Here is a 57,671-nt window from a genome sequence, read left to right as displayed (position 1 = left end):
ATACGCCGCGTGAATATTTTGCCAAGCGTCTGGCACCCAACCAATACACTGCCGGTGTCATCGCACCGGTCGGCGCAATAGAACCGGGGCAAGAGAAAAGTATTACGATGCCTTTCTATGCCGGTCCGCAAGAACAAAACAAACTTGCAGAGCTTGCGCCCGGTCTCGATCTGACGGTTGATTACGGTTGGTTGACGGTTCTTGCCAAACCGCTGTTCTGGTTGCTTTCCTTCTATCATTCATGGACCGATAATTGGGGAGCGGCTATTATTCTCCTGACATTGACGGTCAAGCTGCTGTTCTTCCCATTATCGGCTGCGGGCTATCGTTCCATGGCGAAAATGCGGGTGGTGACGCCTAAATTGCAGCGTATTCGTGAGCAGTATGCGAGCGACCGCCAGCGTATGCACCAAGTAATGATGGAGTTTTACAAAGAAGAGAAAATCAATCCGATGGGAGGATGTTTACCGATTCTGGTGCAAATTCCGGTATTCATTGCGTTGTTCTGGACATTGCTGGCAGCGGTTGAATTGCGCTACGCGCCGCTCGCGTTATGGATAACCGACATGTCGGTGCCCGATCCGTATTATGTGCTGCCGGTGATTATGGGCATATCGATGTGGATTCAGTCGAAACTCAGCCCGACACCGGCGGACCCAATCCAGGCAAAAGTCATGCAGATCATGCCGATTGCTTTCAGTGTTTTCTTTTTCTTCTTCCCAGCAGGTCTCGTGCTGTACTCCCTGTGTAACAACATTCTCTCTATTGCGCAGCAATGGCAAATAACGCGCATGTATGAGAATAAGGCCGAAGAGGATGCCAACAAAGATAAAAATAACAAGAAAAAAATTAAGGACAAACCTGAACAAGCAAAGGAGAATCCTCAACTAGCTGTCTTGTCTGCTGAAGAAGAAACAGCAACTCAAGCGGAGGCGGTTCCTGCAGCAAGCAGTCAGCAAAATGAGAAAAAACAACAACCGAGCCAAGTAGCGGTCGCCGCCAAAGGCAAAGCACCGGTAAAAGCAAAAAGCGCTCCTGCCGGCAAGAAAACAAGGAAAAAGTAAAAATCGTGGGCGGTTATTGCGCATTCTCAGTAACCGCCAGTGACTGTCCACAGCCTATCGCAGTCATGGAGTTGATCAATAGTAAGCTCTGATATTATTGCAGCAATTGCAACACCACCCGGACGGGGTGGAATCGGTGTGATTCGAATTTCCGGCAAGCATCTGACAAAACTGGCGGAAGCGATTTTGGGTAAGCTTCCCAAGGCTCGTTATGCCTGTCTCAGTAAATTTCTGGATACTGACGGGCAAATCATCGATCAAGGTATCGCGCTTTACTTTCCTGCTCCGCATTCGTACACGGGAGAGGATGTTCTCGAGTTACAAGGGCATGGCGGGCCGGCGGTTATGGATCTATTGCTCAGTCGCTGCCTTGCAGCTGGCGCCCGTTTGGCGCAACCGGGAGAGTTTACGTTACGCGCTTATCTCAATGATAAAATTGATCTGATTCAAGCGGAAAGCGTTGCCGCGGTTATCGAAGCCGGTACTCATGAAGCCGCGCGTTGCGCCATTCATTCATTGCAAGGCAACTTTTCATCCCGGATCGAAGAACTCGTAAGCTTACTGATCAGGCTGCGCATGCTCATTGAAGCCACGTTGGATTTCCCCGAAGAAGAAACCGATAATCTGCAAACTTTGCAAATTATCGAAAAACTGGAGCATATCCAAGTTTTGCTTGAGCAGATATTCCTGGCCGCACGGCAAGGCAATCTGCTGCAGGAAGGTATTCGCATTGTGTTGATGGGCGCGCCCAATGTGGGTAAATCCAGCTTACTGAACCAATTGGCGCAAGAAGAAGCCGCCATCGTTACGGAGATTCCTGGAACCACGCGGGACACGATTCAACGCACCATTTCCATTGCCGGCATGCCGGTTCATGTCATCGACACAGCGGGGCTCAGAGAAACTGAGGATGTAGTGGAACAAAAGGGTATCGAACGCACACTCGCAGCGATTAAAGAAGCTACCCTGGTGCTCCGGCTAATGGATAGCAGCCGGTGCCGGTCCATTGCGGAAGGTTCGGTGCAAAATGCCATTCCTGCAGGCAAGCCGCGCATCACAATATTCAACAAAATTGATCTGGTGAACGAAGATCCCAGGATCGAAGAACAAGCAGGGAACAGTGCAATTTATCTGTCAGCCAAAACTGGCGCAGGGATCGAGCTGTTACGCAGGAAAATATTGGAGATTGCCGGTTGGCGTTTCAATCAAGCCGGTGAGGGTGTTTTTATGGCCAGGCAACGCCATCTGGAAGCGCTGCAGCAAGCTAAGCGGTATCTGGAGAATGCGCAAAGATTCACCCAAGGTGAATATCAATTGGAGCTTCTAGCGGAAGAACTCAAGCTGACGCAAAACGCTCTCTCATCAATCACTGGGCAATTTACTGCTGATGACTTGCTGGGAGAAATTTTTTCGCACTTCTGCATTGGAAAATAACACGACCGCTCCGGTACCTTCAGAGCATTTCATTAAACACACATAATCTTTGTAATCAATATCTCATGCTGCATCTGAAAGAAATTCTCATGGCAGTAGCCGGCTGCTACACCCAAATTGCAGTGTAAACATGGGTTGGATCGCAGCGAATATGTCCAACCGATTTGCATTTTTCAAGAAAAAATTCGTTTATTAAATGACCACGAATATCGGCAAAGAAAATATTCTCACTTATTTTCATTGTGATATTGATGCTGCTCAATTCCAGTACACAATCGAAAGCGTAGTAGCAGCATTTCAATACGCTCTCTTTTGCGGAAAAGAGGCTGTAAGCGTATCGATCACGCAATGCAGATTGGGTCAGCAAAATAGCGTTTCTTTCGGCTGCTGAGAATAAATTGCTCAGTGTGTCGTATGGAAAAGGACTGAGGTACTCTTGGATATCGATTCCAAATGCGCGAGTGTTTTTTTTTGAACCGCTGCTGCAACCGCTATGCCGCCGCTGTGGCTGATACTGCCGGTAATACCGCAAGGCCAGACCGGTGCGCCATACTGGTCGGCTAAAAGCGGTATATCATGATATCCCAATCGATCGAGAACTTGATGCGCGCAAAAGCGACCCGAACAGAATTCTTGTTGACGCTTTATACCAGCTCCCGCAATCAAGGGTAATTCGGATGGGTGAAGTACTTGTGGATCTTTCGATGTTTCGCAGAGCGCAAAATAAAAGGGCGGCGACGGCAGCAGAGTTGCCATGACTTGATTGGTACGAGCGTTGTTGGATGATTTCGTTGGCATAAGAATAATTTTGCAAAGGCTAGAAATAGCGCGCGATGCGAAATTGAATGTAACTGTCTTTGCGGTAGCCGGTGAGAATTTCCGTTCTGGGGTTATCGGGCGAAATATTTTCAAAGAAACGGGATTCCAGTTCAATTTTCCATTTCTCGCCAATTCTGCGGCTTGCTGTGACGGTGCCGATTTTGGCCTGAGTTTCCAGATCGGTCGTAACGCCAGCCAACAGCTGAGAGTTTTGCGCATCGTTAAATGCAAATCGCACGCCGAAGAAAACATCGTTGTTGAATGGTGTGGGCGGCGCAGTTCTATCGCGTCCATCGTAAAGATACTCCGCCAGCAAACCGACATCGATATCGGTGCCAAGCAATCCATAATGGGTATACTCAGCGCCGGCGACAACGGCTGCAAAGCGCTTGCCCTGTCCGCTGCGTGTGATCGCTTCCAGTTTGAAAAGCCAGTTTCCCAATGAAGCTTGCGCATCCAGACTGGTTTGTTGAATCAAATCGTAAATGGGTATCAGTGCTGTCGGATTGGTATTGAATCCATTGTCGAATCTGGGCATTAACCTGGGTTCGCGGCCGACGCCCATGAAATGTGCCAACCCGATATCGACGTTACCAAAAGTCCGGCTCCAGCGAACCGCCCAGTCCGGATGCCAACGATTGGCGCTGCCGCTGAATTCGGATGCATTCTGATCCACCGGCGGCACAAACCTTAATCTGCCATGCAATGCCGGGAAAGTCCGATCGCGAAAAAACGGTAGGTATAAAAAGTTGAAATTCCCATAGGTGCTGGGTATGTTCAAACTGACCATCGGTTGTCCCAGTTTTTCTTCGCCATTGATATTTTCCACCAGATCGATCTGATTGATGATATCAACGAGATGGCGTGATTCGGTTACGCCCCAGAATACTCTGCCGACACCCGCGCGGATATTCCACTTCGGATGTTGATATAACCAATTAAGCTCGCGAATATCAAAGTGCGTCCGATGTTCATCGATTGCATCAACCCGGCCGAAAGGGATAAAAGTCACACGATTCGAACCATTGCCCCATTCATGGCGGAATTCCGGTTGCGCGACGCCTGACGGTACGAAACGAAGATTGTTTTGCTCAGGAAATACCGGAGCGTTTGCATAAGTACGGAAATCCATGGCCGCAAAACCGGACCATTCGGCAGCGTGAGCATTGGTTATAGCGCTACTGATAACCAGTATGAGTAAGATTAATCGCGATTGCATCACAGTTGCCTTTGAATGCTGATTTTCCGGACTTTGGGGGTGATTGGTGTTTAATCCGGTACCCTGCCGGATACCGGATTAAACCGCTTCATTTCTGCAAAACCTATTTAACTAAACAGGTGGTTTCTAGAAGGATCGGAGTGCATCAATATTGGCTGTTTACTGCACATTCTTCAGGGAGCTTTCCATGAAGTCGTTTTCCGTCAATCCAATACGAAACCGGTAGTTAGTGCGCATCAATGAAGTGCTTTTGCCATTCTGATGATTGACCATTTCCAGCTTTCCGGCTCTCCAGTACTGGCCTAGATATTGGTTGTAATCACTGAAAGTAAGTGTCTTCAGCAAAGTGTTCTTGCGATCATAAAAATCGATCCTGCGCGGCTGGTAGATGGTTTTATCAATCCATTCAACTTGGCGGACATAACCGGAGTGCTCGTAAGCAGGGGTATTTTCGATGACAAAACAGTCATGGCCGTCTATCACTTCGTCGCGCAGGTATTTATATTTGTATTTTTCCAATTCCCATGAGGCGATATCTTCGTAGGCGAATTCACTGCCCATGAACGGTCCGGATTTGTTGACCGTTGAAATGCGTTTGACACGCTTCAGTTCCGGCAGGTACAGCCATTGGTCATCCGGTTTTAAGCCATGCGCATAAGTCAAAATGGCGGTGCCTTTGACATCTGCCGGGCGATGGAAAACACCGAGTTCTTTATCGCCATCACCGGTCATTTCCAATGTCTTGTAGGTAAATTCACGCTTGCTTTCATCGCCCTGTGTGTTGCGCAATATCATCAAAGCGTCATGAATACTGTCGCCAAAACCGCTGTCACGGCGTTCAACTTCGCGATTGATGGCGTAACCCTTCTCTTCGTCGGTCATGGCATGAAGCGTGGTGCTCATGCTGAAGAAAAGGCTGATTAGGTAAAAGATCTTTTTCATGGGTTTCTCCTTTTAAAATTTAGTGATGACAGGCCGGGAAGATCTGGCCCAGTGGCTTTTCCATGACTCCAAGGTCAGTAGCAGCGGGGGAAGCAACAGGAATTCGGCGAACAAACCCAAACCGAAGATAGTTGAAGTGAGCATGCCCATTTCGTTGTTGATTTTGAAACTGGAAAACGCGAACAGGGAAAATCCCATGATCAGCACAGCGGAAGTAATCCATAGGGCGCTGCCTACCGTGGCAAAAGCGTAGCGGATGGAGTCTTCCGGTGTCAGATTGAGTTGTTTTCTGGCATGCTGGTATTTGCTGAGAAAGTGGACGGTGTCATCGACCAGAATTCCAAGCGTCATGGCTGCCACCACCGAAGCTGCAAGCCCTACCTGACCGACGATCAATCCCCATAAACCGAATGCAATGGCGGCAGGAATCAAATTCGGGATTAAACTGATCAGGCCCAGCTCAACCGAACGCAGTACCAGAATTAAAATCAGCGAGATGATGCCGATGGCCATAATCTCTCCCGAGATCATGCTGGCGATATTCCGTTGGCCGATATGCGCGAACAATAATGTCGCGCCTGTTCCTTCGCTGTGTTTTATGGCGGAAGTATTGGCGGCCAGCCAAGCCTGCGCGCGTGTTTCAAGATCGATTACCTGCTGGCTGGAAATACTATGCAAAGTAGCGGTTACACGTGTTGCCGATTTGCTGACATTGATGCGATCGTTCAGATCCAGTCCGTACGGTAACGACATTTCGTACATCAATAGAATCTGCGCACTCAGGTCTCTGGTCTCGGGTAAGCGGTACCAGGTCGGATCGTCGTTGTGCATGTTCAGATTCAGCCGTTTCAGGATGTCGGTTACCGCATAGACATGCATAACTTCCGGTTGCTTGCGGTACCACTGCACAAAAGCATCAACTTGGTTGAGAAATGCCGGGTCGCTGATTCCGCCTTCGATTTCAGTGCCGAGCGAGTAATCGATGCGGTAAACGCCGGTCAAATTGGCGGTGGTGTAATCGGTATCGCGGCGGAATGCGATGGAATCATCAAAATATTTGACATACTCGTCATCCAGCTCATTCAGCGGGATGCAGGCAATCAGTGCAATCGTAATCACAACGAGAAAGGACAAGACGGTGCCGCGGTAGGCGATGATAAAGTTTGCCAAGCGCGCGAGTGTCTTGCTGTTGCCGATGCCGGTGCGCCCTTTATGCTGCGGTAACAACATGATCAGCGCGGGCAAAAAAGTGACTGTCAGAAAGAAAGCGAGCCCGACACCCATGGCCGTAATATTGCCAAGGTCCTGGAAAGGCGGAACCTCGCTGAAGTTCATCGAAAGAAAACCGATCGCCGTGGTCAGATTGGTAAAAAGAATCGCTTTAAAGTTAACCGCGATGCTTTCCGTCATGGCGTTTTTTCTGTCCAGGCCTCGTTCCAGCGCGCTGTAATAGCCTGTCAATATATGCACGGCGTCGGCCACAACAACCGTGAGTAAAATGGTTGGAGCGGGGATGCTGGAAGGGGAAAACGCAATATCCATCCAACCGGCCAACCCGATTGCGCCGGTAACCGCCAGTATCATCATGGCGATAATGGCGGCGGTTCCCCACAATGATTTAAGGAATAGCGCCAAGGCGAGGCAAATGATGGTGAGCATGGCCGGAGTCAGCGTGGCCATATCGTGCTTGGACGATTCCGCAAAGGAGGTATCCAGGATCAGCGAGCCGGTCAGCCGGATATCCAAATCCACGTATTCCTTTTTTAGCGTATGCACCAGATTTCTGACGAATTCGACCGCTTCCGTGGTTTCTTTGTCTTGATCCAGCGCGGGTCTGTGCACGACGATATTGATTCCCATCACACTTGAATCAGGGGAGATAAGCCTGTTGATCAGCAGCGGCTCGTTTAAAGCAATTTTCCGCTTCTCATTGATTTGCTGTGCGCTGAGTTGATCAGCGTTTCTTACCAGATCTTCGACAAAGAGCTCGTCGCCGATGGCATGGCTATATTGAAAATTGGTGATGGAATCCACCCGTATCGAATACGGTGTTTGCCAGAGCGCTTTGGTTAATTTCTCGGCGATGACGAGATTTTCCTTGGTGAACACATCACCGTTAGCGGGTGTCACCACCACCAGCAGATTGTCATCCCGCACATAGGTCTTGTTCAAGGAATCAAAAGCGAGGAGTTGCGGATTTTCTTCGCTGAAGAACATGCGGTAATCGCTTTTAAAGTGCAGAAACTGGATACCGTAACCGGCGGCCATCATTAATAGAACGCTTAGAGTGACGGTCCACCAGCTGTGCTGGAGTATCCGGCGGGTATAGGGAGTAAGCATTGATGTAATCCTTTTCATTTCTTAGGTTGTGCAATTGCTGCGCATTTCCGGTGGTTATCCGGATCAAGATAACGCAGTGCCGCCCCCGGTTTTTTGTTGCAATTGACGTAGCGCTTGTGCCAGTGTGTTCACCGTGTAAATCACTTCTTCCTCGGACAGATTGCTGGTAATGAAAAAACGTAACCGGGCGGCCGATTCCGGTACGGCGGGATACATGATCGGATGAACGTTGATGCCCGCCTCGTATAACTTTTGGCTGAGTTTCAGGCAAAGGACCGAATCTCCCAGGATGATCGAAACAACGCCGGTGCCATTGGCCAAGCCGGTATCCAGCCCTTGTTCCTTGGCTTGTTGCAGGAATAAAGCCGATCTGGCGCGTAAGCGCGCGGCCCGTTCCGGCTCGCGTTTCAAGATTCGCGCCGAAGCAAGCGCGGCGGCGGTGTTGGGGGGAGAGATACCGACGCTGAATAACACCGCACCGGCTGCGTTGTATTTAAGATTTTCGATCAAGGCGCGAGAGCCGCAAATATAGCCGCCGCAACTGGCGAATGCCTTGCTTAACGTGCCCATCCAGATATCGACTTCGGTGGCATCGATGCCGAAGTGATCATGTGAGCCGAATCCGCGCGGTCCGATGATACCGGCTGCATGTGCTTCATCAACCATGAGCAGGCACTTGTGTTTCTTCTTGAGCTCGATGAAACGGGGCAGATCGGGAATATCGCCGTCCATGCTATAAACCCCCTCGATAATAATCAGGGTGCGTTGATAGGTGTGGCGCTCATCGGTCAAAATTTTATCGAGTGCTTCCCAGTCGTTATGGGGAAACGTCATGCGCCGCGCACCCGACAACTTGCACCCGGTGATAATGCTGTTGTGAATCAAGCTATCGTGTATCAACAGATCATGCGGACCGAATAAATGACTGATCATCGCAACGTTGGTCGAGTAGCCGCTGACTAAGGCCAAGGCATCTTCCGTGCCGTGAATTTCGGCCAGGATTTGTTCCAGTTCGCGATGCAGCGGAATTTCTCCCGACACGATGCGGCTGGCCGAGACCGAAGTGCCGTATTGATCGATAGCCGCCTTGGCGGCGCCGGATACCTCGGGATGACCCGATAAGCCGAGATAGTTGTAGCCGGAATAGTTGATGAAATCTTTGCCGTCGATACGGGTGATATGGTCGCTGACGCCTTGATGCGGGTTGAAGTACGGATTATTCATCGAAAGCGTCTTGAATATTTTTTCCTGCTCCATCAGCGTGTTGTAATCCGGGAATTTCTCAAACCGGTACCAGGCTTCCGGGATGCCACCCGAATCCGGTTTTTCATTTTGATCATTATTTTTTTGCGAGATCAGTTTTCTCAGCAAATGACGCTTTTCATCCAGTGACAAATTTTCCAACTGACTGGCTTTATTATTCATTTCATCAACCTTTGTAAAATCTTCTGGTAAGTAATTAATCAAAAATAGCAATCAAGAAGTCCCGGCATGTGTGCAAACGGTCGTTTTTCTATCAAGCTGGGACGACGTAGCCGCTTTGGGAAAAACACCCTAACCTTTAACCAAGAGTTGCTCCAGCAACATATCGATATCCTTCTCGGACATGTGATCGACTACTGAACTTTCCGCTGCCGGTTCGTCTGCGGTTGCCGGTGAAACCGGCAGGATCGTTTTCTCCATCAGAATGTGCGCCATATGCGCCAAGTTCGGACTGCGCATTAATTCCAGCGTGGAAATTCTGACGCCGAAAGCTTTATTGATAAGCGCTTGCAATTCCGCCGCCATGAGCGAATCGATGCCCATGTGCATTAAAGATTGATCGCTGTCGATTTTTTCCAGCGGTATGCGCAACACCGACGCCACTTGTCCGGCAAGGGCATGCAGCATGCCCCCTTCTCTTTGTTCTGGCGGGAGCTGGAATATTTCCTGGCAGATTTTGGTCAAGGTATGTTCTGATTTCTGCTCAGCATGACTGACCAAGCGCTCGAACCGGGGAGAATTGCCGCCAGTGGGTTCAAAGGCTTGCCATTTATCCCAGTCGCAGTTCATTAATCCATATTGGGACAGATCAGCGCTGTGCATGTGCGCCCAGCAATCCATCGCCTGATTGACCGTGATGGTGTTCATCCCCATCAAATTCAGATGTTGTTTTACCTCTTCGCTATTAACCGCCATACCGGTTGCAATGGCGCCCCAGTTAATACTCATGCCGGCCAGCCCGGCGGCGCGACGTTTGGCCGCCAATGCATCGAGGAAAGTATTGGCGGCGGCGTAGTTCGCCTGGCGCGCATTGCCGATAATCGAGGACACCGACGAGAAGAGAACGAAGAAATCCAGTGAGTCGTTTTGTGTGTGTTCATGCAGATACCAAGCGCTCAGCGCTTTGGCGCGCATGACTCGAGTCATGCGTTGCGGAGTCAATTCGGTAATCGGTGCGTCATCCAGAATGGCCGCGGTATGCAAAATCCCTTTTAGCGGCGGGCAAGTAGCAGAGATCTTGTCGAATAACGACTTAACTTGTGCTGCATCGGTCAAATCCGCCGCGACCGCGGTTACTTTCACATCCTTTTCCGCTAACCAGGCCAATACCGCTTTTGCCGCATCATCCGACGCGCCGCGGCGGCTAACCAGAATCAGATGTTTGGCGCCGTGCTTTGCCATCCATTTGGCCGCTTCCAGTCCAAACCCGCCGAAACCGCCGGTAATCAGATAGGCTGCATCGGCTGCAAATAATGCGGATTGTTGCCGGTCAACGACAGTAATCGCGGATTTATCCTGTAGCGATAAAATTTGTGCGGTATCGGTGCTTGAGCGATTCCGGTCGGATAGGAAGGCAATGCCTTCGGGCAATGTCAATACCTTGACCTGCGGCAAACTGACGATTTGCACCGTATTGAATAAATGCGCCACGGCATCTAGCAGCTGCTGAAATAACTCCGGCGCCGTGCGTGCGAGTTTCAATGCATCCAGGTGTATAAAGCTTTTTTCCAGTAAACTGGCGGGTGCGTGATCATTATTGGTTTGTGTCAGAACGATCTCGTGCGTTTCCGGCAGTAACCAATGATCGATACCCTCCGGCTTTTGCGCATCCATGCCTCGTATCCACGCGCGTACCGGCGCAGCTTCCGGATTTTCGCCGCTCGCGATGTCACTGTTGTGATGATAAAGCAATGGCGAAGCGCCCAAACAGCTGGCGACTTCCATTGCGGCTGTAGCCGCCGCACCCAATCCGCAGTCGATCAACACAGTTTCGAGAGGCGCCACCCTAGCGACATACTTCAGCGCGTAATACGCGGGTACTACCGTAGTTGCCAGAGAAGCGATTTCTTCCGGGGTGAGTTGAAATTGGTCAACCGGAAATACCTTGCCGGCGGCACAAACGATATGGGAAGCAATGGCGCTATCGGTTGCAAGCATGACAAGCTCCCCGGCAGTGCGGTTTTTCACCTGAGTGCCGATGCTATCAATTACACCTACCGCAAAATAACCGTGTACCTCTGCACCTTGAGTATTTGCAAACTGGTAGCTTGCCAAGTTGATGCATTGCAATGCCACAACCACTTCACCGGTTCCGGGAATGGGTTTGGACATGGCATGAAATTCATAATGACCCGGCTTGGCCAATTGGAACGCTGCAACGGTGTCACCGTTACGCTCGTTCGAGGGAAGCTCAACGTCATGTCTGATCCAGCGGTGTACATAACGGTCTTTCCCGCGCAAAGCGACTTCGTCTTCGTTGTCGTCGGACATTAATTCTTGGGTTAACAAATGAACGGCTTGGTTCGCACTCACCGGATCTAAATCAATCTGCGTGAAGCGGAACTGCGGGAATTCATTGAATGCCACACGCGTCAATCCGGTTAAGGCGGTGAGCGGGATATTGGTTATTTCGCCGCTGCGGCTGACCGCTTGCGTTCCCTGTGTGATGACATAAACCCGCGGCGCTTGGGTGGTATACACTTTGCCAAGCAACTGAATAATCTGTAATGCGACGTTGGCGTGCTCGATTCCCGCAGGATCGTTTGCCGCAATGTCTGCCAAGCCCCAGAGATAGGCGATGCCGGTGCATCCTTGGGATTTTGCTTTTAAGACGATTTGCTCCAAATAACCGAGCTCATCCGGGTCGAGAGACTGAATATGACTGAATTCCTGCTGATAAACTTCGTTGACCGGCACCCGTATCACTTGGTTGCCGTCGGTTTTCAGTTCATTGCACAGAGATTCGCTGGTTTCGCTAGCGGTACTGAATACCAGCCAGCAGCCTTTGCGCTTCACATTCGCTGGCGCTGCTTTTTTCTGCCATTGCCATGCGTATGTCCATTGTGCCAGCTGCTCACTCAGATTATTCTTTTCATTGGTCAATGCCCGGCACCGCAAGCCTGCAACTTCCACCAGTACCTGGCCATGCTCGTCAAATAGCGTTAACTCGCCTTCAATGCTGTGTTCGTTGAGCTGACTCAGCTTGCCGTGACACCACACGGCATTCCCAGGTTTTGCATGATAGCTGATACGTTTGATCGAGACTGGCATGTAAAAATCATCCTTCTCGCTGGTCGCTGCAATGAGTGACTGAAAACATCCATCCAATAGCGTGGGATGCAGGAAGTAACCCGGGTTTTCAGTTGATAGACCGGTATGCAACTGGATATGTGCCAACACTTCGTTGTGACCGCGCTGGAGTTGCTGGATGGTCTGGAAGTAAGGCCCATACGATAAGCCGCGCTCGTTGAGTTCCGCGTAAAGCTCAGCGACATCAACTTTCTCGCTGCACCGCTGCAGAATATCTTGATGTGCGATTGTTTTCGATTCCGATACCATCGGCAAAATTTTCGCCGACGCATGCAGCGTCCAATCCAGCGCTGTATCCTGATAGTGACTGTGAAATGCGTATTGGCCGTTTTCCGGATCGTAGCCGACATGAGTAAACGGCTCGCTTTCATTGCCGCTCAGAATCAATGCTTGGTGAAAATGTAATTGTTCAATCGCGCAGGCGGTATCGCCTGTGGCCTGATTAAATGCCGCTAGTCCAGCTTCCACATAAGCCGCGCCCGGCATGACGACGAGCTCATCAACCCGATGATCGTTCAGGTAAGGCAAAAACTGTTGATTGATGGCGCCTTGCCACGCCGGTTTGGGGCCGGATAACCTGCGATCGAGTAACGGATGCAGCGGCGATCCGATGCGATCGGTGATGGATTCTTCATCCTCGTTCCAGTGTGTCTCTCTTTGCCAAGGATAAGTCGGCAATTTAACGTACATGACGTCGGCAGGATACAAGTGTTTCCAGTCAATTTTGCAACCGGCGGTGTAAAGTCCGGCCAGAGCCATCTGGAAAGTGTGCTGCTCGGGATGGCCGCGCCGCAATGAAGTGAAGTTCTGCGGTTTGATATTCTGCTGCTGGCAACATTCCTTGATTGCGGTTGATAGCACCGGATGCGGACCGACTTCAAGGAAAATGCGATGCCCGTCTTGCAGTAAACTGGCCATGGCTTGCGCGAAATAAACCGGTTCACGGACGTTATTGCACCAATACTCGGCATCAAAGCTCAAGCAGTCGGTCAATTTTCCCGTCACCGTCGAGTACAGCGGTATCTGCGGCAAAGCTGGGCGCAAATCGGCCAATGTTTGTCTGATTTCAGGTTTCAAGTGCTCCAGGAAGGCGCTGTGATAAGCCAGTTCAACTTGCAGAAAACGGTTGAATTCACCCAGTTCGGTCAAATGGGTCGAGATTTTTTCCAGCGCGGCCGGATCGCCTGAAAGAGTCACTTGCGCGGGACCGTTAACTGCTGCAATGGAGACATTGCCGCCGGTTAATGTCGCAATTAACCCGGCGCATTGTTCCATGCCGATGCCCACCGCGAGCATTTTTCCGCAACCGGCAGCTTTTTTAAGAATGCGGCTGCGTTCATAACTGACTTTGATGGCATCTTCCAGGCTGAGCGCACCGGCAGCGTAAGCAGCACTGATTTCTCCCAGGCTATGTCCGACAATTGCGCCCGGTTCGATACCGTTGGCCCGCCACATGGCGGTTAATCCGGTTTGCACCAGGAAGTTCGCCGGTTGTGCTATTTCCGTCTCGGTGATTTTCGAGTTTTGTTCATCGGCCAGCATTTCTTTCAGAATCGACCAGCCCGATAATTGGCGGAAAATCGCATCGCATTTTTCTACGGTTTCGCGATAGACGGCGTTATGTTCATACAACTCCCTTCCCATCGCCCACCACTGCGGCCCCATACCGGTGTAAACGAAGACCGGTTTCACGGCGGCCTTGCTGTCGGTTTTTCCTGCAACTCCGGAGTAATCCGGTTGCTTGGTCACGTAGGCGCTGAGCTGGTCGTATAGGTTTTCCCAAGTATCGCCAATGACCGCCAGCCTATAATCGTGATGCCCCCGGCGGCATGCTGCCGAAAAGCAGAGATCTCTCACTGATCCTTTATAATCCCGCGGAAATTTGCTCATCCAGGCTTGTGCGAGGCCGTGTAATGCCGTTTCACTGCGGGCCGACAACGGCAGCAGGCAGGTTTGCTTTTGCGGCTCTTCTTCTCGAACCAGCTTCTGCACAGGGGGCGCATTTTCCAGAACTACGTGCGCATTGGTTCCGCCATAACCGAATGAATTGACAGCGGCGTAAATGGATTGGGAACCGGATTGCAGCGGCTCCAATTGGGTCGGTAAACGCAAGCCCAATTCGTCAAAGGGAATATTGGGATTGGGGGTCTGTAAATTTGCTTGCGGCGGTACCTGTTGATGCGACAGGCACAGCGATGTTTTAATGATGCCCGCGATACCGGCCGCCGCTTCCAAATGGCCGATAGCGCCTTTGACCGAGCCCATCAAGCGGAATTTTGCGCGCTTGGACGGTTTGTCGATGACTTCGCCCAATGCTTTCGCTTCGAGCGGATCGCCGACCGGCGTGCCGGTGCCATGGGCTTCGAAATAGTTGATGTCATTGGTATCGATCCCGTATTTATCACAAACGGAGCGAATCAATGCCGTTTGCGAGGCCGGATTCGGAACGGTGATGCCGTTGGTTCTTCCGTCCTGATTGACGCCGGTTCCGCGCACCAGCGCATAAATCGAATCGCCGTCTCTCAAAGCTGCCGACAATGGCTTCAGCACCACCACACCAGCGCCTTCGCCGCGTCCGTAACCGTTGGCGCTGGCGTCGAAACTTTTACTGCGGCCGTCGGGCGCCAGAAAACCGCCTTTACACATGGCAATCGGATATTCCGGGCGCATCATGACATTAACCCCGCCGGCCAGCGCCAAATCGGACTCGCCGCTCCAGATGGCTTGGCATGCGAGATGCAGTGCCACCAGAGAAGAGGAGCAAGCCGTGTCGACGCTCATGCTGGGGCCGCGCAAGTCCAGAATATAGGAAATACGGTTGGAAAGAATCGTCATCGTTGAACCGACCGCGGTATGCGTACTGATCAAATCCCGGTTCATCTTGCCCATCTGGGTCAATTTGTGATCGAGCGTAAACGCGCCGATAAAAACCCCGGTGTTCGATCCGATCAGAGATTCGTGCGGGATTCCTGCATCTTCCAATGCTTCCCAGCTGGTTTCGAGCAACAAGCGTTGTTGCGGATCTATCGAGCCTGCTTCGCGTGGAGTGATGCCGAAAAACAGGGCATCAAATTCATCGACCCGCTGCTGCAAAAAACCGCCTTGCTTGACATACATTTTGCCGGGCTTATTGTGGTCGGGATCATAAAAACGTCTCAGGTTCCAACGTTCCGGCGGAATATCTACGATTGCATCGCTTCCCGAAACCAATAAATTCCAGAAGCTTTCCGGATCATGAGACCCACCGGGAAAACGACAACCAATGCCAACCAGTGCAATTGGTTCGTACGCCATTTTTTTGGTTGATTTTATTTTTTTATTGCTCATGTCACGTGCTCCAAAGAATAAAGCTGCTTGCTTTAACAGTAAGTGTTGTCAGAGAAACCTGATTCGAATATCCGATCAAAATAAATGTATAACTGATGCATTGGTTTATGCATGCCGCGCGGCAACTTGCATCTGCACATCCGGATTGGTTTTTAACATTGCAAAATCCTCTGCAACGGGCATGGGCCAGCCCAATTGCCGGTACAGCTTGCGCACACGTTTACGGAATGTCAGCCAATCGCAATACGAGGCATGCCGGGGAGAGTCGATCATATGGATCGGTCCGCGCAAATCGCCGCGTTCGTTCCTGGCGATCTCAAGCAGCGCTTGGTCTTGTCCGGTTTTTTGCTCCTGGCTGTAGAGATAGCGCGCCACCATCGACGCGAATAGCTCGAGATGAGGGAAAACGGCGGCATTGCCTTCATAAAATCCGAGCGTGAATAGGTTCGGATGCTTGCGCGAGAAGCACGTCATGAAATGGTCGACGCCATGTCCGGCCCATTCGATATGCTCTGGATCGAGGTAAGGAAACGAAGCTTGGTAGCCTGTCGCAAAAACAATTTGATCGACTTCGACCGAGGATCCGTCGACGAAATGAACCGTCGATCCGTCGAATTTTTGAATATCGGGTTTGGCGAGCAAATCGCCATGGGCAAAGCAGGAAAGAATTTCAGAGTTAAGAATCGGCTGCGTTTCCATCACGCGATGCTGCGGTTTTTGCAGACCATAACGGGTGAGATCGCCCAGCAGCACGGTCAGCATATGGCCGAATACCCATTGTCTGAACCTGAAAGGCATCCACTCGTTTTCCCGTTCGTAAATATCCGCCGGTTTTCCGAAAATGACTTTGGGGAGAAAGTGATAACCCCGGCGCATGCTGATATAGGCGGCTTTAGCATTTCGCGCCGCTTCGGTGGCGATATCGCAGCCCGAATTGCCGGCGCCAACGATCAAAACGCGCTGATTCTTGAATTCGTCCGAACTGAAGTAGTCTTTGGAATGGCGCTGCCAACCGGTGAATGTTCCCGGAATCTCCGGGTAATTGGGATTCCAATGCATACCCGATGCACAAATAACGCTGCGGTAAATGCGTGTTTGATTGTTAACCTTGACCAGCCAGTAGCCATCTTTGGGCTCAACCTTCTCGACCTCACTGGAAAAATAAATGTATTTTTTCAGGTCATAGGCATCAGCGAATTTATGCAAATAAGCAAGGATCTCGTCGCGTCTGGGAAAATCAGCACCCGGCGGGAAAGGAACGCCCATAAATCCGGATTCCGTTCTCGATGAGACAAAGTGCGTGTGTTCATAGACCGGTGTGCCGGGATTTTCAATATCCCAAAGCCCGCCAATATTCTGATGGCGTTCAAAAACGTCAAATGGCAAATCCAACGCCAGAAGCGCACGCGCCTGTGCAAGTCCGGACGGGCCGGCGCCGATGATGCAGTGTTTATCCTTGCAGTCGATAATCGTTGTTTCGTTCATATGGAGCTCCTTAGCGAAGATCAAAATTTTCATACCTGAAACAGATCATTTGAGATGCAGGAAAGTAACCACTGCAAAGCTTGTCTGTTTCATCATGTCCCGATTGGCTGCGCAGTATTCCTTGCCGGTTTCACCGCTGCTCGTTTATTGTGAGCAGCGATTTCTTTCCCCAGAGCCTGGCTCGTTGATGCTCAGCAAATCGGTAATGTGATAGTTGTCATTTTATGGTCCAGGGTTATTCTTTCAGTGTGACATTTGTCACAAACCAATCGAAATCAATATGTAAGCTGATTGATGTTACAAAGAGGTTTAAATCTTTGGATGATTACGAAAGCAGTTTGCAAAATAAGCACAACGCTTATTCGCTTTTTGAATTTGTGGTTTTAAGATGAAAAGGGCGGGTTTTGGTTGGATTCTCAGGGAAATCGGGGGGGTGCTGAATTTTCCGGATTAAAATCACCACGGATATTGATGAGTGTGCAAATCAATTGAATTCACCGCTTCCTTAAACGCGTTCCGTCGCATTCTCGACAAGTCAAGCTGGGAAAGCAGATTAAGTCGCCGCAGAAGGTGGCAGCCATTTGATCAGCGCTACTTTTATGACATCGTTAACTGCCAGACAAGAGCCCATCGCATAGGCGAAAATTGCGAGCGTCTGTTGCCACGGCAGCGCCTCGAGTCCGGGTAACTGCAAGAATGTCAGCGCGGTACCGATGCAAGTAACCGAGACCAAGGCTATGAGGAGCATCCTGTTGGGCATGGTAGCCCAGAAAAAATGACGCTCCCGCGCCGACACAATAGAAAAAACGGCAAAGTAGAACAACGTCAGAAAACTGAAGGTATGCAGGGCATTATCGTTATCCGCCAAGCCGAGATGCATCCAGCCAAACCACAGCAGCAAAAGCGACTCGATCGCCATGGCGATGCCCAGCACTACTGCTAATGTGATAGATCCTCCAATCTTCCATGTTTCCGGTTGCCTGGACGGGCGCACATCATCGGTAGCCAGCGCGATCTTCGCAAAATCCATTAGAAATACCAGCAATAACATGGCAAAAGCGGAAATGACGAATTTTCCGGTTACCACGAACGCCACGGCCACGAAGGCGGCTTTCAGGATCGTCCGGCTGATCTTGTTGATGATCCACGTCAGAACGCGCTGGTAGATCATGCGGCCCTGTTCGATCAATGCGACGATATTGGTCAGGCCGGGTTCGGTCAATATCACACTGGCGGCTTGCTTGGCCACGTCGGTTGCCGTGCTGACCGCAATGCCGACCTCGGCTTGGCGTAGCGCAGGCGCATCGTTTACGCCGTCTCCCGTCATTCCGGTCACATGCCCGGCAGCTTGCAGACATTGCACCACCCGATATTTATCTTCCGGAAGAACCTCGGCAAAACCGCCGGTGTGCGCTAATAGATCGGCCGCTTCTTTGTTATCGGTTTGGGTGTCTGCGGTTCTCAAGTCGGTTACGCGCCGGATGTTGGCAAGTCCGATTCCGCGCGCGATTTCTCCTGCCACTGCCAGCGCGTCGCCGGTGAGCATTTTCACCGAGACACCGAGATCACGCAGTGTAGCGATGAGTTGCCGGGCGTCCGGGCGTGGCGGGTCGTACAGAGTGACCAATCCGGTCAAAATCGGTGTCGCCGTCACCGGGCCATAAGCCACGGCTAGTGTGCGGAATCCCATGCGGGCGGATTCCGCGACACGGGTTTCCAGTGCTGCGATTTCTTCCGGGCGCAGCTTGCAGGCTTGTGCAATGGTTCGCACTGCGCCTTTCATCGCACGGAACTGTTGCCCGTTCTGTTCTATGACGGCTTCCGTCCGCTTGGTCGCGGCATCGAAAGGAATGAAGGAAACCGGTGTAACCGGGGGCATGCGATCAACAATCCGCTGTTTCTTCGCTTCGGCCAGAAATGCCAAATCGATCGGATCCTGGTTAGCTTCTTGCGAAGCGAGCGTACCGGCAAATAATACGCCGGATTCCGTTGCTGCTTGCCAGGGAATAACGCCGGTGATGGCCAGTTGATTCATTGTGATAGTGCCTGTTTTGTCGACACAGAGTACAGTCATCGTGGCCGCATCTTCGGCTGCACTGAGACGAGTTACCAGCACACCGTGTTTTTCCAGTTCCTTCGCTCCGATGGCCATGCTGACCGTGAACATGACGGGCAAGGCAACCGGTATCGCGCTCATTAACAGGACGAGCATGAGCGGAATGATTTCGATTAGGGGCGCATCGCGGATCAACGACAGGCCGAATACCAGCATGAGCACTGCAGCAATAATTACGAAAAGCCACCGGACTATTTTGGCTATGACGGTTTCGATATGAAGCTTTGATTGTGCTTGCTGCACCAATTCCGTGGTGCGGCCAAAGTAGGTTCTGGCTCCGGTCAGGATGACTACGCCGTTGCCCTCGCCGTAACGGACGATAGCCCCGGATGTCACGACTTCACCCTGAGCCTTGTCGATATTCTGCGATTCACCGGTTAAAGCCGACTGGTCGATGCTCAATGTTCCGGAGAGAAGTTTGATATCCGCCGGAATGATGTCGCCGGGACGCATGCGGACAATATCGCCTGGAACCAGCTCACGCGCAGGACAAACCTGCCAGTTGCCTGTGCGCAGCACCCGGGTGCTGACCTGCAAGCGCTGCCGCAAGGCTGCAACGACGCCGGCAGTACGGCGCTCCAGTAAGAAGCTCAATACGGCATTGATGACCAGCAGGGCGCTAACGACAACCAGATCCGAATACTTGCCTAGAATCAGCGACAAAATCATGATCGATTCCAGCATCCAAGCTGAAACACCCCAGAATTTGCGGAGAAACATCAGAACCGGATGATCTTTCTGCTCAACGACTTCGTTATAACCGTATTCTTTCCGGCGATTGACTACCGCAGCCGATGACAGGCCTTCCGCGGGATTCACATCAAGGCCGGAGAGCGTCGAGGAGATTGACGCGGAAGCAATGTCGGGATCATCGGTAGTAAGGGCCATAGCGCGTAACTCGATAACAAGACGGAATGTAATTTCAAGCAACGTGGCTTTTTTTCAGCGATCGCGGCAGATCATCTTGAATGATGAGCTGGGAAAGCTCTGAAGAACTACTACACTCGGCCGTGCTGCTTTGAGGCTGTCTTTTTCAGAACCGCCCTAATCAATCATAGTTCCATAATTCGCGTAGCGGTAAGATTCCTATAACCGGCGTGGTCTAATGCGAGAGCGAAAACGAGGGGGTGGGTATTCGTCTGTGTGCATTGCAAGGATGGATTTTTTCTTCGTTAGATTATCAACGACTCCTTAAAACCGATTTAAGGAGTCGTCTTGTCTTTGGATGATTATGAAAGTTAAAACTTGAAAGTCACCATGGTGTACCCGTAATTGGTGTCCTTCATACCGGGGCTGAATGGCACCTTGTCGAAGTAATCGCCCTTGAACAGATGGCTGTAACCAAAGTCGAAACTCATCCGTTTCAAATAACTCCACTGCGGATCCCAGCCTAGGCTGATATCCAGCATGTTGCCCAGAAAGCCGCCGGCGCGGCCGGTCGGGTCTTGCAAGCCGCTGCCAACGAATGCACCGCGTTTATCCGCCAGCCAATACGCGCGATGCGACATCATCAAGCGCACGTTAGGTATGGGAACGAGTGTGGCGCGGAAGCCGACGGGCGACAGCAGGTTGGACGGGAAGAACGGGCCGAACATACCGGTCGGACCATACTCGACCCGGCGTTTTGCGTACAGGATGTCGAAATTTTTGTCCGGATCGCGGTCTCCCGACGCGAAGTCGAACAGGTAAACGGCGCGTAGCGGCATCGCCGTATTGAAACTGTATCCGACTTCGCCGTGATGACGGTGGGCGAACAGGCTTTTATCGCGCGTATCGCCGAACTGATACATGGATTCAATTTCATAATCCATGCTGCCTTTCGCGGGCTTGGCGAACAGCCGGAAGCCGGTGGTCGATAAGTTGCGCTGTCTGAGATGATCGCTTTCGTTCAATTGCAGGAAATAGCCGTCGAAGTGAGCCCAGCGCAAATCGCGGTTGGTGACGTAAGCACCGGAGAAGTAGGTTTCGGGGGTGTTCCAGTTGAGCGATGTTGTCACCCGCTGCACCGGCCGGGCGCCAAACACGCGCAAACTCCATTTTTCATCGGTATTGCCCATCATGAAGTGCAAACCGTCGAACGCAGGCGATAAGGTTCCCCAACGATGTCCCCCGACCAGACGGGCTTCACCCAGGTCCATCATGAAGCGGCCTACCTCGAATTTAGCCGCATAGCCTGTACCGAGAAAATTCTTGTCGTGCACACCGAGGTGCAGTTGGGTAAAGTCAAAATGATCGGCGATATTCGGGTTATGCTCTTGGCCGAAATTGGCCAACGGGGCGCGCATATCGGTCAATTCCAGCGTGAACTTGAGCGGATCGATGATATTCTTGACCTCGAACAAGAAACGGGTGCGTTGATGAACCTGATCGTTGAATCCCGGAATAGCTCTGGTGAAACCGTGATCGTATACGTCATAACGGGTGCGGTGTTCGATCGCGACATTGAGCCAATCCGGCATCATCGCAGCAAGCGGCGTTTTATGCTCTTCCATCAGCTTGGTCAGATTGTCAAAGTCGAAACGCGTGCTTCCCGGTGTTCCCAGTGCGCTGAAAGGTGCGCCATTCTTTCCGTTAGCTGGCGCAGTTTTATTCTGAACGACAACAGACGGTTTTTTTGTCTTGTCGGTCTCCGCTTTTTCCGCTTCCGCAGCGTATGTGTGGTTGCCGCTTAACAGTGACCCAGTAATGGCCAAAGCCATCCAACGGGCACGTCGTGCATTTTTCCAGGTCATTCTTTTTTCCTCTCCCTATTTAATTTCAATGAAGTATTTAAAAAACTTGTTGCCCTGGAAAATATTACTTACATAATAAAGAATGCAACATACGCGTAAGCACGTATCAATAATCACATAAGGTTAAGCCCTTATATTTGGGAAATTAATGAACAGAAATCAAAGTTGAACTTAAATCTTTTTTATAACAAAATATTCACTTTATGCGGACACATAATGTGATTGAAGCAATAAAAAATTTAAGTTTCGCAACATTATTCGATGCCCTAGCGGACCCAATGGTGCTGATCGAAAATACCGGACATATCGTGCTGATGAACCCGGCAGCGCAGCAGTTGTTCGGCTACAACGAGGATGAGGTCACCGGTTTGTCGGTTGAAATGCTGATAACGCCGCGCTACCGGAAGCAATACCGCTATTATCAAACGCTTTTTTTTGACAAGCCGGCCATGCTTCCAATGGGAACCGGCAACGAAATCATGGCATGCAGTTGTTCCGGTCAGGAAATGCTGCTGGATATGAGTTTCAGTCCGATAGAAGTGCAGCAACAACTGTATGTTTTATTCACATTCACAGTTTCCCGGCAACGACTGAAAGTCGAAGATACATTGCGGGTGCGCGAAGAATGTTTACGCCTGGCGAAACAGGCCACAGGTTTCGGCATTTTCGACTATGACTTCAAACGCGGTGTCGTTTACTGGGATAAACAAATGCGTGAATTCTGGGGCGGTTATCCTGGGGAGGTCATCAGTTACGAAGGATTTGTCGCCATGATACACCCCGCGGATCGTGCCGATCGGCAAGCGGCTTTGGATTATGCGATGAATCCGGCCAGTCATGGCGAGTACAAGGCGGAATATCGTGTGATTGACCCGCTGGAAAAAACTGAACGCTGGATTGCTGTTGCGGGACGGGTCTATTTTGAAGCTGGCAGCGCAAACCGGCTGGTGAGCGTTGCCCGGGATGTGACGGAGCAGAAAATTTTTCCGGAAAAATTGCGGATGCCGTGCAATGAGGCGGAAAAGATTCTTGAACAACAATCGGCCGCGCGCACGGCTGCGGCTATTGCGCATGAACTCAATCAGCCGCTGACCGCGATATCCGCATATAGTGAAGTAGTGCTGCAAACATTACGAAACGATAGTTTTGATGTGAAGCGTCTGAAGAATGCGCTACAGGGTTGTGTGGAGCAAACGCAGCGCGCCGGCCGCGGCTTGCACGAATTGATTGCGTTTTTGCAAAAAAGCGAACTGGCAGCCGAGCCCTTGGATCTGAATGATGTGATATGTGAGGCGCTGGACGCTGTTGTCAACGACGGTTCCGGGAAATTCCGCGCGCGATTGAAGCTGGAAAAGGACCTTCCCGCTGTTCAGTGCAATCGCACACAAGTGCATAAAGTTCTTGTGAATCTTTTCAGAAATGCCGCAGAAGCCATGCGAGCCGTCGATTCACCCATTTTGACGGTCATTACCCAGATGCAAGTCATGAATGATAAAAAAAGGGCGCTGGTTATTGTGCAAGATAACGGGTCCGGTCTTGATCAGGCCATGGCGAAGCGCGTATTCGAACCCTTCTTTACCACCAAGCAAACCGGTATCGGAATGGGGCTTGCGATCAGCCGGGCATTGATCGAAGCAAATGGCGGCGAGCTCTGGGTAGAACTCGATGGAGGCCCCGGCACCCGATTTCATTTTACCTTGCCTTTTGCGCCGTAACGGTTGCTTGAGCTAACCGGTTAGTTCCACGGTTTACTTTCAGCGTTTGCGCGATTCGGCACTAGAGAAAATGATCCAGCAATTTAATGCTAGGACGATCCAGTGCCGCGCGATCCCGGATCAGGAAATGGATGCCATGGCTATCCGTGATCATGAACGACGACACCGTTAGACGGCGGATATCCTCTTCACCTTTCAGAATAAACGCAGTTTCGCCGCGATCCGTTTCGACTTGCCAGGTGCTCGGTGTGATAAAACTCGAAACTTTCGTGATGCGTTTGATCTCCGGCATGAACTCCCGGCTCGCCAGCTCGGATTTGATCAGCGTGCCATATTCTTCCGGTAGATCATCGAGACGTTCGATCCATGCTAATTCATGACCATGCGTATCCATGAGCGCGATGCCTTGCTCCGGATCGGTGATCGGAAACGATCTTACGGGAATTATCCCTTCGTGCACGGCACCGGATTGATCGATAAAAACCAGGCGGCCGTAAGAATTCCGGGTTAATTGATAATCGACGGCGTTACTCATTTCATGTCACCTGCAATACTGTGTTCCATGGCGGGTGCTGCTGGCCGGTCTTCGGTATCGACATTGCGCGCTTGCGCCAGATACAGACGATAATAGTAGCCTTCGCGCGCCATCAATTCGGCATGGTTGCCGATTTCGACGATTTTGCCGCGATCCAGCACGATCAGGCGATTGGCTTCGCGCAAAGTAGATAAACGGTGTGCGATTGCGATCGTGGTGCGGCCGCGCACCAGATTGTCCAATGCTTTCTGGATGACTTTTTCAGTGGTTGTGTCCACCGAGGAAGTGGCTTCATCCAGAATCAGAATACGCGGATTGATCAGCAGGGCGCGGGCGATGGAAATGCGCTGGCGTTCGCCGCCCGACAATGCCTGGCCGCGTTCGCCGACGAGCGAATCGTAGCCGTGCGGCAATCGCAAAATGAACTCGTGCGCATGCGCGGCACGGGCCGCGGCGACAATCTCCGCCCGGCTTGCATCCGGTTTGCCGTAAGCGATGTTTTCCGCGATGGTGCCGAAGAATAAAAAGGGTTCCTGCAACACCAAACCAATATGCTTGCGGTATTCCGCAACCGGTAGCGTGCGGATATCGTGTCCGTCGACCAGAATAGTGCCTTCCGTGACATCGTAAAAACGGCAGATCAAGTTAACCAGCGTGCTTTTACCCGAGCCGCTGTGCCCGACAAGGCCGATCATTTCTCCGGGTTTGATCACCAGATTGATGTCGTGCGTGATGCTGCGCGTTCCATAGCGGAAACCGACGTGACGCAACTCAATTTGTCCTTGAATTGTCGGCAAATGCACGGGATTGGCAGGTTCCGGAACGCTGGAAACATGGTCGAGGATATCGAAGATGCGTTTGGTGCCGGCAGCAGCTTTTTGCGTGATCGATACGATGCGGCTCATGGAATCGAGCCGGATGTAAAAACGGCCAATGTAGGCAAGAAACGCGGTCAGCACACCGACGGTGATCTCATCCTTGGAGATCTGCCAAATGCCGAACACCCAGACCACCAATAAGCCGATTTCGGTCAGCAAGGTAACGGTCGGTGTGAATAATGACCAGACTTTGTTAACGCGATCGTTAATTTGCAAGTTACGCTGATTTGCCGCATGAAAACGAGCAGCTTCCCGTTTTTCCTGCGCGAATGCTTTGACCACCCGGATACCCGGAATGGTATCCGCGAGCACATTGTTTACTTCGGCCCAAATGCGATCCACCTTTTCAAAGCCGATGCGCAAGCGGTCGCGCACCAAATGAATCAGCCAAGCGATGATCGGCAGCGGTATCAGTGTCACCAGGGCCAGCCAGGGATTGATCGATACCAGAATGATGGCAGTCATGCAAATCATGATGACATCGGTGGCGAAATCGAGTAAATGCAACGAAATAAACAGATTGATCCGGTCGGTTTCGGCGCCGATGCGCGCCATTAAGTCGCCGGTTCGCTTGCCGCCGAAATATTCTTGTGAGAGATGCAGCAGATGTTCGTAAGTGGTGGTACGTAAGTCTGCGCCGATACGTTCCGAAACCAGTGCCAGCATGTAGGTTCGCGCCCAGCCGAGCATCCAGGCTAGAACTGCCGCACCCAGCAAACCGGATAAATAAAAGGTTGCTAAATCGATATTGATCGGCTGGCCGTTCTGATAGGGAATCAACACGTTATCCATCAGCGGCATGGTCAAATAGGGCGGCACCAGCGTGGCGGCCGTGCTGCACAAAGTCAGCAGAAAACCGATCAGCAAACGCCCCTTGTAAGGCTTGGCGAAACGCCATAAACGCAGCAGTGTCCAGGTGGAAGGCGGGGTATGGCTTTGTTTCTCGCAGAACGGACATTCATCTTGTTCGGGTGGCAGGAAAGCGCCGCAATTAGAACATTGAATCGATGCTGGCGATGATTCCGGCAGATTGCCGTTCAGACGATACTCAAGTTGCTGCGTGAAGCATTCAATCAATCGATTGACAGCCATAGCGTTATCCAAGCGGTAACGCCAAAAGCCCAGCCGTGCATGCTGATCAAACAACTCCAGACAACCGACACCGGCATGATCGCGCTGTGTCAGCAATAATCCCGGTTGATAAGACCAGGCTTGCCAAGTTTCATCATCTGTCATTTTGGCCAGCAGGCGTTGGTCGGTCACAATTATTAGGCCCGTGGCAAAATGCAACTGGCGATCTAAATCGATTTCAAGCCAGGCGAGAATGTTTTCCTCATGGGCTAATTGCGAAGAAAGCCCGTCAATCCATGTTGAGGGCAAGTTGTTAAGCGATAAATAAGGCATCTGCTGCATGGGATAAACTGCAAGTAAATACAAAAAGGAATTTTTACCGAGGTAAACGAGAGGCTGGGAGGTCAACCGCAAATAGAGTTGATCGCAGCGGTTGCAATGAGCTTTGTGAGAAATTATATAGTCATTTTTCTATCCAATTGCCGGACATTCTATCGCGTTAAATTCATGGCGAGCAATGATTCTTAAATCTTCCGCTATCAGGTTTTTCCTGGCAGATGCTCGTATTCATACCAGCGCTGTTTGATTTCCTTGCGTTTCTGAGCTGGCAGTTGCTCCATTTTTTTATACCGTTCACGCGCTTGCTGGCGTTGCTCTGAAGTCAAAGAATTCCAGTTCTGCATTTGCGATTGAATACGTTGCTGCTCTTGAGGCGTCATTTTGGGATAACGTTTTGCGACACCCAGCCATTTTTTCTTTCTTGCGGTGTCCATGGCGTTCCAACTCTGAGCCAACGGCTCAAGAATTTTTTGCTGCTGCGGTTTTAATTCACTCCATCGAGGCTTACTGAGCTCAGATTCACATAAGGCATCAAAAGAGAGTAAAAATAATAACCCGAATATGATTAATCGATATCCAGCCATTCATCAAACTCATTGGTTATGTATGCATCTATCGGTAAATCATCGGCCAGTATCATGGTATCGATAGCCGCGTATTTATCATTTTCCCAGAATTGGGAGTAAACGATATTCATTAGAACCAGCAATACGGTGATCAATAGTAACGCTTTGCCCAAGTAATAATGTCCGCCGTGTTTGCCGTATACGGAAGTGCCGCTGCCTGATTGGATAATATTCAAGGCGGGCTGGCAATTTTCCAAAGCTGCACGACGAGCTGCTTGCAACCGGTACAAAGTACTTTGTTTGATCGTCTGGTCAGCGGACTGATCCAGCAAATTAGCAATTTCTTTTCCAAATTCTTGCTCGTTCATAATTTCACTCCTTTCTCTTTGAGTATTGTAGCCAATGTATGAACTGCGCGAGAGCAATGTGTTTTCACGCTGCCCTCGGAACACTTCATGATCTCGGCAGTTTCCGCCAAACTCATTTCTTCCCAGTAACGCAGTACAAAGGCTTCGCGTTGACGTGGCGGGAGAATTTCCATGGCTTTCTCTATTAAATTAATCAGTTGTGTTCTTTCGAGCTGAGCGTCCGGATCGTTCGATACCTGCTTTATCGGCAAAGTTTCGAGAATATCGAAGTCTTCTTGATTGCTGTCATGATCATTCGGTGTGAACGCGGAAAATAATGTTGTCCAGAGCGAACGGATTTTCTGTCGGCGGTAATGATCGCGGATGGTGTTTTGCAGAATACGCTGAAACAAAAGCGGCAATTCTTCCACCGGATTTGCGGCATAACTTGCGGTGAGTTTCATCATGGAATCCTGCACAATATCCAACGCCATGTGTTCGTCATGAACCGCGAACAAGGCTTGTTTATAGGCGCGCTTCTCGGTTTCAATCAGAAAATCTGATAGTTCTTGTCGAGTTGCCAGGATTCCAACCTTTGAGTAAGTGATTAAAAATAACTTGGAAAGTTAAAGCTAACAGGTGCGAATTTTTTGTAAAATACACGTAGTCGATTCATGTTCATGTGTCGTGATTTTATAACTATTCAGCTTATTTTTGCTAAAACAACACGCTTATCCTAAAACAATCCAGCAATGATCAGCTTTTATGCAACAGCGCACCGTTAACTGCCCGCAATGCGGTAAGAAAATAGTCTGGGAACCGGCAAGCCGTTTCCGTCCCTTTTGTTCGGAACGGTGCAAAACAAATGACTTGTCACAATGGTCGCAAGAATCTTACCGGATTCCTGAGTCTGAAAAAGATCCGCACGATAATCCCAACACTGAGCCGCTATGATGGATGAATCGGTCTACGAGAAGAATCGCGAGTTACAGCGCAAGCTCGATCATCTGCTCAAACAGGCCAGAGCCAATGAAAAAAAGCAGGAGTTGTACGAAACCTTCGGGTTTGAAATCATTGGTGCCGACACACCTAAGCAATTGCGGGATCTGTTGTTGTCGCAAACCATTGCACGCTTTCAGTTGCTCGATGTTGTACTGTGCCTGATCGACTACCATAAAGACACCGAGCGCCTGTTCTTCGAGCGTGATGAGGAAGTGCAACTGAGCTACGAGAACAAGCTATTGATCCTCGATACCCTAAAAGATGCGGAAATCATTCACTCGCTGTCCGATCATCCGGTACTGGGCGTGGAGGCATTGAAGAATTACCGCTGGATGATCGCCAATCTGAAGAATCGCCATCAAGTCAAAAGCGCCGCATTCCTGCCGCTGTTGCGCGGTGAACGGATTATCGGCGCGCTGCTGTTGTTGAGTCACGATCCGCATCGCTATCAAGCGGGCATCGGAACGCTTTTTCTGCAAAAAATATCGGCGATGGCCGCAGTTGCGATTGAAAACTGTCTCAATCAGCAACGACTCAAGGAAATCAGCTATCAGGACGTGTTGACGCAAGCTTACAACCGCCGTTATTTCGACTTGCGTTTCAAAGATGAAATTGCGCGCTGTGTGCGCTGGGATGACGATCTGATTTGCATGTTTCTCGATGTGGATCACTTCAAAAAAATAAACGATACCTACGGTCACCAAACCGGCGATTGGGTGCTTCAGCATATGGTCGGTTTGATCAAGGAGCAAGTCCGGTCGTGCGACATCGTGGCGCGCTATGGCGGGGAGGAATTCGTTGTCGCGTTACCTTCGACAACGCTGCAAGCGGCGCACGAGATTGCCGAACGTTTGCGCCAAGCCGTTTGTGCCACGGCGCTCAATTTTCATGACAAGCAATTCCATGTATCGATTTCGATCGGTATGGCCAGTTTGCGTAGCTTGCTGACCGCGCAGCAACACGACGCGGATTTTATTTGCACGACGTTACTCGATCGCGCCGATCAGGCGCTCTACGCCGCTAAAACCGGCGGGCGCAATCAGGTCGCGGTGTACGCCGATGCGGTAATGCACTAGACGATTTACACACCGCGCATCATCGCAATGCCGTGCGCCCCCATATCCTGGGCGATGGACAAATCTGCCGCGCTCAATCCGCCCAGAGCATAAACCGGCAATGGATAATCGCGGATCAGTGTGGCGAATCTGCGCCAGCCCAAGGGGGCTAAACCGGGGTGGCTGAGCGTGGCTTGCACCGGCCCCAACACCGCAAAATCAAGCCCCAGTTGTTCTGCGGCAAAAAGCTCTTCGGCGTTGTGACACGATGCGCCGCATAGCCCGTAGTCAGGATCGGGGCGGGATGGCATCGCGAGCAGTTGTGCCGACGTGAAATGCACACCATCTGCACCAATTGCGCGCGCCAGCTCGGCATCGCCATTGATCAGCACTTTGGCTTGATAAGTGCGGGCGAGGGACAAAACCTGCTTGATGAAAGTGCGCAACTGATCCGGCGGCATGTGCTTTTCGCGGATTTGCAGCAAACGCAGGCCGTTTTGCAGTGCCTGCTCGATTTGTTTTAACGCGGCCTCGACGCCAATTTCGGCGGCGCGAGTAATAGCATAAACCGGTGGCAGTGACAATGCCTGCAAAATCGGGCCATTAGCGGGCAAGATCGGGGAAACATCGACCTGCTGCGGCGATTGCCAGAATAGTCCCTGTTTTTCTCGTGGCACAGGCTGACCTTCCCACTGCACTACGCGGAAAAAATGCAGCCGCACCGTGGCATGGGTATAAGTAAAAATACGCGTGATCCAGGGGGTGGCGTGCACGACGTGAATACCCAACTCTTCCCACAATTCCCGTTCCAGCGCATGAAATAGCGCTTCGCCGGACTCAACCTTGCCGCCGGGAAATTCCCAGTAACCGGAATAGACCTTGCCGCCGGGCCGCCGTGTCAGTAGAAATTGACCGTCTGGCCGTAAAATTACCGCCGCGACGACTTCCACCAAAGGAACGGATTCGGCGGCTGAAGCGGCTATGTGATTCATGACGGTTGCTTGGATTGTTGCCGCCCGGCCAGGTCGCGCGCAAACTGCCACGCCACCCGTCCGCTGCGCGAGCCGCGCTCGATTGCCCATTGCAACGCTTCGGTGCGCGCCAGCGCGGTCATTTCCGGAATACCGAAATAAGCCAGCCAATAGCGCACGATGTCCAGATACTCATCCTGATCGAACGGATAAAACGACACCCACAAACCGAACCGTTCCGACAGCGAGATTTTTTCTTCGATCGCTTCGCTCGGATGTACCTCGTCGCCGATGTGTTTGGTGTCGAGATTGTCGCGCATGAATTCCGGCACCATATGACGCCGGTTCGACGTGGCGTAAATCAGCACATTGTCGGAAACCGTGGCGATTGAACCATCCAGCACCACTTTGAGCGCTTTGTAGCCCGGCTCATCGGTTTCAAACGATAAGTCGTCGCAAAACAGAATGAAGCGCTCGGGGCGCTGATAAATTTTTTCCACGATGTCGTGTAAATCGACCAAGTGGTGCTTTTCCACTTCGATCAGACGCAACCCTTCTGTTGCATATTTGTTCAGCAGCGCTTTAATCAATGAAGACTTGCCGGTGCCGCGCGCGCCCGTCAGCAGCACATTGTTGGCGGAAAATCCCTGCACGAATTGCTGCGTGTTCTGATCGATGCGCTGTTTTTGTTCATCGATGCCGTATAGCGCATCGAGCGTGATGCGGTGCGGCTGCGTTACCGGCTGGATAAATCCGCTGTTTCCCTGTCTGCGCCAGCGGAAAGCGATGGCCGTTTGCCAATCCGGTTCCGGCTGCGCGGATGGTAGTAACTTTTCCAGGTGGTCGAGCAGCTTATCCGCCCTTTTATAGAATTTGTCCCAATCGCTCACGATACACGCACCCTTGCATCAACTGCGGTAACTGGCATTGATCTTGACGTAATCGTAAGAGAAATCGCAGGTCCACACCGTGGTTGAGGCTGAACCGCGATTCAACACCACGCGAATGATGATTTCAGACTGATTCATCACGCGCTGCCCATCCGCTTCGCGATAATTGGCTGCCCGCCCGCCTTTTTCCGCCACCAACACATCGTCCAGATACAGTTGAATGCCGTCGACTTTCAAATCATCGATTCCGGCGTAACCGATAGCCGCAAGAATCCGGCCGAGATTCGGGTCGGACGCGAAGAAAGCGGTTTTGACCAGCGGCGAATGCGCGATCGCGTAAGCCACTCTGGTGCATTCACCGGTATCCTTGCCCGCGTCGATTTGCACGGTAATGAATTTGGTCGCACCTTCGCCGTCGCGCACGATCATTTTCGCCAGCTCGGCGGCAACGGCGGTCACGGTTTGCTGTAATTGATTAAATTCTGCGCTGTCTTGCCGGGTGATTTCCGCATGCCCGGCTTTTCCCGTCGCTAGCACGATGAACGCGTCGTTGGTTGAGGTATCGCCGTCCACCGTGATGCGGTTGAACGAATGATCCGCCGCATGTTTCACTAAGTCTTGCAATAAAGACTGGTTGATAACCGCATCGGTCGCGACATACCCCAGCATAGTCGCCATGTTCGGGCGGATCATGCCGGAACCCTTGGCGATGCCGGTCACCGTGACGGTTTTGCCGCCGATCTGCACCTGCTTTGAGGCTGCTTTCGGCACGATGTCTGTGGTCATGATCGCGTGCGCGGCGTTGAACCAGTTATCCGCCTTGCAATTCGCCATTGCGGCGGGCAATCCCTGGATAATCTTGTCGACCGGTAACGGCTCCATGATCACGCCGGTCGAGAACGGCAACACCTGCTGCGTGGCACAACCCAACAACCGGCCCGCTTCGGCGCAGGTTGCTAACGCATGTTGAATGCCCGCCTCGCCGGTTCCAGCGTTGGCGTTGCCGGTGTTGACCAGCAAGGCACGGATAGCGGCGTGCGCCAAATGCTGCTTGGCCACGGTCACCGGTGCGGCGCAAAAACGGTTCTGCGTAAACACCCCGGCCGCTTGCGTGCCTTCGTCCAGCACCATCACCAGCAAATCCTTGCGGTTAGCCTTTTTGATCCCGGCCTCGGCGATGCCGAGCGTGACACCCGTAACGGGCAGCAATTGTTCAGGCGTTAACGGCGGAATATTGACGGGCATAGCCATTCCTCACGATGATTGAAAAGCCGCTATGCTACCGTATCTGCTGTGGCGTTTGCCACAAATTGCAGCATCATTCCCCCGCAACATGCTGGATTTTCGCTATGATTCGTGCAACAACTTAACCATAACTTGTACCATGGACAAAAATTTTGCCGGACAAAACCTAAACGGCCGCAGTTTTCGCGGGCAGGACTTGCGCGGTGCAGATTTTTCCGGTTGCCAGTTGAAAAGTTGCGATTTTCGTGAAGCCGATTTGACGGATGCCAAGTTTTGCCGGGCAACGCTGGGGGTCGATGGGTGGCGCAAGCTTGTCAAGTGGGGCGCGGATTTCGTGCTTGGTATCGCTTGTGGATTTCTTGCGTGGTTTGTCATTTTCATTTTTGCTTTCACTAGCGATGAAATTTATAGAGACTTGAACGGGGATAAGATTAGCTTAGAAGGAAGTAGTTATGTGTTTTTGTTGACTGGTTTACTGTCGACAGCGGGCGCCTGCCTAACGGTTTTTGCCGCGCTAGAAGACCGGGATTGGCGGATTGTTGTCAGGTATTGTTCGTTAGGTATACTAGTGTCAATAGCAGTGGGAGCTGTGGAAAATGGAGTGGTAGTGATATTGATAGCGTTAACGTTAACGTTAACGGTGGGGGGAATGCTAGTAACAGCAGTAGCAGTAGCGGGAGTGGGAGCGGGAGCTGTAGCTGTAGCTGTAGTGTTTGCGGTAGCGGCAGAGACAGAGGCAAGGGCAATGGCAACGATAGCGGAAGCGACAATGTTAGCAGTTATGGCTTTCATTTATTTTCTGCTGGGTTGGTATTTGAATTACCGTACTCTGCTATCCGAAGAGCCGATGCTGGCATGGCTGCGCCGCTATGCGTTGGCCTGGCGATGCTGGGGCGGTACAAAATTTTTCAGAGCCACGCTGGCACACACCGATTTCACCGAAGCGGATTTAACCGCTGCGCGTTTTGCCGGTGCCAAATTCCGGCAACCGAGTTTCATTCACGCCAAGAATCTGCATTTGGCCTGGACTTATGCCTCACCGCTGGAACACAAACAGGTTCGTACGTTGTTGACCGAAAGTCGAAATGGATGGGATAGATGGAATTTTTCCAATCCCTATAACAGGTATTTTTTCAATCTCAAGTTGCGCGGTCTGTCGTTTAAAGGTCTGGATCTTAGTTACTGCAGCTTTTGCCGTGCCGATTTGAGCGAAGCCGATTTCAGCAATTGCGATTTGACGGATGCCGATTTTTCTGAAGCGATGGTATACGGTGCTCGCTTTAGCAATGCCAAAATGACCGGTGCGATCATCGATAAGTGGGGCATGGATAAGCGCACGCAATTCGACGGCGTGATCTGCGATTTCGTGTATACCAAACGCAACAGAGAGGAGCGCAACCCGCCGCAAGGCGATTTCAAACCCGGCGAATTCAGCAAGCTGTACCAGGAAATCGCCAACACCGTCGACTTCATCGCGCATACACCGGATGAATTGACCGCCTTGCTGCGCGCCATCGACAGCATCAAACAACAAGGCGGCGATATCGTCATCCAAAGTCTGGAACGCAAAAACGAATCGGTGGTGGTGCGTACGCAAAGCGATGAGAGTATCGACAAAGCGGCGATTTATGCGGAAGTGAAAGCGCAGACGGAAAAAGAATTGCTCGTATTGCAACAGGAAAAACAACTGCTACTGCAAAAAGTGGAATTGCAAGAGCAACAGGCCGATACCCTGAAGCAATTTTTAAAATTAGCCATCGAGAGTCCGAAAACTATGAATGATAACAGCCGACATTACAGCAACATTACTGCACATAATTCTGCCGTCAACCTCGGTGATGCCAGCACGGTCAGCAACCATATCAAACAAGTGGCCGACGCTGAGCTGAAAGCCGCATTGCAAACGTTGCAGCAATTGCTGGCCGACAGCCATTTATCGGACATCGACAAACAGCAAGCGCACCAAGCCGTCGACGATTTGGCCGTTGTCAGCCAGAAACCACAAGCCGAACGCAAAAGCCTGGCACGGCGCAGTCTGTCTTTTTTGAAGGATTTACAGCAGGATTTATCGAGCGTGGCCGAGCTGGGTGAGCAATACGGCAAGCTGCTGATAAAGGTGATGGCTTGGTTTTAAGCCGATACTAGCCGCGTAGCGAAGCAGGAATAACGATTTGAGGAATAGCGATTTGAAGGAAAGAAATGATTATTGGGTTTCGCCCACAAAAAACCCCGGATTGCCGGGGTTTTTTATTTAAGCTTTACGCTCGGCTTACTGCGGTACGATGTTCGATGCCTGTTTGCCTTTAGGGCCAGTGGTAATGTCGAAAGTAACGCGTTGCGCTTCGCGCAATGATTTGAAGCCGCTGCTGTTGATTGCAGAGAAGTGTGCGAATAAATCTTCTCCACCGTTATCCGGAGTAATAAAGCCAAAACCTTTAGCGTCATTGAACCATTTAACTATACCTGTTGCCATGTTGATTTCCTTAATAATGAATGAATTTACTTCTTCTACAGTGATTCGTAGCGGTCATCGAATATCAAGGAAAAAAGGTCAACCGTAAGCATCACATTTCACAACTTGAATCCAAAAGACTCCCGTAAGATACACGCTTTCCGGCAAAGTTCAAGCATTTATTGAAAATGTCAGAATCACAGTCAAAGAATTCAAGCGAATAGCGGCGTTAGCGAATTGATTCGATAGCTTAACCGGAAGTGGTGGCGCGTGTTCAAAATGCTGTGACTTGCGTGTCTGAATTTTTATACCGAGGAGGGCAATTGGAATTTGGTCGACAACAACACGCCGGTGTTTTTTGCGCGATCCGCACACCAATTTGCGCAGCGCGAAAAATAATAGGGATTTCTGGACTTCGCTGCCGGAAGCGTTGCATCAGATCACCATCGTCATGTCCGACCGCGGTATTCTGGCGAGCTACCGCACCACGCTGGCCGTTCCACAGTTATCACCGCGACGGTCGAATGCGGACCGGCGGTAATCACAGCGGCACACTGGGTTATGAGTTCAACAGTTACGGTGAATGGCGGGAGCAGCCGGATTTCCGCGAACCGCCGCTGTCCATCGAAGGCGAGGCCGATCACTGGAATTACTGTGAGGGTACCGACTACTATTCGCGGCCCGGAGCGTTGTTTCAGCTGATGACGCCATAACAGCAACAGGCGCTGTTCGGTAATACCGCTCGCTCCATCAGCGCCGTACCGCGCGAAATCCAGAACTGTTATATCCGCAATTGCCTGAAAGCCGATCCGGCGTATGGAAAAGGCACCGCGGATGCTTTTGGCATCGCACTGCACGAAGTTTCCGCATAGCGCTGCGGGGTTCCGATCTCCATCCGGGTGTGTACTTGCTCGGTTTGAATTTTAAGGCGACCGCACCCGGGATCATCTCGAAGAATTTTACAAATAGACGTGTTTTGCCGCTCACACTCAATTCAAGAAATGCGCTGAATACCCGATTATGAATCCAGCAATCAGGCTACAAAAACCGGATACCAACTTAAACCCATCGTATTAATTCATAGTCTATGCGCTTAGGAATACTTGAAGACGAACCAACCCAGGTAGCTATTTATGAACTGCTGCTTTCGCCGAGTCAATACCAATGTGAATTCTTTGGAACCATCGCTTCGTTTCTCGATGCGCTGCGGGATAAAAAATTCGATTTACTCGTGATCGACTGGATACTGCCGGATGGCACCGCCGGGGAAGCGCTCAAATGGATTCGCGAAAATCTGGATTGGCACATTCCGATCATTTGCGTTACTTCGCGTAACAGCGAATCGGATGTTGTCAACGTTCTGCATATGGGCGCGGATGATTATTTTGTGAAATCTTCGCGGCATTTCGAGCTGCTTGCCAGAATTGAAACCCTGGCGCGTCGCAGCCGGGAAAAACAACCTGCGATATTGCAGTTTGGGCTGTACGAAATCGATTCGGAAAATCAGGTGATTATCGTTGACGGCAAAAACGCCGGCCTTACCCAGAAAGAATTCGCGCTTGCTTGTTATCTGTTTCAAAACACGAACAAACTGCTGTCGCGAATCCACTTACTGGAAAAAATATGGGGACTCTCGGCCGAGATCGATACGCGCACCGTGGATACGCACATCAGCCGCATTCGCAACAAACTCAATCTTACGGCGCGAGGTGAATGGGATATTTTGACGATTTACGGTTACGGTTATCGTCTGCAACATGCCAAGGCTGCTGAATCGGCTTAAAGATCCCCGGCATGATTTTCAGATCTTGCTGGGGTCTTACAGATAAAGCTTTCCTCGTGTCAATAAAAAAACGGGAACTAAAATTTCCGTTTTTTTATTCAGAAACTAAAAAGCTACGCAATTACTTTTCTGCGGCGAGCGGTAAAGCCTAGCAACCCTAGACCAGCCAGCAACATCGCATAAGTTTCAGGTTCCGGGATCGGTGCGGCATTAAACTCGACTTCGCTCAAGAAAACCCATGCATTATTTCTGTGGATTGTCACGGCTAGATCGCTGCCTGTGAACGATAGACCATTGGCTATAAACGAGAATGGCGCTGAACCGACAGGATCGGCGATGGGAAAATTCGTGCCATTGACATCGACGCTTGCCGGTGAACTGACACCGCCGGCACCATCGGCATCATCAAAATAAAAAGTGACTGAAGTCACATTAACCGGTGAATTCCAGTGAAAGGTAATGACCGGATCTAGCGTCCAGCCGACGTATGGGCCATTGCCGACGGGTGCTTCCGTAACAAACCAATTATTGGTTGCGATAATCCCATCGGTCAGATCGCCGCGACCACCCGACAGAGCCGCATTATCACAGGTCACGCAACCGGCGCCGTTGTAGGTTTCATCCCAGTAGTTATAGCTGCCGGTATTGCCGTTCAGCATGTTATAGCTGTCAGGAACGGCGCCAGCAAAAGCGCCGCTTGCTGCACTCAAAATAGTCATTGCGGCTATATTTATCAATATTTTATTTTTCATTTCACAATCTCCCTTGTGTAAAAAATAAATTGCATCTCATGATTGATTTGTTCAGTTTTTTTCTTCTGCAATTTAAAACAGTAACTTCTTTGCGTATATAGGTGCTATCTCCTCTTTTTGTAGTACAAATGTACTGCAAAAAGAGAGCAATGATACTGATATTTTTATCGATTGTTTTTGCTATGATGCGGATGAACACAGCCTTTGCAGGAGCTTCTTTATGATGGATGTCACTACGGTTTCGAATAATAGAAAACAGGATCGCCGTCAGGAAATGCCTTTCTTTTGCGCTTACCATTTGGGAATCAAAATGGGCAGGCGAAACGGGCAACGTAGAGCTCCCGAAAATGGGAAAGCGGAATACGTCGATCGCTATGCGCGAAGTTTGCTGTTTTGCGACATTGCAATTTTATTTTTAAGCGCACTGGATGCACACTTGACGCTCAACATCTTGAGCAGTGGCGGCGAAGAGATCAATTGGTTCATGGCGGTTCTGATCGAGGAAAGTGTGGAAAAGTTTGTTGCGCTAAAACTTGCGCTTACCGCAATGGCGCTCATTTTGCTGGCGATTCATCATAATGTGCGATTGGTTAAGTCTCTCCGTGTCAGGCATCTTAAGTACATGATCCTAACCGGTTACAGCACGTTGATCGGATACGAATGGTATCTGTTGGAACTGGCAGCTGCGCTTTAGTCTGAGTAAAGCAGGGCCTGCCGCAATTTCAAAGAATCAATACGAATTTGCTTTGAAATAGCTAGCGATATTCCTTAGATCATCCAATACCAGTGTGCCGGCGGCTAACTGCAGGCGCAGATAGGCCAGCAGGTAATCGTACCGCGCTTGCGAAAGATCGCGCTGCGCGGTATACAGTTGTTGTTGCGCATCCAATAGATTCAAATTGATGCGGATACCGCCGCGGATGCTTTTTTCTGTTGCAGCAACAAGCAATTCAGCCGATTTGACCGCCAGTTCCAACGATTCAATTTTTTTGACACCGCTTTTTAGCAAATTATGTTGCTTCTTTAACTCAACCAGCACTTTGTCGGTCATTGCGTCGAGATCGGCTTCAGCGCGCGCGTGATTTGCTTTTGCTTGCGCCGTCAGCGCGTTTACCCGGCCACCTGCGTATAGAGGAAAATTAACTTCGACGCCGATGGTCCCAAGTTCGGCGTCTTGATTCAGTGTAACGAATGATCCACGATTATTCTTAGATAGACTGGCGACCAAATCAACGCGCGGTGCATGACCGGCGAAATTCTTTCTGACTTCTTCCTTGCCGGATGTCACGGCGTGACGTTGCGTTACGATCTCGGCATTTCGTTCCAGCGCCATGGCATGCCATTCGTCATAATCCTGCAACTGAATGGATTGAGTATTAAATGCATTGGATAATCGATCGAGTTGGGCTATTTTTTGCCCCACGATGGCGCCAAGTTTCAGTTGAGCGGATTCCAGCTCGTCTTTTGCCTCAATCGCTTTGGCTTGCGCAATCGCGTGTTTCGATTGTGTTTCCAAAACATCGGTGGTGGTGCCTTCACCTTTTATCAACATGCGTTCATTGACGCGCTTGAGCTCATCAAGGGCATTCAATTGCGCCTCGGTAATTTTGACATGATCCTGCGCCAGTAATGTTTCAACATAGGCTTCCACTAATCGCACGACTAATTGCTGGCTGCGCCCTGTGAATTTTGCCCGGCTCGAATCGGCTTGCGCTTTGCCCATGCGGTAGCTGGCGACAGCTTCTAAATTGATCAATGGCTGACGGAGTGTTAATGTGCTGATCTGACTATCGAAATTAGCAGGATTAGAAAATGGAATTAGATTTCCCCTGCTATCCCTCTGTTCGCCTGATATGGTTCCCGCACTTTTGCTTTGAGTATGCGTAATTGCCAGATTAGGTAATAAGCTTGCCAAACCGATGGCTTCGGCTTGCTGCCCGGCTTCATTTTCATGATAAGCGGAGCGGTAAATCGGATCATGGTTGAGCGCAGCTTCATAAGCATCCAGCAGACTCATCGCCTGGACAGAGCCGAATGAGCTGAACAAAAGCCAAACTAAAAACGAGATTTTAGGGATATCCATCATTACCGCTATTCTTCACTCAGAGCTGAATGCACACGATCCAGTATGGGTTTGAAAAGATAACTCAGCAACGAGCGTTCACCCGTTTTGATAAATATTTCCACCGGCATACCCGCTCGTATCTGTTCTTCGGCGAGTTTTTTCATGCCTTCCGGCGTTACGGCAGCCTTCATATTGTAATAGGGCAGTCCGCTACGTTCATCCATGAGACGGTCTGCCGATACCCGGGTGACGATGCCGGGAATGTTGGGTGTTTTCTTTTGATTCAAGGCGGAGAAAATGAGATCGACCGGCAAATCGACATGCACCTTGTCGATCAAATGAACTGGCACTTGTCCGGTAACGATCAATATGTCGTCGCTGGGCACGATATCCATCAATTTGAATCCCGGGCTGATAACGCCGCCTTCGGTAAATACATTCATGCCGACCACGATACCATCCACAGGCGCTTTAACCTCGATGTTGGCCAATTCAAAATCTTGCCCGTTCAGGCGATTGCGCAAGGAGTCGACTTCCCGTTTCGTTTCGGTTAGCTGCTGTCCTACCTCCTTTTGATATTCCTGTTGACGGTGAACGCGCCGTTGCTCTTGCTCGGCGATTTGCCGTTGAATCCGCCCGATGTTTCCGGTTTCGGAAGAAATATCCCCGGTTAATTGCGTATAAGTGCGCTCCAGCTCCAGCACGCGATTGCGCGGTACAAAACCGTCGTGCGCCAGATCGCGCATATTGACGAGCTGCTCTTCCAGGAACTTCAATTGCATGTGTTTACTGGACTTGGATGCTTCCAGTCCGCGCAATTGCATTTTTAAACCGGCAATATTTTCATCCAGGGCGCCGATCTCGTGTCGCAAAGCCAATCTGCGCGAGGTAAAAAGCTGTGTTTGAATGGCGATATTGTTGGCGACGCGCGGGTCGTTATTTTGTAGCGCCAGCAGGTCTTGCGGAAACGTAATTTTATCCGCACCGTCACGCTCCGCCAATAAGCGCGCTTCCATGGTCAGGGCGGTATAGAGCTGGCTGCGGGTGATCTCAGCCTGCGCCTTGACTTGGGTATCGTTCATCCGCACCAGCACTTGGCCGACTTTCACATGATCGCCTTCTTTGACCAGAATGCTGTCGATGATACCGCCGATTTGATGCTGAACCGCTTGCAAATGACTGGCGACCGTAACGGTGCCTGGAACCGGCACTCCTTTTTCCAGCGGCGCGAAAGCTGCCCACAGAATGAATCCGCCGAAACCCGCCAGTACGATCCACCAGCCCAGCCGGGTATGCAGTGTTTCGTCTGTCTCCACGTGATGTGTTGAGTCTGCTGGAACATTGTCGATAACGGTCTTTGTTTCTTCTGCTGCGGGCTTCATTATTTTTTCTGTCCGGTAATCAGTGTTTCTCGATAGGCGATGAAAAAGCGCGGCAAAAAATCAGCCGGTTTGGGAATCGGCCGCTTGAACGGTTTGGGCTGCTTGGTTCTGCGCAGCTTGTTGCCCGGCTTTTTTTTGTGCGAGCTGTGCTTGTTGCGCTTGTTGTTGTTTCGTCAGCGCTTCTACGACTTGTTGGGTCGGTCCGAATATTTTCGCGGTGCCATCTTGCAGCAATAGCAATTGCGTGGTTGCACTCAGGATGCTGGTGCGGTGCGTGATCAAGACAATGGTTTTGCCGCGCTTGCGCAGATCCACGATGGCGGCCAGCAGTGCTTGTTCACCCACGTCATCGAGGTTGGAGTTGGGCTCATCGAGCACGATCAGCGAAGGATCGTCATACATCGCGCGCGCCAAGCCGATACGTTGCTTTTGTCCGCCGGAAAGACCGGCGCCGCCGTCACCCAATAACGTATCGTAACCTTCCGGCATATTCAGAATCATTTCATGAACGCCGGCGCGTTTGGCCGCCAGGATAACTTTTTCCGCATGCACCTCGCCGAAGCGGGCGATATTTTCCGAAACCGTACCGGCGAAGAGTTCGATATCTTGCGGCAAATAGCCGATGTGCGGCCCCAGTTCGTCCTTGTTCCATTGATAAACGTCGGCGCTGTCCAATCGGACTTTTCCCGCCGCCGCCGGCCATACGCCAACCAGCAAGCGCGCCAGCGTCGATTTCCCCGATCCGCTCGGACCGATGACGCCGAGCACTTCACCGGCAGCCAGGGAGAAGGTCAATCCCTTGAGCACTGCAACCTTACTGCCGGGCGGAGCCGCCGTCACATTCTCGACGGCAACAAAACCTTGCGGTTTCGGCAGCGCCATGCCGGCTTTTCTTTCCGGGTGCTGCTCGAGCAATTTGATCAACCGTTCGTAGGCGCTGCGCGTGCCGCCGATTTGCTTCCACACGCTGATCAGCAATTGCACCGGTGCAATGGCCCTGCCCAAAAGAATGGAGCCGGCGATCATCATCCCCGGCGTAATACTGTCGTCCAGAACCAGCAAGGCGCCCAACCCCAACATCAGCGATTGCAGCGCGACAGTGCAGGATTTCGACAGCGCCGTGACGATACCGGCCTTTTCGCTGGCCTCGGCTTGCAGATTGAGAAAGCGGCGATGCAGTTTATACCAGCGCGCCTGAAGGTTGGGCAGCATGCCCATCGCTTCGATGACTTCGGCGTTGCGCAAATTATTGGAGGCGATATTGGTCGATGCAACCGCCATTGAATTGGCCTCGGCTAACGGTTTGTGCGAAATTCTTTCATTGACGTACGCCAGCGTGATGAGTACAACTGTGCCGCACAAGGCAAAAACACCCAGAACGGGGTGGAACATAAAGATCACGAGTAAATAAATCGGGAACCACGGCGCGTCAAAAAAAGCGAACAATGCATTGCCGGTGAGGAACTGCCGCAAATTGGTCAAATCCTTTAAAGCTTGTCCGGCATTGTTGTCGCCATGTTTCAGGCTTGCCTCGAAAGCAGCGGTGTAAACGCGCTTGTTCAATTTCATATCGAGCTGCGCGCCGACACGGATCAATACAAAGCTGCGGACATATTCCAGCGCACCCATGAACGTGTAGGCGCCCAGCATGATCAGTGTGAGCATGAGCAGGGTCATTTCGTTGCGGCCGGTTAATACGCTGTCATAAAGCTGCAGCATATAAATGGCCGGCATCAGCATCAACATGTTGATGACTGCGCTGAAAACACCGATGTTTCTAAAGGTTTTCTTAAAGCTGGTCAGTACCTGGGCAATTTCATTCTGAGGCGCTTTAAATTTGAACTTCATCTGGTTATCAATACCGTGCTGTTAAGGGGGTTGTCGGTGAAAGTGCAATCGATTGAATCAATTATAATTGCGGATGATCAGGTTTGACTAGGCAAATCGCTTGTTGTCAGCTTGAACGGCCGCGGGCGAAAGTGTAAATCCTGTTTGGCTTCCGAGCCGTCAAAATTTAAATCTTGATTCATTCTTTCCGCCATGGCCGTCGTCCAGTCATGGTATTTCGGCAACCATTTCAATCCCCAGGTTGCTATCCGGAAAAGCCACAGCGGCACCGTGAACGTACGCACGGGACGATTCATCGCTGTAAACACACGCTCCACCATGACGCGGTAGGTCAGAGTTTCTCCGCCGCTCAAATTATAGGCGCGACTGGGCAAATTTACCGCCTCCAAAGCCGCATAGCACGCCGCGGCGACATCCTCAACATGCACCGGTTGCCGCAAGCCGAACGCCGGTCCGAGCAGGGGGAAGAATCCAAAACGGCGGATGAAGCGTGCAATCTCGGCGATATTCTTGTCGCGTCCGTATCCGTAAATCAGAGTCGGACGCAATATGATCCATTTTACTCCGTGCGCGGCAGCCCATGTTTCCAGCCGAGCTTCGCCTTCGACCAATTGTTGCGCAATTCTTCTTTCGTGCGGATCGGGTGAGGCAGCTTTGGTGAAACGGCTGGTGGAAGACAGGACCACAATCCGCCGGGCGTTATGGGCTGATAACAGATCAAAGTGTTGCGGCAATACCCAAATGGGCGCGACACATAACCAAGCGTGAATTTCATTTTCCTCGTCGCGGTCTTTAACCGCGCCTATTGTAGCAAATTGTCGCCAGGTAATTTGCGGGTGCGGTGCTATGTTTGCAATGGAGCGGCGCGAGAATGCGGTGATCTGCCAGTCATGCGCGACCAGTTTTTTTATCGCACATTCTCCCGTCAGGCTTGTGGCGCCCAATAATCCAACGCGTTGTTTACTCATGCCGGAATTTAAACATACGGTAACAATTTCGCACCGCATGAATCAATACTGTGACGCTAAAGCGCAGCCATACACTCAGCGTAATCAATCCCATCAATACACTTGGGTATTCCTGGCGGAAAAATTTCCGGTAGAAACGCAGCATGCCTTTATGTTTGTGCCAGGCGACGAAGAACGGCCGGGAACGGCTGCAGGTTCCCTGAAAATGAACAACAGGGGCATCCGGCACAAAAACAATTTTCCAGTTTTTTTGCTGGAACCGCATGCACCAATCCAGATCTTCACAATGCAGAAAATAGTGCTCGTCCCAGGGACCGGCATCGTCGATGGCTTGACGCCGCACTAGCATCAATGCGCCGGATATCGCCTCAACTTCGATGGGAGCTTGGGGCAGGGGTTGTTTATTCATATGAAAATCAAAAAATAACCGCGGCCAGTATTTCTCCAGACGATACAAACCGAAGGCGCGCACAAAAGCGCGCCATGGTGTCGGGATGGCGCGCCGTCCGCCGCCTTGTTCGGTGCCGTCGGGGTTAACGAGATAGCCGCCCACCATGCCGGTAGCGGCATCGGACTCCAGCACGCGAACCATGCGCTGTAATGAATTTTCCTGCAAAAGACAATCCGGGTTCAGGAAAAGAATATAGGGTTGCGTTGCCGCGCTAAGGCCGGTATTGCAACCGGCGGCAAACCCTGAATTCCGTCCGGTTGCGATGATATTTAACCGGTTCTGACCCGGGAAACTGTGTGTCAATTGCGCTATGCTCAGGTCTTCCGAAGCATTGTCGACGACGATGATTTCCTGCGCTTGTTCGAGCGCGGCGTGGACGCACCGGGTTAGCAGCGCGCCGGCATTGTGATTGACAATCACGATCGACACCGGCTGCAGACTGTGTGCTTCAGTGTCCATGCGTTATAGTTTTCCCGTGCGTCGGTTAAAACCGTCCTTCAGACCTTTCAGCATCATACGCAAATTGGCGATCCGATTGGATGAGAATAGCGTGAAAAAGAATAGCAGCGACAGGATTCTCAATTTGTCAGCCCGCTTCCACGCAGCGGACATATAGGGCCGTTGCCATAACAGTACGCTATTTCTAAACATATAATAGTAACGGAAGGGTTGATGGAATGCGATTGTCCGCCAGCGCCCCCACCACACGCGGATGCGCCGCTCTCCCAAGGAATGGCGCATGACGGCCGTACACACGCCGTATAATTTAAATCCTTTGGATTGTGCGCGAAAGCACCATTCCGTGTCGATGTGATCGATGAACAAGTCCTTATCCATTACGCCGATCTGATCCAATGCTGGTAGTGAAATGAGTGAGCCTGAGGAAATGAGAAAATCGGTGCGTACGTAACCGGTCTTGGGATCGCAAGCGGATTTGGCAAAGCCGAGCCGGGTTACACGGGTGAAATGCGAGAGTACATCGGTTGTATTGCTTCGATAGCAAGCACCGACCGCGCCGATCTGGATTCCTTGCTTGTGCAGCTTGCTATGGGTGCTGCGCAATGCATTCAGCATGCCCGGTTCCGGAATGCTGTCCTGATCCATCAACAGTACAAACGCGACGGGCATTGTACGCGCCCGCGCAATCCCTGCGTTCAGCGCTTCGCCTAGTCCGAAATTGTGTTTGAGCGCCAGAAAATGAAGCGCGTCAGGTCTTTCCGGTTTTAGTTTTTGTAAAATGATCCCGACTTCCACGGCGGAACCGTTGTCGACTATCACGACAGTCCCGGCTTGAGATAGCAATGCATTGAGGCTTGCGATAAGCGTCGCCTCATCCGGATTATAGGTAACGACGACGACTACGATATCGTCACAGAGTGGATTCAAAACAGTTATCCCGAGATGGCCGCCGGGGATTCTATCACGAGCGGTTGATCAGCTGAATGAACCTTGCACGCAGTCGATCGATGGTCAGAAAAACGGGAAAGCAGCGGTGCATGAGGAAAATCAGTAAGAAATCACCGGGCCGCGCGGTCTTTGTACGATCTCCCGGCTGATTCGGAGAAATCAACCGGGAGATCTTGCGGATCAGCAGAATCTTAAACAGTTGACTAGCGGAACAGGCATTAAGATCCAGATTTTGATTAAAGAATAGTTTTTTCATTATTTTGATTTCACTAAATCGTAGAGCCGGATAGCCGCATTCAAGCCCGGTATGCCCGAAGTGGATGCTGTGCCGTATTTCCAGTTTGCCGTTTTTAATGTTTTCAGTAGATTCCAGGGCTCTAATAAAGCACCTGCGGCATTGAGTTTTTCCTGGCGAAAATTCATGACGTTTGCCGAGCCGAAATCTTCCGAATGTTCCAATTGCATCAAATGACGGCTTTCGGCAGGCTCCGGAAATGCCACCGCCCGTTCGGTAAGCGTCAATATAAAAGGCTTGATATCGCTCAGACTGTAACCGGTTAAAGCAATACCACGGGCAAATTCAGCGGCGAAAGCGAGAATGCCGGCTTGAAAACCGGCAATATGCGAATTAACCGATAATTCCGCCTGACGATCGTGATCGCTTTGCGGTTTAAAGACTGGAATGATGCGACTACTATCTTCGGCAAAGCGGTAGCCGATGGTCGTGGGATGAAGCGCGCGCGCGCCTTCTTCGAAGATTTCCTCAAACCGGCTGAAGATATCTCCCGGTCTCGCCTTATGCCGTTCGTCACAAAGAATGCCGCGCAAGGTATTTTTCTGCGTATCGAAACGGTATTGCCTGCCGCCGATGAATCCGAAGTAGAGTCCGAGCACATGAGGATAATTTTTTTCTTGCCCGAATGCTTCTTGCAGGAATTTCTGGATAGTGCCGTTCCAGCCGATATCGACAATCGCAATTTTATCGTCCGAGAAGAAATGCTCCTGCTCCAAGTAGCGATGCAGCAAACGCCAATTTTCTCCGGTGCAGCGCTGAACGGCATGCTGAAACTCGGGATCGTTCAGCATGCCGTGGAATTGATCGGATTCCCAGTCAGCAATAGGGTGCTCGATGGTGTGATAACCATGCTTCCGCAAGACGGTGCTCAGCACTTCCGGCGGCAGATCGAACGCTTGGCAAATCGATAGCAATCCTTGTTGTTTCGGGTTGAACAAAGGCGTAATGGCCATTTCATGGCTCAATCCGTGATAGGCGGCGGCAGCGGCGGTGGAGCGGCGGGATACGTACAGATAATGCGCGGCAGGCATCTGCTCAGGTACAAAAAAATCCGGGCGGAGCAATTCGAACAGCTTCATGAACAATTCGCCTTCCCTGGCCAGGAAAAAGACTTGCCGGATTTTGTCTTTTTTGATTTCCTCGATGACGCCCAAAATGAAAGCGGCATAAATGGGGCCCAAAATTTCGTAACCGTAGTTGAAATGAAACCCTTGCGCTTCGGCAGGGCGGATCAATTGGAGTAAGTGCCGCCCGCGCCAAAAGGGATTTTTCTGCGCAAGATGGCGATACACTCGCAGCGTATGACGGCGGCGCACACTTGCCGTATCTTCAAGCCGAATGGTTGTTATGCCCATTGCTGCCGGCGGCTGGCGAGCGGGACGGTGATAATCGCTGATATGTAATAGCTCATGCGGTTGCAGGCCCTCCTGTTGCAACAGGCGTTGGAAGAATAATTGCCGCTGCTGGGTTGTATCGGATTGCGGCAAAACGTGCAGGGAATCAAAATGAACGGTAAAGCCGTTTTGCCCGAAAAGATCGTGCAAGCGCACCGGATCAAACGGACTGTCGGTGATCGCGACGACGCGCTGATTTTTCCGCGTGAGCCATTCCAATAGGGACGCCATATCGGGCTTAATGAACAATACCTTAGCTTCGACCGCGCGCGTATGTTCGATAATTCTGGCGGTCAAAGAAGACACAAGCGCGCTATTGCCGTTTGTCAACCGGATTGCCAATGCCTGCGCCATTTCGTGATTCCTGATTGCGCTATCTGACTGCCGGAGTTGCGGATCATTTTCGATTTCTTCCAACGATCCGAGAACATGCTCGATGGTGCTGCCGATTCCGAAACTTTCCGATAGTGTGCGGACGATTCGTCCGGCTAAGATTCTCTTGCACGCTTCGGGCGTATCGGCATCGTTTTCCAGCACGGCGCCGAAAATGTCGAAAGCGATAACTTTTGCTGGCGAGCTGCTGTGTTCCAGTTGTGCACGTAAAGCGGCGGAGCTTTCGATAATCGGATACTGCCGAGATGTCATCTCGGCCATTTCGACGTTATCCAGCGATACGGCGCTGTAATCAGCCTGCCGATCCGGTAGCTGGTGGAGTTTTGGTATAGCGCCAATTCCTGCGTCAATTGAAAATTGCGATCGCGCAGTTGCTGGTTGAGTTGCTGATATTGCTGCTGTAACGAATTGATTTGTTCTGCACAGTGAGCGCTTTGGATTTTTTTAATATAGTTGTCGACCTTGCTCAGGTAAGCGACGGGAATATTCAATTCATGGCCAAAATATTTGCCGATCGCTTTCTTCAGAAAATAACGGGTTTCGATATTCGCAAGGAGACGGTTTTCCATAATGGTATTGCGCGAATGCAAGCGATAATTCAGCAGCTTGTGCTGTAGCAGGAAAGAAAAAGCCGCTGGGTTGATCAGTGCGGCGCGGAATACATAGTCATAATCGAGAATATAGCGGAACGGACGGAAGCCGCCGATTTCATCCGCCAGGCGGGCGCGGAAGAAAAAATTGGATGAGGAAATCGCGTAATTACCGGCGAGCAAAGCCACGGCCGGTGACGGACTTCGCTGAAATTTTTGTTTTAAATCTTCGTGCCATGTCAGCCACCAGTGCGAAGGATCGCGCACGATCGCGGAATGTTCGTCGATGAGATTGATATCCGAGATCACAAAATCCAGGTTGTTGCGTTGCAAGGCATCCAGCATGATTTCCAGGCGGTTGTCGAGGTAAACGTCGTCGGAATTGATGATGGCAATGTAATCCCCGCGCGCCAATGCGATGCCGCGGTTAAGCGCATGGTGCGCGCCGCGGTTGGCTTGATGAAAATAGCGGATGCGCGCGTCGTCAAATCCCAGGATGACTTTCTCGGTTTCGTCGGTCGAGCCGTCGTTGACGATGATCAACTCAAGATCTTGCAGCGTTTGCGAGAGCACGCTTTGGATCGCCTCGGCCACGTAAGCTGCGTGATTATAAGCAGGCATGACCACGCTGATTTGAGGTTTTCCGCCGGAAGTATTCATCGTTCAGACCGGTGCGTTACGCAGATCGAATGCTTTTTTCCAATAGGCGCGTTGCCGTGCCTCATAGTACTCCTTGCCGCGTTTGCGGATGACGTTGTCCGGCAGTTTTTCAGCGATAAACAGGCGGTTGCTGGTATCGGAAGCGGTGTCGGAATGCGTTAATTCGCCCAGCATGGCGGCTTCTTCCCGGGATGGATTATTGACAAGCCGAAAGAACGGATCGGTCCAGCGCTGAGAAACGAAACTGTCGATACCCATGTCCAGAATTTGCGGTAATACCGCGTCGATAAAATCGGCAGCGCCCGCTTGCACACGTTGCGACAGCTGCTGGATGGTTTGATCCTCTTTGTTTTCCTCCAGCAGCGGGACGATGCGGCCGTGTTGCTCGCGGTAACCGAGCGTGGTGCCGTGCGGCGCCATCAGGGCGAATTCCAGCAATTCCACACCGCCGTTGACTAGACTGTCGCATCGCTCCTGCGGATGGCCTTCGTTGACAAGATAGCCGTGAAAGACATTGCGCGGCAGTTGATTCTGAATCAATAAATCGAACGTGCCCAGATAAAAACCGTCGATCTGAAAGTCGGTGCGCATCAGTTGCAGCAGCCGGGAAAAACCGCCTTGCATATTGCCGGTCCAGCCGATGTCGACGATTCCCAAACGAGAGGCGCCTTGCGCCAGTTCGGCAACATAGCGTAGCGGCAACGGGCGTTTTCGTTTGGCTTCAAGCAGAATGATGTGCCATAGTGAATTCAGCAAACCCAGCATCCGCATATCGTTGTTCGGCACCATTTCCTCGGCGGAACGATAACCTGCACGCTGAATCTGCCCGGCGTATAAATTAGGATCGATACCCAGTTTATTGAGATGGTAGCCGACCGTACGCGTTGCGCGGCCACTGAATAGATGACAAAGGCGATTGATCGGCAAGTCGACAAAACTTGGCAGCAACAATGCCGCCCGGGAGAAGTAGCAGTATTTTAGCTCGACATTAGAGCCCAGCAACTCGGGGTAGCGCTTAAAAATTTCATGCAGCAAATAGGCATCGCGCGCGAAAAACAGCATGCGTTCGATACGGTTTCTGCGGGCCAGTTGAGTCATCCAGAGAATCTTGCCCAGAATCAACGGTCCGAACACTTGCAGTCCAATGTCGCCCCAGAAATCGTATTCTTTTTCCATCAACCGCCGCCTGATCGAACCTGCTATCAAAGACCAGACATGCCCATCCTGCGCGGGCTTGCTCAGCGGTATGCGAAGCCGGGGCTCGATGCGCTTATGCAGGTAGTCGAATAACTCGGATTTGATGCCGGTTTTTGCGGCGATTTTGACATCCGCATGCGCATTGTCGCCGAAGTGAATAACCTCGTGCGGTTGCACCGCAAAGCGTTTGAGCACTTCATGATACATCGTGCCTTCATGCTTGCTTTTGCGCTGTTCTCCGGAAACCAATAAGGTGTACGGTTGGGTGTAACCGCATCGCAGCAGGAGTTTGTCGATAAACAGGGACGGGAGGTACATATCGGAACACAAGACCACTTGCCGTCCCGCTTGCCCTGCAACCGGAAAAAGCGCTTGCATGATCGGATTGGGGTGGCAGAATCGTTGTTCCAGCTCCAGTTCCCGTTGCATCAAATACTCGCGCTGCGGGTGCGATAAGCTGAGAAGCTCCGCCAGGACATCGTAGATTTCCGTCAATCCGACTTCCGGAGTGCGATGCGAAGCCATTAGCCGCGCGCGCGCTTCCGTTTCGGCGGCAATTCGCTGATGAGCGAAGCTGGCGGCGATTTCCGGATTCATCAAACCGAAATCGCTGTGTTGCAGTCCGGCGGCGATGGTGTCGAATACATCCGCCGGCCGGTGCACGGCGCGATGAATCAGCGTGTCGAAAATATCGAACGATACAATCTTGAACTGAGGCAGCCGGGCTGTGTAGTGCTTGAGCAATTCATCGTCATTCATGAGCGAGCGATCCTTGAAGAACACGATCAACGTCCACCGCGGCTAATATACCAAGTCTTGATTTGACGCAGCGCGCTGCCTGCTCCTTCGGACAGTAAAATCCGGCAAAACTTTTTCAGGGTATCGAGTTTCCGGTCTGAAGACATCCACAGCAGTGCTAACTTACCGATGCGTTTCAGCCGTACGGCATTGCCGTGCGCTGCAGGCTGGGATTGCGGTTGTACTGTTTGCACCGCGCCGCGTGCGGCTTGTTGCATGGCGATCAGTGTGCCAACGCCGAATTGCTGGTTTTGGAGATCTTTTCTCAGCCACTCGTTTTTGAGCATCTTGGCATACAGTTCATGCTGGTTGCGGCCGGCGTGTATCGAATTGCCGTAGCCACTTTGATCGGTGATCCGGTGGTGATAAAACGCCAGGAATTGCGGAATGATATACACGTCGTAGCGGGATAAAAAGCGGATATTGAAATCCCAGTCGCCGAGCACCGGGAGATCGGCGCGAAAAAAATCAACCGCTGCGGCTGCATCGTAGTTGAAAAGAAATTGTATCGGGGCAAACTGATTTTCGGCCAGTACCTCATTCAACATTACAAATCCTCGTTTATCCGATGTCCAGTAGGGTTCCGTCCGGTCGATCGTAACCAGGTTACCAGTCACCCGTTCATAGATCGTATTGGCGAGCGTGATGATGCCGGCAACTTGCGGGAATTTGCCGCGGATATGCTCAATCTCGGCAACGGCGATGGTCAGGAATTCCGGCGCCCAGCTATCGTCATCATCGTGAATCGCCAAGTAACGGGTTTTGATCGACCGTATGCCCTTGTTGCTGGCGGCTTCCATGCCGAGGGAGGAGGGATTGTGGATCACGGAAACCCGGTCGCGTAATTGAGTTGCGTAGTGACTAACAAGGCGGTCAACCGCAATCGGATCGCCGCCATCGTTGACAATCACCAGATGCCAATCTTCGTAGCTTTGATTGCTGATACTTGCGAGCGCGCGTTTTAAAAGCACGGGCCGGTCTTTTGTGCGCGTGATGATACCGACGGTTGCGAGCAAATCGGGCGATTCCATTTCTTTATTGCTGTTCCTTTACTAAACGGATACGGTCATCAGGAAATATGTTGCATGCCTTAAAAGTATTTTTGTGCGCATCATTTACTATTCGGCCATATTTTTTTTAACAAAGTGCTGATAGTGCGCATCGGTTGTGTGATGCGCCAACTGGTGGAATTCATCAGATCGGAGATTTGCCGGTCGCGGTCAGCAATGACTTGCTTGAGCAGCAAAAGCTCTTGTTCTTTGGCGTCTGCGGTCTTCTTACAGCGTGCATACTCCAGAATGGCCCATAATGTATCATCGTTCCAGCGAGCTATCCATTTTTTATAGATGGTAATCATCACTTGCCGTGTGCGCGTTCGATTCTCCCGTATTCCGGATCCCATTCCTTTTTGGATGCGATAGACCGCGCCGATTTCATCGACGAATCTGAATTCCCCTTGTTCCAGCAGCTGTAACCAGAAGTCCCAATCCTCGCATAAATCCAATGCGGCATCAAAGTGCGCGCCGTTATCCAACGCCCGGCGTCTGAACAGAAGGGCGTGCATGGGTATGAAATTTTCAATCCGCAGCTGAATCGGGTCGAAATCGTCCGCGTAGCGGCTGATCTCTTTACCTGATTCGTCGACACACTGAATTCCGGCATAAGCGGCGATGGCGTTGTCATATCGCGCGAGTGCCCACTGCAGGTTCTCGATATGGTGCGGTAAAAACCAATCGTCGTCGTCGAGAAAAATGAGATAACTGCCATGAGCGGCGTGCAGTCCGATATTGGCCGCTTGGCTGCGATTCATCGACTCATGATTGCCGGTCATGCGTATCGGGAAGCGGCCGCATTTCGAATTCAATATCCGGTGCCCCTTACCTTTGGCGTTGACGACGACAATTTCAATATTCGGATAGCTTTGCACGGCGACGGAATTCAGTGCTTCGCCCAATGTCGGGCGATCCAGGCTGCGAATAATGACGCTGACCAGAGGGTGGCTTACACCATTTTTTTCAAACATCCAAATATCCTGTAATTCCGGGATCGGTCAGGAAAGAAACAGTTCAAGGAGCAATCGGGCTTAATTTTTCAACAGATTTTCGAGACAGAGGCGCAAGTTTAGCATTTTTTGCTGCAAGCCTCCAAAGGAGGTTTTTTTTTCAATTTCGCTAAAAGCTTCCGCATAGTTGCCACCTTGTTTGCCGGGAAGATAGAGGCCGCGGTAACTTGCCAGCCCAATGCTGGCGGACAGGTAGTCGCAGTGAGACAGCGGTAATGCATAACAGGAAATTGCCTGTTTTTTAAGCTCGAGCACACTGCCGATATTCACCACATGAGTGGCGGGAAGCGGACTCCAGATCTCATAAATAAACGCGCGCCCCGGTGCGCCACACTGTTGCCAGCAGGACAATACGGCTTGACCGGCTGCGACATGGTCACGGTGATAGTCGAGCACGGAGGGCGCGAACAACCAGTCTGGTTTAAATTGCCGCAGTAGTTGCCGGACCTTTTTTTCAAAGCCGGCTGAAGTGCGGAAGCCGCCGTCGGGCTCATCGAGGAATTCGATATCGTCGATGCCTAAGACGCTCAATGCGGCGCGTGCTTCTTTGCGCCGGATGGCAGGCGCATCGGCATCAAGACTGCCGGCACCCGCGCCATCGGTGACAAAAATGACTTTGACGGTGCATTTCTTTTGCCGCAGCAAAGCCAAGGTGCCGCCGCAACCGAGCGTTTCGTCGTCCTGGTGCGGTGCAAAAACCAGTATTCTTCCTGCTTCGATGGGAATCAGTGGTGCCGGTAAGGGGCAGAGTTGCAACCGGCTGATTTTATTTTGCAGCAGCTTGGCGATAAATGATTTCATAACGATTCGCGATTTCAGTGATATCGGGCCAGGCATCGGCTCTTGTTTTTCCTTTCCGGGCAATGGATTTGCGCAGCGCCGCATCGCTCAGCATATGCTGCATCCCTTGCGTCAAGGATTCAACATTCGGCTTTACCAGAAGTGCGCCGTCGCCCACTACTTCCGGTACTCCGCCAACCGCGGTGCAAACCGCTGCACTGCCGGCGGCGAGCGCCTCAAGATTGGCCAGACCGAAAGATTCCGAAGCAGAAGCGCTGACATACAAGTCGGCGGCGCTGAGGTACAAACCGATGTCAGTGGTGACGGCGAACTGGATTTCTCTGACCAATCCCAGTTGCTGCGCTTTCTGTTGCAGCGCGCCACAATCGCCTTCGCCTAGAATGACCAATTGTAAATCTTGCGTCAGCTTTAATCGGGCGCAAGCTTCGATCAGCAGCGGAAATTGCTTGACCGGGGCGATGCGGCCGACACTCAGCACGTACATCACCGTGTCGTTCCAACCGAGCCGGTTTCTGGCTTCCGCCCGGCTGTAGCGGTTAAGCGCTGGATGCGCATGCACGACGTCATGCCAGTTATGCGGTAATGGAGCAATTGCCAGATCGTTGGCGATTTGCTTCAAGCAGCTGCGCGTCGGCGCGATCACCCATGCGGCATCGAGCAGGGTGCGTGCTTCCCAGCGGCGCATGACGCGCATTGTTCGTTGTTTCATGTGAACGCCGTCTTCATGAATGGCTTGCGCATAACAGCCGAAGCCATGTTCGGTCACTCCCCAAACAATTTGGCAGCGCGGGTGGAAGCGCAAGAAAAAACGCAGGCCTGCGGCAATGAACGGGTCGTGGCAATGCACATGCGTATATTGCTGTGCCGCTGCCAGTTTGGCGGCAAGACGGCCCATGTTGATGCGTTCCAACAGAACCTGGAGCAGCATTGAAAAATCGGTTCGCGTGTTTGCTCCTCCGGATAAGACTGAAAATAACCGCTGGAGACGGTGCTGCCAAAGCCATGCGCGCCGCCCTAAATCGGCTTGGCAGAGATAGTCGGTTCGGATTCCGCGGCGGCGTAATTCTTCGACTAATGGCACAAGGCTGCGTCCGAGGCCGTAGCGTTGATCGGACCGGGTTTCGCGGGTGACCATCAGGATTTTTATGGCTGCGGATGTTTCGCTTGTGGATCTCACTCTGAGTTTCAGGTTTTACCGGAAGTCGGTATCGCCGGACATTAACCACCAATGGTTGCGTAAAGAATCAACCGATGGAGCCGCATCCCAAATGCTCGCGGGGATACGGATATCCAGCGCTTGTTTTGTCCCGCCAGCAGCAGCGAAATGTGCCGCAAAATTTTCCGTGATGCGGCAAAAAAGCCGGTCATGGCCATTGATGCCGGCCAGCCGTCTGGCGTGCAAAACGAGCAGGGGAATTTCGCACAGTGGTGCGATGATGTCCACGATTTCACAACCCAAAGTATCGTAGCGCAATACCAAAATACCTCGCGTCCGGCCGCCGAAGCGGTTTTTTACCAGCATCAGTTGATAACGTTGCGTTGGGTGATTCAGGTAGCGATGTTGCAGATAAGACCAATCACGGACGCCAACCAAATCCGAGCGCAAGTCCTCAGCCATTTTTCGCCAGCATTCTTCGGCTGCAGTACTCATCCGGTCATCGTCCGCGCGGACGATCGGATACAGCCGGGTTGTTATGCGCGGCCGTTTGGACAGCGGTGTCCATGAAAATTCAACCATTTGCCCGACTTCCGCGTACAGTCCAAGCCGCTCCGCTACTTTCATCGCCCGTTCGTTCGGGAAACCGAAACCCACCAGATAAGGCTTGTTGTAGCCGATGTAGCGTTCCAGAAAGGTTGCCGCCATCAAGAAAAAAGGACCTTTTCTCGTCAGCGTGCCGCGTTCGCTGGCATTCACCATGACATCCCCGATTTGTACCGCAGTTTGCGGCTGTCCGAAAAACAGAATGGTCCGGCCGATGCCGCCATAATGCGCGACTAATTTATTTTCCCGCCATACGCCGATTGCACGGTTTGCATTTGAGCCATACTTCCAGTGCCAGAGCGCGGGCGTCATGTCATGGTGAAATGTGTGCTTGAACAGATCCAGCATTTCCATCATCTGGTTTTTTTCCAGCAGCCGCACCCGCCACTGCGGCGGTGTTTTTTTTCTGAAATGTAGCAAGGCGTAACCATAATGACCACTGGCGTACTTTTCGCGATAAATGCGATTGGATGCATCGAGTTGATTGAGTTGCTCATCGTTCAGCGCCAGATCGCGGATCAGATTGTGCCGGTGTGTGCGCGTCACTTTCAGCAGATAATCCAGCGTCGGCGCCGCCATGGCGGATAAATCGCGGTGCTCGAGCAGTTCAAAGCCCAATCGTCCGGCCAGTGTGATCACATTATCGATCCGATGCAGGCCTCCCGGTCTGGTTGCGTCATGCCGCAGTGTGAATTCATCGATGATGAATAATTGTCCCGATGGCCGCAGCAAATCCAATGCTTGGTTAAAAATTACCAAAGGGTCAATGTATTGCGCTGATTCCTGAAATAGGATCACATCAAAACTTCCCGGTTCGGCGGTGAATGCTTCCAGCGAGCGGCAACTGACCGCTGCCGCCGCGCCTAACGATTCTCGAATATGGGCAATTTGCTGACGATCGGGCGTGATGCCGTGAACATCGTAACCGCGCTGCCGCAGCAAAGAAAAAGTGGTGCCCAGGCCGACGCCGACCTCCAGAATGCGGCAAGGTGGCGGTGGCAGTTTCGCCAGCAGCAGATCCGTGGAAAATTGCTGTGCTGCCTTCAAGCTGGTTTCGTCGTCCTGGAACAATCCATAGTGTAAATAGGCGGCTTTGCCTTCCTGTAGCAGCAATGCATGCGCGTATACATTCAAAGGAAAAGTCAAGTCCTTGAAAGGGGAGGGCGATGCCGATGCTATGGCGGCGATGGGGTCGGCTTGACGATAGTGCCGGATATCCTGTATCCGGTTGTGATTAGCGGATGGGGTCATTATGAATGATCGTATTGTTTTGCCATTGGTGAGGAATTGAAAAGAATCCTTGCAAACGCCCGGTCTGCTTTACTTGCAGGCTTGCGACACCGATCGCTGAATCGTAGAGATGTAAACCGCGTTCACACAACAGATAAATATTGATCAGATACTCACCTTTCAGCAGCGGCAACCGCTCCAATTTGAGACAAACCTGGCTTACGCCAGCCGGTGTGCGCTGCATGCTAAATCGGTCTTCCCATGTTGCGGTGCTGGTAATTGTGCGTCCGTCTTTGGTTGCTAATGTCATTGCAAGAGTAGGGCAAGGCAGTGCGGGATCCGAAGCGAAGGTTACCCCTATCATGATACTCGATTGACCGCTGGTGATCATAGCATGCTGCGTATCTTCGCCATCTATCTGCAATGTTATTTTTTCCAGATGCGCGCTACCGATTGCGGAGGTTGTATTGGATGCTGCGGGGGCGGCCGGATGGAGGGCGGGAGCTTCGGCTGTTGCATCGGATGCGGTTTTGTCCAGAAATGATTGATAAGCCGACACCACGTGCGCGGATTCTCCATCCAGCACGACTTCGCCTTTATTGATCCAGATGGCGCGGGCGCACAACGATTCAACTTGAAATAGCGAGTGCGAGCAAAACAGGATTGTTTTGCCGGCATCACGCATTTGCATGATACGGTTGAAGGATTTACGGGCGA

Annotated in this window: 43 protein-coding genes and 2 pseudogenes (2 of these 45 only partly in view); 11 read left to right on the top strand and 34 right to left on the bottom strand. The window is 51.4% G+C overall.

Going from position 1 to position 57,671, the window contains the following annotated elements; translation table 11 throughout:
* Both yidC and mnmE read left to right on the top strand, forming a co-directional pair.
* A protein-coding gene (gene yidC / locus HRU77_07170) for a membrane protein insertase YidC (protein ID QOJ20494.1) crosses the window boundary here: on the top strand, positions 1-1,064 show its 3' portion. It extends 865 nt beyond the left edge of the window; only the last 1,064 of its 1,929 coding nucleotides appear in the window; its start codon lies off the left edge, out of view; the stop codon is at positions 1,062-1,064.
* Positions 1,065-1,142: 78 nt separating this feature from the next.
* Positions 1,143-2,498 (top strand): tRNA uridine-5-carboxymethylaminomethyl(34) synthesis GTPase MnmE, encoded by a 1,356-nt coding sequence (gene mnmE, locus HRU77_07165; GenBank protein QOJ22091.1) that lies wholly within the window; start codon positions 1,143-1,145, stop codon positions 2,496-2,498.
* Positions 2,499-2,604: 106 nt separating this feature from the next.
* Here the strand turns inward: mnmE and HRU77_07160 are convergent, their stop codons facing one another.
* The 9 genes from HRU77_07160 to HRU77_07120 all read right to left on the bottom strand — a co-directional run bounded on the left by HRU77_07160 (position 2,605) and on the right by HRU77_07120 (position 22,050).
* On the bottom strand, positions 2,605-3,030 hold the full coding sequence (locus HRU77_07160; GenBank protein ID QOJ20493.1) for a 4-phosphopantetheinyl transferase family protein: 426 nt from the start codon (positions 3,028-3,030) through the stop codon (positions 2,605-2,607).
* A gap of 285 nt (positions 3,031-3,315) precedes the next feature.
* Complete coding sequence (locus HRU77_07155) at positions 3,316-4,449, bottom strand: hypothetical protein (GenBank protein ID QOJ20492.1); 1,134 nt, start codon at positions 4,447-4,449, stop codon at positions 3,316-3,318.
* A gap of 246 nt (positions 4,450-4,695) precedes the next feature.
* Positions 4,696-5,478 carry an outer membrane lipoprotein-sorting protein gene (locus tag HRU77_07150; GenBank protein QOJ20491.1) on the bottom strand — a complete coding sequence of 261 codons (783 nt, stop codon included), beginning with the start codon at positions 5,476-5,478 and terminating at the stop codon, positions 4,696-4,698.
* 12 nt (positions 5,479-5,490) lie between these two features.
* Complete coding sequence (locus HRU77_07145) at positions 5,491-7,818, bottom strand: MMPL family transporter (protein ID QOJ20490.1); 2,328 nt, start codon at positions 7,816-7,818, stop codon at positions 5,491-5,493.
* Positions 7,819-7,881: 63 nt separating this feature from the next.
* Positions 7,882-9,243, bottom strand: a complete 1,362-nt coding sequence (locus HRU77_07140; protein QOJ20489.1) for an aminotransferase class I/II-fold pyridoxal phosphate-dependent enzyme — start codon at positions 9,241-9,243, stop codon at positions 7,882-7,884.
* Between the two features lie 129 nt (positions 9,244-9,372).
* Positions 9,373-15,717, bottom strand: a complete 6,345-nt coding sequence (locus HRU77_07135) for an SDR family NAD(P)-dependent oxidoreductase (GenBank protein QOJ20488.1) — start codon at positions 15,715-15,717, stop codon at positions 9,373-9,375.
* Between the two features lie 105 nt (positions 15,718-15,822).
* Positions 15,823-17,202, bottom strand: a complete 1,380-nt coding sequence (locus HRU77_07130; GenBank protein ID QOJ20487.1) for an NAD(P)-binding domain-containing protein — start codon at positions 17,200-17,202, stop codon at positions 15,823-15,825.
* A gap of 553 nt (positions 17,203-17,755) precedes the next feature.
* Positions 17,756-20,206, bottom strand: a complete 2,451-nt coding sequence (locus tag HRU77_07125; GenBank protein ID QOJ20486.1) for a plasma-membrane proton-efflux P-type ATPase — start codon at positions 20,204-20,206, stop codon at positions 17,756-17,758.
* A 350-nt stretch (positions 20,207-20,556) separates the two neighbouring features.
* Positions 20,557-22,050, bottom strand: a complete 1,494-nt coding sequence (locus HRU77_07120) for an alginate export family protein (GenBank protein ID QOJ20485.1) — start codon at positions 22,048-22,050, stop codon at positions 20,557-20,559.
* 203 nt (positions 22,051-22,253) lie between these two features.
* On the opposite strand from HRU77_07120, the gene HRU77_07115 reads away from it, so the two are divergent.
* Positions 22,254-23,765, top strand: a complete 1,512-nt coding sequence (locus tag HRU77_07115; protein QOJ20484.1) for a PAS domain S-box protein — start codon at positions 22,254-22,256, stop codon at positions 23,763-23,765.
* 61 nt (positions 23,766-23,826) lie between these two features.
* On the opposite strand, the gene HRU77_07110 is transcribed toward HRU77_07115, so the two are convergent.
* The 5 genes from HRU77_07110 to HRU77_07090 form a co-directional block, all read right to left on the bottom strand.
* Positions 23,827-24,300: a DUF1854 domain-containing protein gene (locus HRU77_07110; GenBank protein ID QOJ20483.1), complete on the bottom strand. Its 474-nt coding sequence runs from the start codon at positions 24,298-24,300 to the stop codon at positions 23,827-23,829.
* Positions 24,297-26,591: an ABC transporter ATP-binding protein gene (locus HRU77_07105; protein QOJ20482.1), complete on the bottom strand. Its 2,295-nt coding sequence runs from the start codon at positions 26,589-26,591 to the stop codon at positions 24,297-24,299. Before HRU77_07105 ends, HRU77_07110 begins: the two co-directional genes overlap by 4 nt.
* A gap of 197 nt (positions 26,592-26,788) precedes the next feature.
* Positions 26,789-27,172, bottom strand: coding sequence for a DUF3106 domain-containing protein (locus tag HRU77_07100; GenBank protein QOJ20481.1), 384 nt, complete (start codon positions 27,170-27,172; stop codon positions 26,789-26,791).
* Positions 27,154-27,522 (bottom strand): DUF3619 family protein, encoded by a 369-nt coding sequence (locus HRU77_07095; GenBank protein QOJ20480.1) that lies wholly within the window; start codon positions 27,520-27,522, stop codon positions 27,154-27,156. Before HRU77_07095 ends, HRU77_07100 begins: the two co-directional genes overlap by 19 nt.
* Positions 27,519-28,085, bottom strand: a complete 567-nt coding sequence (locus tag HRU77_07090) for an RNA polymerase sigma factor (protein ID QOJ22090.1) — start codon at positions 28,083-28,085, stop codon at positions 27,519-27,521. The genes HRU77_07095 and HRU77_07090 overlap by 4 nt, the downstream gene beginning before the upstream one ends.
* 181 nt (positions 28,086-28,266) lie before the next feature.
* Here HRU77_07090 and HRU77_07085 point away from each other — a divergent pair, with 181 nt between their 5' ends.
* Positions 28,267-28,455 (top strand): DNA gyrase inhibitor YacG, encoded by a 189-nt coding sequence (locus HRU77_07085; GenBank protein QOJ20479.1) that lies wholly within the window; start codon positions 28,267-28,269, stop codon positions 28,453-28,455.
* Positions 28,455-29,579, top strand: coding sequence for a sensor domain-containing diguanylate cyclase (locus HRU77_07080; protein ID QOJ22089.1), 1,125 nt, complete (start codon positions 28,455-28,457; stop codon positions 29,577-29,579). Before HRU77_07085 ends, HRU77_07080 begins: the two co-directional genes overlap by 1 nt.
* A gap of 5 nt (positions 29,580-29,584) precedes the next feature.
* On the opposite strand, the gene HRU77_07075 is transcribed toward HRU77_07080, so the two are convergent.
* Genes HRU77_07075 through argJ form a run of 3 tightly spaced genes read right to left on the bottom strand, consistent with a single transcriptional unit; the run spans position 29,585 to position 32,664 of the window.
* Entirely contained in the window at positions 29,585-30,550 is a 966-nt protein-coding gene (locus HRU77_07075) for a Nudix family hydrolase (GenBank protein QOJ20478.1), read from the bottom strand.
* Complete coding sequence (locus HRU77_07070) at positions 30,547-31,419, bottom strand: ATP-binding protein (GenBank protein ID QOJ20477.1); 873 nt, start codon at positions 31,417-31,419, stop codon at positions 30,547-30,549. The genes HRU77_07075 and HRU77_07070 overlap by 4 nt, the downstream gene beginning before the upstream one ends.
* Before the next feature lie 18 nt (positions 31,420-31,437).
* Complete coding sequence (gene argJ, locus HRU77_07065; GenBank protein QOJ20476.1) at positions 31,438-32,664, bottom strand: bifunctional glutamate N-acetyltransferase/amino-acid acetyltransferase ArgJ; 1,227 nt, start codon at positions 32,662-32,664, stop codon at positions 31,438-31,440.
* Positions 32,665-32,803: 139 nt separating this feature from the next.
* Here argJ and HRU77_07060 point away from each other — a divergent pair, with 139 nt between their 5' ends.
* Complete coding sequence (locus HRU77_07060; GenBank protein ID QOJ20475.1) at positions 32,804-34,798, top strand: pentapeptide repeat-containing protein; 1,995 nt, start codon at positions 32,804-32,806, stop codon at positions 34,796-34,798.
* A gap of 135 nt (positions 34,799-34,933) precedes the next feature.
* Here HRU77_07060 and HRU77_07055 read toward each other — a convergent pair whose 3' ends face one another.
* Positions 34,934-35,137, bottom strand: coding sequence for a cold-shock protein (locus HRU77_07055; protein QOJ20474.1), 204 nt, complete (start codon positions 35,135-35,137; stop codon positions 34,934-34,936).
* 276 nt (positions 35,138-35,413) lie between these two features.
* Here HRU77_07055 and HRU77_07050 point away from each other — a divergent pair.
* The 4 genes and pseudogenes from HRU77_07050 (at position 35,414) to HRU77_07035 (ending at position 36,899) form a co-directional block, all read left to right on the top strand.
* Positions 35,414-35,657: pseudogene (locus HRU77_07050) on the top strand (catalase).
* A complete protein-coding gene (locus HRU77_07045) occupies positions 35,641-35,829 on the top strand; it encodes a hypothetical protein (protein ID QOJ20473.1) in 189 nt (62 codons plus the stop codon). Before HRU77_07050 ends, HRU77_07045 begins: the two are co-directional and overlap by 17 nt.
* A 12-nt stretch (positions 35,830-35,841) precedes the next feature.
* The gene (locus HRU77_07040; protein ID QOJ22088.1) at positions 35,842-35,988 is read left to right on the top strand and encodes a hypothetical protein; all 147 of its coding nucleotides are present in this window, start codon (positions 35,842-35,844) and stop codon (positions 35,986-35,988) included.
* Between the two features lie 215 nt (positions 35,989-36,203).
* Positions 36,204-36,899, top strand: coding sequence for a response regulator transcription factor (locus HRU77_07035; GenBank protein QOJ20472.1), 696 nt, complete (start codon positions 36,204-36,206; stop codon positions 36,897-36,899).
* A 113-nt stretch (positions 36,900-37,012) separates the two neighbouring features.
* On the opposite strand, the pseudogene HRU77_07030 reads toward HRU77_07035, so the two are convergent.
* Positions 37,013-37,111 (bottom strand): annotated as a pseudogene (locus tag HRU77_07030) (PEP-CTERM sorting domain-containing protein).
* A 760-nt stretch (positions 37,112-37,871) separates the two neighbouring features.
* Here HRU77_07030 and HRU77_07025 point away from each other — a divergent pair.
* Positions 37,872-38,345, top strand: coding sequence for a hypothetical protein (locus HRU77_07025; GenBank protein ID QOJ20471.1), 474 nt, complete (start codon positions 37,872-37,874; stop codon positions 38,343-38,345).
* Between the two features lie 36 nt (positions 38,346-38,381).
* Here HRU77_07025 and HRU77_07020 read toward each other — a convergent pair whose 3' ends face one another.
* The 15 genes from HRU77_07020 to HRU77_06950 form a co-directional block, all read right to left on the bottom strand.
* Complete coding sequence (locus HRU77_07020; GenBank protein QOJ20470.1) at positions 38,382-39,737, bottom strand: TolC family outer membrane protein; 1,356 nt, start codon at positions 39,735-39,737, stop codon at positions 38,382-38,384.
* Positions 39,738-39,742: 5 nt separating this feature from the next.
* Positions 39,743-41,098, bottom strand: coding sequence for an HlyD family type I secretion periplasmic adaptor subunit (locus HRU77_07015; GenBank protein ID QOJ20469.1), 1,356 nt, complete (start codon positions 41,096-41,098; stop codon positions 39,743-39,745).
* Positions 41,099-41,158: 60 nt separating this feature from the next.
* Positions 41,159-42,946: a type I secretion system permease/ATPase gene (locus HRU77_07010; protein QOJ20468.1), complete on the bottom strand. Its 1,788-nt coding sequence runs from the start codon at positions 42,944-42,946 to the stop codon at positions 41,159-41,161.
* A 77-nt stretch (positions 42,947-43,023) separates the two neighbouring features.
* Positions 43,024-43,914 (bottom strand): NAD(P)-dependent oxidoreductase, encoded by an 891-nt coding sequence (locus tag HRU77_07005; protein ID QOJ20467.1) that lies wholly within the window; start codon positions 43,912-43,914, stop codon positions 43,024-43,026.
* On the bottom strand, positions 43,907-44,824 hold the full coding sequence (locus HRU77_07000; protein ID QOJ20466.1) for a glycosyltransferase family 2 protein: 918 nt from the start codon (positions 44,822-44,824) through the stop codon (positions 43,907-43,909). Before HRU77_07000 ends, HRU77_07005 begins: the two co-directional genes overlap by 8 nt.
* Before the next feature lie 3 nt (positions 44,825-44,827).
* Positions 44,828-45,751, bottom strand: a complete 924-nt coding sequence (locus tag HRU77_06995) for a glycosyltransferase family 2 protein (protein ID QOJ20465.1) — start codon at positions 45,749-45,751, stop codon at positions 44,828-44,830.
* Between the two features lie 276 nt (positions 45,752-46,027).
* Positions 46,028-48,115 carry an HAD family hydrolase gene (locus tag HRU77_06990; GenBank protein ID QOJ20464.1) on the bottom strand — a complete coding sequence of 696 codons (2,088 nt, stop codon included), beginning with the start codon at positions 48,113-48,115 and terminating at the stop codon, positions 46,028-46,030.
* Positions 48,103-49,104 carry a glycosyltransferase gene (locus HRU77_06985; protein QOJ20463.1) on the bottom strand — a complete coding sequence of 334 codons (1,002 nt, stop codon included), beginning with the start codon at positions 49,102-49,104 and terminating at the stop codon, positions 48,103-48,105. Before HRU77_06985 ends, HRU77_06990 begins: the two co-directional genes overlap by 13 nt.
* 3 nt (positions 49,105-49,107) lie before the next feature.
* A complete protein-coding gene (locus HRU77_06980) occupies positions 49,108-51,060 on the bottom strand; it encodes a hypothetical protein (GenBank protein QOJ20462.1) in 1,953 nt (650 codons plus the stop codon).
* 26 nt (positions 51,061-51,086) lie between these two features.
* Complete coding sequence (locus HRU77_06975; protein QOJ20461.1) at positions 51,087-52,130, bottom strand: glycosyltransferase family 2 protein; 1,044 nt, start codon at positions 52,128-52,130, stop codon at positions 51,087-51,089.
* An 80-nt stretch (positions 52,131-52,210) separates the two neighbouring features.
* Positions 52,211-53,122 (bottom strand): glycosyltransferase, encoded by a 912-nt coding sequence (locus HRU77_06970; GenBank protein QOJ20460.1) that lies wholly within the window; start codon positions 53,120-53,122, stop codon positions 52,211-52,213.
* 60 nt (positions 53,123-53,182) lie between these two features.
* A complete protein-coding gene (locus HRU77_06965; protein ID QOJ20459.1) occupies positions 53,183-53,962 on the bottom strand; it encodes a PIG-L family deacetylase in 780 nt (259 codons plus the stop codon).
* Entirely contained in the window at positions 53,928-55,139 is a 1,212-nt protein-coding gene (locus HRU77_06960) for a glycosyltransferase family 4 protein (protein QOJ20458.1), read from the bottom strand. The genes HRU77_06965 and HRU77_06960 overlap by 35 nt, the downstream gene beginning before the upstream one ends.
* Positions 55,140-55,154: 15 nt before the next feature.
* Positions 55,155-56,975 (bottom strand): GNAT family N-acetyltransferase, encoded by a 1,821-nt coding sequence (locus HRU77_06955; GenBank protein QOJ20457.1) that lies wholly within the window; start codon positions 56,973-56,975, stop codon positions 55,155-55,157.
* Positions 56,959-57,671 carry the 3' portion of an ABC transporter ATP-binding protein gene (locus tag HRU77_06950; GenBank protein QOJ20456.1) on the bottom strand. Its footprint extends 574 nt past the window's final position, so the window shows 713 of its 1,287 coding nt (coding positions 575-1,287); the start codon falls outside the window, past its right edge; the stop codon is at positions 56,959-56,961. Before HRU77_06950 ends, HRU77_06955 begins: the two co-directional genes overlap by 17 nt.

Source organism: Gammaproteobacteria bacterium, assembly GCA_015709615.1.
Lineage (GTDB): Bacteria > Pseudomonadota > Gammaproteobacteria > Burkholderiales > Nitrosomonadaceae > Nitrosomonas.
This window is presented reverse-complemented; position numbering and strand designations above follow the sequence as displayed.

Excerpts from the sequence above, each read along its gene's own strand:
- HRU77_07155 (QOJ20492.1), bottom strand. The coding sequence starts at position 4,449 with ATGGATTTCCGTACTTATGCAAACGCTCCGGTATTTCCTGAGCAAAAC.
- HRU77_07150 (QOJ20491.1), bottom strand. The coding sequence starts at position 5,478 with ATGAAAAAGATCTTTTACCTAATCAGCCTTTTCTTCAGCATGAGCACC.
- HRU77_07145 (QOJ20490.1), bottom strand. The coding sequence starts at position 7,818 with ATGCTTACTCCCTATACCCGCCGGATACTCCAGCACAGCTGGTGGACC.
- HRU77_07140 (QOJ20489.1), bottom strand. The coding sequence starts at position 9,243 with ATGAATAATAAAGCCAGTCAGTTGGAAAATTTGTCACTGGATGAAAAG.
- HRU77_07135 (QOJ20488.1), bottom strand. The coding sequence starts at position 15,717 with ATGAGCAATAAAAAAATAAAATCAACCAAAAAAATGGCGTACGAACCA.
- HRU77_07130 (QOJ20487.1), bottom strand. The coding sequence starts at position 17,202 with ATGAACGAAACAACGATTATCGACTGCAAGGATAAACACTGCATCATC.
- HRU77_07125 (QOJ20486.1), bottom strand. The coding sequence starts at position 20,206 with ATGGCCCTTACTACCGATGATCCCGACATTGCTTCCGCGTCAATCTCC.
- HRU77_07120 (QOJ20485.1), bottom strand. The coding sequence starts at position 22,050 with ATGACCTGGAAAAATGCACGACGTGCCCGTTGGATGGCTTTGGCCATT.
- HRU77_07115 (QOJ20484.1), top strand. The coding sequence starts at position 22,254 with ATGCGGACACATAATGTGATTGAAGCAATAAAAAATTTAAGTTTCGCA.
- HRU77_07110 (QOJ20483.1), bottom strand. The coding sequence starts at position 24,300 with ATGAGTAACGCCGTCGATTATCAATTAACCCGGAATTCTTACGGCCGC.
- HRU77_07105 (QOJ20482.1), bottom strand. The coding sequence starts at position 26,591 with ATGCAGCAGATGCCTTATTTATCGCTTAACAACTTGCCCTCAACATGG.
- HRU77_07100 (QOJ20481.1), bottom strand. The coding sequence starts at position 27,172 with ATGGCTGGATATCGATTAATCATATTCGGGTTATTATTTTTACTCTCT.
- HRU77_07095 (QOJ20480.1), bottom strand. The coding sequence starts at position 27,522 with ATGAACGAGCAAGAATTTGGAAAAGAAATTGCTAATTTGCTGGATCAG.
- HRU77_07085 (QOJ20479.1), top strand. The coding sequence starts at position 28,267 with ATGCAACAGCGCACCGTTAACTGCCCGCAATGCGGTAAGAAAATAGTC.
- HRU77_07080 (QOJ22089.1), top strand. The coding sequence starts at position 28,455 with ATGGATGAATCGGTCTACGAGAAGAATCGCGAGTTACAGCGCAAGCTC.
- HRU77_07075 (QOJ20478.1), bottom strand. The coding sequence starts at position 30,550 with ATGAATCACATAGCCGCTTCAGCCGCCGAATCCGTTCCTTTGGTGGAA.
- argJ (QOJ20476.1), bottom strand. The coding sequence starts at position 32,664 with ATGCCCGTCAATATTCCGCCGTTAACGCCTGAACAATTGCTGCCCGTT.
- HRU77_07060 (QOJ20475.1), top strand. The coding sequence starts at position 32,804 with ATGGACAAAAATTTTGCCGGACAAAACCTAAACGGCCGCAGTTTTCGC.
- HRU77_07055 (QOJ20474.1), bottom strand. The coding sequence starts at position 35,137 with ATGGCAACAGGTATAGTTAAATGGTTCAATGACGCTAAAGGTTTTGGC.
- HRU77_07045 (QOJ20473.1), top strand. The coding sequence starts at position 35,641 with ATGCGGACCGGCGGTAATCACAGCGGCACACTGGGTTATGAGTTCAAC.
- HRU77_07035 (QOJ20472.1), top strand. The coding sequence starts at position 36,204 with ATGCGCTTAGGAATACTTGAAGACGAACCAACCCAGGTAGCTATTTAT.
- HRU77_07025 (QOJ20471.1), top strand. The coding sequence starts at position 37,872 with ATGATGGATGTCACTACGGTTTCGAATAATAGAAAACAGGATCGCCGT.
- HRU77_07020 (QOJ20470.1), bottom strand. The coding sequence starts at position 39,737 with ATGATGGATATCCCTAAAATCTCGTTTTTAGTTTGGCTTTTGTTCAGC.
- HRU77_07015 (QOJ20469.1), bottom strand. The coding sequence starts at position 41,098 with ATGAAGCCCGCAGCAGAAGAAACAAAGACCGTTATCGACAATGTTCCA.
- HRU77_07010 (QOJ20468.1), bottom strand. The coding sequence starts at position 42,946 with ATGAAGTTCAAATTTAAAGCGCCTCAGAATGAAATTGCCCAGGTACTG.
- HRU77_07005 (QOJ20467.1), bottom strand. The coding sequence starts at position 43,914 with ATGAGTAAACAACGCGTTGGATTATTGGGCGCCACAAGCCTGACGGGA.
- HRU77_07000 (QOJ20466.1), bottom strand. The coding sequence starts at position 44,824 with ATGGACACTGAAGCACACAGTCTGCAGCCGGTGTCGATCGTGATTGTC.
- HRU77_06990 (QOJ20464.1), bottom strand. The coding sequence starts at position 48,115 with ATGGCCGAGATGACATCTCGGCAGTATCCGATTATCGAAAGCTCCGCC.
- HRU77_06985 (QOJ20463.1), bottom strand. The coding sequence starts at position 49,104 with ATGAATACTTCCGGCGGAAAACCTCAAATCAGCGTGGTCATGCCTGCT.
- HRU77_06980 (QOJ20462.1), bottom strand. The coding sequence starts at position 51,060 with ATGAATGACGATGAATTGCTCAAGCACTACACAGCCCGGCTGCCTCAG.
- HRU77_06975 (QOJ20461.1), bottom strand. The coding sequence starts at position 52,130 with ATGGAATCGCCCGATTTGCTCGCAACCGTCGGTATCATCACGCGCACA.
- HRU77_06970 (QOJ20460.1), bottom strand. The coding sequence starts at position 53,122 with ATGTTTGAAAAAAATGGTGTAAGCCACCCTCTGGTCAGCGTCATTATT.
- HRU77_06965 (QOJ20459.1), bottom strand. The coding sequence starts at position 53,962 with ATGAAATCATTTATCGCCAAGCTGCTGCAAAATAAAATCAGCCGGTTG.
- HRU77_06955 (QOJ20457.1), bottom strand. The coding sequence starts at position 56,975 with ATGACCCCATCCGCTAATCACAACCGGATACAGGATATCCGGCACTAT.